The sequence below is a fragment of the Alloscardovia omnicolens DSM 21503 genome, assembly GCF_000420505.1.
Taxonomy (GTDB): Bacteria; Actinomycetota; Actinomycetes; order Actinomycetales; family Bifidobacteriaceae; genus Alloscardovia; species Alloscardovia omnicolens.
In genome coordinates, this window is record NZ_ATVB01000005.1 from 57672 (window position 1) to 109970 (window position 52299).

At 46.6% G+C, this 52299-nt stretch carries 44 protein-coding genes and 1 tRNA gene (1 of these 45 cut by a window edge); 21 read left to right on the top strand and 24 right to left on the bottom strand.

Features of this window, described 5'->3' with window-relative positions; all coding sequences use genetic code 11:
• From G464_RS0103325 to G464_RS0103340, 4 genes are all read right to left on the bottom strand, one after another.
• On the bottom strand, positions 1-160 hold the beginning of the coding sequence (locus tag G464_RS0103325) for a LytR/AlgR family response regulator transcription factor (protein WP_022856725.1). 557 nt of this gene lie to the left of the window's left edge; only the first 160 of its 717 coding nucleotides appear in the window; the start codon lies at positions 158-160; its stop codon lies beyond the left edge, outside the window.
• 50 nt (positions 161-210) lie between these two features.
• On the bottom strand, positions 211-1485 hold the full coding sequence (locus G464_RS0103330) for an MFS transporter (protein WP_022856726.1): 1275 nt from the start codon (positions 1483-1485) through the stop codon (positions 211-213).
• Between the two features lie 174 nt (positions 1486-1659).
• Positions 1660-4413, bottom strand: coding sequence for an alpha-L-rhamnosidase (locus G464_RS0103335; protein ID WP_022856727.1), 2754 nt, complete (start codon positions 4411-4413; stop codon positions 1660-1662).
• A 13-nt stretch (positions 4414-4426) separates the two neighbouring features.
• Positions 4427-5809, bottom strand: coding sequence for an MFS transporter (locus tag G464_RS0103340; RefSeq protein WP_244264112.1), 1383 nt, complete (start codon positions 5807-5809; stop codon positions 4427-4429).
• A gap of 193 nt (positions 5810-6002) precedes the next feature.
• Here G464_RS0103340 and G464_RS0103345 point away from each other — a divergent pair, with 193 nt between their 5' ends.
• Positions 6003-6713, top strand: coding sequence for a TetR/AcrR family transcriptional regulator (locus tag G464_RS0103345; RefSeq protein ID WP_022856729.1), 711 nt, complete (start codon positions 6003-6005; stop codon positions 6711-6713).
• 80 nt (positions 6714-6793) lie between these two features.
• On the opposite strand, the gene G464_RS09645 is transcribed toward G464_RS0103345, so the two are convergent.
• Both G464_RS09645 and G464_RS0103355 read right to left on the bottom strand, forming a co-directional pair.
• Positions 6794-7732 carry a M15 family metallopeptidase gene (locus tag G464_RS09645; RefSeq protein WP_022856730.1) on the bottom strand — a complete coding sequence of 313 codons (939 nt, stop codon included), beginning with the start codon at positions 7730-7732 and terminating at the stop codon, positions 6794-6796.
• Between the two features lie 31 nt (positions 7733-7763).
• Positions 7764-8834 (bottom strand): serine hydrolase, encoded by a 1071-nt coding sequence (locus G464_RS0103355; RefSeq protein ID WP_022856731.1) that lies wholly within the window; start codon positions 8832-8834, stop codon positions 7764-7766.
• A gap of 99 nt (positions 8835-8933) precedes the next feature.
• On the opposite strand from G464_RS0103355, the gene G464_RS0103360 reads away from it, so the two are divergent.
• Positions 8934-10736, top strand: coding sequence for a DUF4037 domain-containing protein (locus G464_RS0103360; RefSeq protein WP_244264113.1), 1803 nt, complete (start codon positions 8934-8936; stop codon positions 10734-10736).
• On the opposite strand, the gene G464_RS0103365 is transcribed toward G464_RS0103360, so the two are convergent.
• Positions 10737-10952, bottom strand: coding sequence for a hypothetical protein (locus tag G464_RS0103365; protein WP_021617728.1), 216 nt, complete (start codon positions 10950-10952; stop codon positions 10737-10739).
• A gap of 68 nt (positions 10953-11020) precedes the next feature.
• Here G464_RS0103365 and G464_RS0103370 point away from each other — a divergent pair, with 68 nt between their 5' ends.
• Together G464_RS0103370 and gdhA are read left to right on the top strand one after the other, a co-directional pair.
• Complete coding sequence (locus tag G464_RS0103370; RefSeq protein ID WP_022856733.1) at positions 11021-11638, top strand: DUF4125 family protein; 618 nt, start codon at positions 11021-11023, stop codon at positions 11636-11638.
• Positions 11639-11790: 152 nt separating this feature from the next.
• Positions 11791-13140 (top strand): NADP-specific glutamate dehydrogenase, encoded by a 1350-nt coding sequence (gene gdhA / locus G464_RS0103375; RefSeq protein ID WP_022856734.1) that lies wholly within the window; start codon positions 11791-11793, stop codon positions 13138-13140.
• Between the two features lie 978 nt (positions 13141-14118).
• Here gdhA and G464_RS0103380 read toward each other — a convergent pair.
• A complete protein-coding gene (locus G464_RS0103380) occupies positions 14119-14682 on the bottom strand; it encodes a hypothetical protein (RefSeq protein WP_022856735.1) in 564 nt (187 codons plus the stop codon).
• Positions 14683-14686: 4 nt separating this feature from the next.
• Positions 14687-16258 (bottom strand): PspC domain-containing protein, encoded by a 1572-nt coding sequence (locus G464_RS0103385; RefSeq protein WP_022856736.1) that lies wholly within the window; start codon positions 16256-16258, stop codon positions 14687-14689.
• Positions 16259-16411: 153 nt separating this feature from the next.
• On the opposite strand from G464_RS0103385, the gene G464_RS08715 reads away from it, so the two are divergent.
• Together G464_RS08715 and G464_RS0103395 are read left to right on the top strand one after the other, a co-directional pair.
• Positions 16412-17752, top strand: coding sequence for an ATP-binding protein (locus G464_RS08715; RefSeq protein ID WP_022856737.1), 1341 nt, complete (start codon positions 16412-16414; stop codon positions 17750-17752).
• Positions 17749-18414 (top strand): LuxR C-terminal-related transcriptional regulator, encoded by a 666-nt coding sequence (locus G464_RS0103395; protein ID WP_022856738.1) that lies wholly within the window; start codon positions 17749-17751, stop codon positions 18412-18414. Before G464_RS08715 ends, G464_RS0103395 begins: the two co-directional genes overlap by 4 nt.
• Here the strand turns inward: G464_RS0103395 and G464_RS08720 are convergent.
• The 3 genes from G464_RS08720 to G464_RS0103410 are packed head-to-tail and all read right to left on the bottom strand — an operon-like array spanning position 18365 to position 22062.
• Positions 18365-19558 (bottom strand): hydroxymethylglutaryl-CoA synthase, encoded by a 1194-nt coding sequence (locus tag G464_RS08720; RefSeq protein ID WP_022856739.1) that lies wholly within the window; start codon positions 19556-19558, stop codon positions 18365-18367. The two genes, G464_RS0103395 and G464_RS08720, sit on opposite strands and share 50 nt — an antisense overlap.
• A 9-nt stretch (positions 19559-19567) precedes the next feature.
• Positions 19568-20845: a hydroxymethylglutaryl-CoA reductase, degradative gene (locus G464_RS08725; protein WP_022856740.1), complete on the bottom strand. Its 1278-nt coding sequence runs from the start codon at positions 20843-20845 to the stop codon at positions 19568-19570.
• A 38-nt stretch (positions 20846-20883) separates the two neighbouring features.
• Positions 20884-22062 carry an acetyl-CoA C-acetyltransferase gene (locus G464_RS0103410; protein WP_022856741.1) on the bottom strand — a complete coding sequence of 393 codons (1179 nt, stop codon included), beginning with the start codon at positions 22060-22062 and terminating at the stop codon, positions 20884-20886.
• A 495-nt stretch (positions 22063-22557) separates the two neighbouring features.
• On the opposite strand from G464_RS0103410, the gene G464_RS08730 reads away from it, so the two are divergent.
• Positions 22558-24471, top strand: a complete 1914-nt coding sequence (locus tag G464_RS08730) for a DHA2 family efflux MFS transporter permease subunit (RefSeq protein ID WP_022856742.1) — start codon at positions 22558-22560, stop codon at positions 24469-24471.
• Between the two features lie 68 nt (positions 24472-24539).
• Here G464_RS08730 and G464_RS0103420 read toward each other — a convergent pair whose 3' ends face one another.
• Complete coding sequence (locus tag G464_RS0103420) at positions 24540-25589, bottom strand: zinc-dependent alcohol dehydrogenase family protein (RefSeq protein ID WP_021617716.1); 1050 nt, start codon at positions 25587-25589, stop codon at positions 24540-24542.
• A gap of 248 nt (positions 25590-25837) precedes the next feature.
• Here G464_RS0103420 and serS point away from each other — a divergent pair, with 248 nt between their 5' ends.
• The 6 genes from serS (at position 25838) to rpiA (ending at position 32275) form a co-directional block, all read left to right on the top strand.
• Entirely contained in the window at positions 25838-27124 is a 1287-nt protein-coding gene (serS, locus tag G464_RS0103425; protein WP_022856743.1) for a serine--tRNA ligase, read from the top strand.
• A gap of 157 nt (positions 27125-27281) precedes the next feature.
• Positions 27282-27367: transfer RNA gene (locus tag G464_RS0103430), tRNA-Ser, on the top strand.
• Between the two features lie 438 nt (positions 27368-27805).
• A complete protein-coding gene (locus G464_RS0103435; protein WP_026472580.1) occupies positions 27806-28942 on the top strand; it encodes a diacylglycerol/lipid kinase family protein in 1137 nt (378 codons plus the stop codon).
• Positions 28943-29020: 78 nt separating this feature from the next.
• On the top strand, positions 29021-30697 hold the full coding sequence (gene pgm, locus G464_RS0103440) for a phosphoglucomutase (alpha-D-glucose-1,6-bisphosphate-dependent) (RefSeq protein ID WP_022856744.1): 1677 nt from the start codon (positions 29021-29023) through the stop codon (positions 30695-30697).
• 18 nt (positions 30698-30715) lie between these two features.
• On the top strand, positions 30716-31540 hold the full coding sequence (locus G464_RS08735) for a ribonuclease H family protein (RefSeq protein WP_022856745.1): 825 nt from the start codon (positions 30716-30718) through the stop codon (positions 31538-31540).
• A gap of 42 nt (positions 31541-31582) precedes the next feature.
• A complete protein-coding gene (gene rpiA, locus G464_RS0103450; RefSeq protein WP_021617711.1) occupies positions 31583-32275 on the top strand; it encodes a ribose-5-phosphate isomerase RpiA in 693 nt (230 codons plus the stop codon).
• A gap of 47 nt (positions 32276-32322) precedes the next feature.
• On the opposite strand, the gene G464_RS0103455 is transcribed toward rpiA, so the two are convergent.
• The 3 genes from G464_RS0103455 to G464_RS0103465 form a co-directional block, all read right to left on the bottom strand.
• Positions 32323-34149: an AMP-dependent synthetase/ligase gene (locus tag G464_RS0103455; protein WP_022856746.1), complete on the bottom strand. Its 1827-nt coding sequence runs from the start codon at positions 34147-34149 to the stop codon at positions 32323-32325.
• A gap of 189 nt (positions 34150-34338) precedes the next feature.
• Positions 34339-34428, bottom strand: a complete 90-nt coding sequence (locus G464_RS09920; RefSeq protein ID WP_004268639.1) for a 30S ribosomal protein bS22 — start codon at positions 34426-34428, stop codon at positions 34339-34341.
• A 140-nt stretch (positions 34429-34568) separates the two neighbouring features.
• Positions 34569-35255 (bottom strand): hypothetical protein, encoded by a 687-nt coding sequence (locus tag G464_RS0103465; RefSeq protein WP_022856748.1) that lies wholly within the window; start codon positions 35253-35255, stop codon positions 34569-34571.
• Positions 35256-35573: 318 nt separating this feature from the next.
• Between G464_RS0103465 and G464_RS08740 the strand changes: the two genes are divergently transcribed.
• Both G464_RS08740 and radA read left to right on the top strand, forming a co-directional pair.
• Positions 35574-36476 (top strand): DUF975 family protein, encoded by a 903-nt coding sequence (locus G464_RS08740; protein WP_022856749.1) that lies wholly within the window; start codon positions 35574-35576, stop codon positions 36474-36476.
• Between the two features lie 99 nt (positions 36477-36575).
• Positions 36576-37991, top strand: a complete 1416-nt coding sequence (gene radA / locus G464_RS0103475; protein WP_022856750.1) for a DNA repair protein RadA — start codon at positions 36576-36578, stop codon at positions 37989-37991.
• A gap of 2 nt (positions 37992-37993) precedes the next feature.
• On the opposite strand, the gene G464_RS0103480 is transcribed toward radA, so the two are convergent.
• Both G464_RS0103480 and G464_RS0103485 read right to left on the bottom strand, forming a co-directional pair.
• A complete protein-coding gene (locus tag G464_RS0103480) occupies positions 37994-38716 on the bottom strand; it encodes a hypothetical protein (RefSeq protein ID WP_021617706.1) in 723 nt (240 codons plus the stop codon).
• A gap of 25 nt (positions 38717-38741) precedes the next feature.
• Complete coding sequence (locus G464_RS0103485) at positions 38742-39638, bottom strand: HhH-GPD family protein (RefSeq protein WP_026472583.1); 897 nt, start codon at positions 39636-39638, stop codon at positions 38742-38744.
• 442 nt (positions 39639-40080) lie between these two features.
• Between G464_RS0103485 and G464_RS0103490 the strand changes: the two genes are divergently transcribed.
• The 3 genes from G464_RS0103490 to G464_RS0103500 all read left to right on the top strand — a co-directional run bounded on the left by G464_RS0103490 (position 40081) and on the right by G464_RS0103500 (position 42597).
• Entirely contained in the window at positions 40081-40695 is a 615-nt protein-coding gene (locus G464_RS0103490; RefSeq protein ID WP_101541552.1) for a tRNA (cytidine(34)-2'-O)-methyltransferase, read from the top strand.
• Positions 40696-40925: 230 nt separating this feature from the next.
• On the top strand, positions 40926-41198 hold the full coding sequence (locus G464_RS0103495; protein WP_022856753.1) for an ACT domain-containing protein: 273 nt from the start codon (positions 40926-40928) through the stop codon (positions 41196-41198).
• A gap of 34 nt (positions 41199-41232) precedes the next feature.
• Complete coding sequence (locus tag G464_RS0103500) at positions 41233-42597, top strand: PFL family protein (protein WP_022856754.1); 1365 nt, start codon at positions 41233-41235, stop codon at positions 42595-42597.
• 43 nt (positions 42598-42640) lie between these two features.
• Here G464_RS0103500 and G464_RS0103505 read toward each other — a convergent pair whose 3' ends face one another.
• From G464_RS0103505 to G464_RS0103515, 3 genes are read right to left on the bottom strand one after another with little or no spacing between them, the layout of a single operon-like run.
• Positions 42641-43372, bottom strand: a complete 732-nt coding sequence (locus tag G464_RS0103505) for an ABC transporter permease (RefSeq protein ID WP_021617701.1) — start codon at positions 43370-43372, stop codon at positions 42641-42643.
• Entirely contained in the window at positions 43372-44133 is a 762-nt protein-coding gene (locus tag G464_RS0103510; RefSeq protein WP_021617700.1) for an ABC transporter permease, read from the bottom strand. The genes G464_RS0103505 and G464_RS0103510 overlap by 1 nt, the downstream gene beginning before the upstream one ends.
• Before the next feature lie 4 nt (positions 44134-44137).
• Complete coding sequence (locus tag G464_RS0103515; RefSeq protein ID WP_022856755.1) at positions 44138-45043, bottom strand: ABC transporter ATP-binding protein; 906 nt, start codon at positions 45041-45043, stop codon at positions 44138-44140.
• A 137-nt stretch (positions 45044-45180) separates the two neighbouring features.
• Here G464_RS0103515 and G464_RS0103520 point away from each other — a divergent pair, with 137 nt between their 5' ends.
• Positions 45181-45882 carry a response regulator transcription factor gene (locus G464_RS0103520; protein ID WP_022856756.1) on the top strand — a complete coding sequence of 234 codons (702 nt, stop codon included), beginning with the start codon at positions 45181-45183 and terminating at the stop codon, positions 45880-45882.
• Entirely contained in the window at positions 45882-47102 is a 1221-nt protein-coding gene (locus G464_RS08745; RefSeq protein ID WP_022856757.1) for a sensor histidine kinase, read from the top strand. Before G464_RS0103520 ends, G464_RS08745 begins: the two co-directional genes overlap by 1 nt.
• Positions 47103-47516: 414 nt before the next feature.
• Here the strand turns inward: G464_RS08745 and galK are convergent, their stop codons facing one another.
• The 3 genes from galK to G464_RS0103545 all read right to left on the bottom strand — a co-directional run bounded on the left by galK (position 47517) and on the right by G464_RS0103545 (position 51043).
• The gene (gene galK, locus G464_RS0103535) at positions 47517-48776 is read right to left on the bottom strand and encodes a galactokinase (RefSeq protein WP_022856759.1); all 1260 of its coding nucleotides are present in this window, start codon (positions 48774-48776) and stop codon (positions 47517-47519) included.
• Between the two features lie 14 nt (positions 48777-48790).
• Complete coding sequence (gene galT / locus G464_RS0103540) at positions 48791-50053, bottom strand: galactose-1-phosphate uridylyltransferase (protein ID WP_022856760.1); 1263 nt, start codon at positions 50051-50053, stop codon at positions 48791-48793.
• A gap of 213 nt (positions 50054-50266) precedes the next feature.
• Positions 50267-51043, bottom strand: coding sequence for a DeoR/GlpR family DNA-binding transcription regulator (locus tag G464_RS0103545; protein WP_021617692.1), 777 nt, complete (start codon positions 51041-51043; stop codon positions 50267-50269).
• Between the two features lie 187 nt (positions 51044-51230).
• Between G464_RS0103545 and G464_RS0103550 the strand changes: the two genes are divergently transcribed.
• Positions 51231-51959 (top strand): Crp/Fnr family transcriptional regulator, encoded by a 729-nt coding sequence (locus G464_RS0103550; RefSeq protein WP_022856762.1) that lies wholly within the window; start codon positions 51231-51233, stop codon positions 51957-51959.
• The last annotated feature ends 340 nt before the right edge of the window (positions 51960-52299 follow it).

Here is a 52299-nt window from a genome sequence, read left to right on the forward strand (position 1 = left end):
CAATATCCCACACGGGTTTGTAGTCGTCGAGCAAAATCGTGGGATCAGTAAAACGAATTATTTTAAATTGCGTGTCATGTGTGTTCGAAAAGGCGTCGAGAAACTTCGATAAGGTATCTGCTGCCTTATCGTCGTCTTCTACTAGGGCAATATTCAGCATCGTCGCCACCTCACCTCGTATCTCTTCGCGCAGGCTAGTCTTCGCTAAGCTTAGGATTGCCTCATCTCATCCGTTCCGTAACGCTGCTGTAAAGCAATCATTGCACAACCTGCTATTGCTTCTACAATAACAACTCCAGCAAACCCCCACATGGTATATGTCAAAGTCTCTGGTGACACCAAAGCAGGTGTTACGAGCGCAAATAAGCCGCAGATAAGACGAGAAACACCGTTAATATATCCTTGAACCGTCGCACGAATGCTCACAGGAAAAGACTCCTGCGTCCACACTTTATAGATAGCTTCTCCTGCCAAAGGAATACCCGCGTAAAGCAAAGCTGTGGCAGACACAATAATTCCCAGGTTAGAACCAGCCAGAGCCATAATAATAATGGAGGTAAACGTGAGAACTAGACCAACAGCAAAAGCCGTATTACGATGACGTCCTCCCGCTACAGTGGCGAAAACAATATTGAGCACGAGAGTAATGAGGTTCAACCCGATTCCCAAAGCTGTGGCGAGGCTTTGTGAGGCACCTGATTGCGCGGAAATATAGGTTTGGAACTGACCCCATGTATTCGCCAGCAAGTTCCACATAATATAGAACACTGTGATGGTTACGAGAAAGCCCGTCAGCGCTTTTCTATGTTCTCCGCTAAAAAGCGAGAGCATAGAAACTTTTTGATTATTACTTCCATCTGCTGATAAGAGATGATGCCTCTGCTGAGCTTGCTCATGAACAGCACGTAAACCAGGAGAAAGTAAACGCCACAGTGTGGTTATGATGCCTAGGACTGCGAAAACAGCGAAAACAATACGTCCACCTATTGCGCCGGCAAGTTTTGAGACTGCAAAGGCTGCGCTATAGGCTACAAACATGCCTGCTTGCCAGAATACTTGACTTGTGGAAATCAAACGCGAACTGGTGGCAGCATCGGGCGCATCGAAAGACAGCACAGTAATAGCAACAGGAACCTCAGCACCAGAAGCAATGCCGGCAATAATAATACCGGTCATGAGCATCGAAAAATCTGTAGCGCATACGCACAGGACAGCGCCCAGCATATAGAGCACATTAATCCAGTTGAAAAAGACAACGCGACCAATTTTATCGGCAATCCGACCACCTGCAATTGACCCGCCTGCAATAGCAAAAGAAAGCACTCCCGACAAAAGACCTACTTGCGCATCGGTTAAGCCTAAGCCAGATTGCCACACGGTTATTGTGGACGCTAATCCTACAATAATTCCCGATGCCAAAGTAGCACCTAATCCAGCAGCTACTGCCAGTTCTGTGTAATTGTGAGTTCGAGCTGTATTAGCCACCTGACGTGCGCTCCTTGTATACGGTATACATCATTGTCTGCAGATGAATCATATAGTATGAGCACGGTTCGGGCGCAGCAATGTGCACTGCACGAAATGCAGAACAGACGTCACAAAAAACACAATACTGCTGTGCAGGTGTGCAACAGCAGTATTGTGAGGGGTTGTTCTGTCTTAACTCAACTTAATCTTTATATTATGTTCGCCGGCAGTTAGCTCCTTACCGTCAAGGGCAGGAACAACGGCTGTTGAACCATATGGCACCTCCACATGAACGTCAACAGCAGAACCGTCATCGTTTATCTTCCAATCAACACGCGCCTGACCAAACGGTGTTATATGTGCGGTCGAGGCATGATCAAGACCACCTCCAACAAGCGGATTTACTGCAAAACGTTTCCATCCCGGTTCCAGCGACTCCAAACCACCTATACCAGTGTGAAGCCACTGTGCCACAGAGCCCAGAGCATAATGGTTAAAGCTAGTCATTCCACCTGGATTAATGGACCCATCTGGCAGAAGCGAATCCCAACGCTCCCACGTGGTGGTAGCACCCATAGCCACTTGATAGAGCCAACTTGGACATTGAGTAGATAGCAGTAACGAATACGCTTCCTGTATATGTCCTGTAGCAGATAAAGCAGGCAAAACATACGGCGTTCCCGCAAAACCAGTGCTTACTTTACCGCCTGATTCACGCACAAGATTAGCCAAACGCTCACCAGCGGCAGCAACAAGCCGTTCAGAACCCTCGAATAATCCAAAAGCAATCGATAATGCGTAAGCACACTGTGTATCAGAAGTCATGCGCAAACCGGTGTGGTCATTGCGCTGCACAAAACGAGCAATATACCCCGTGCGGATGCGCTCATACAAGCTTGCATAATGTTCTTCTTCCTCACCTTTACCGAGTGCGGCAGCAATGTATGAGGCCTGCTTGCAACTACGAGCAAAGAATGCTGTAGCAACCAGCTCTTTTTGAGTAATCGCCTGCGTTGGGTCTTCTGGAGGAGCACTTGGGTCAAGCCAATCTCCTAACTGACCAAGCGGATAACGTGGTTTGCGATCCCACACTCCGTCAGAACTTAAATACCCTTCTACTTCAGCAATCCAGTCATGAATAAGATTCCATGACTGTTCAAGCAGCTGCGTATCTCCATCATCCATATAAATAGCCCATGGCACTGCTACTACAGCATCACCCCAAATTGCAATCGCCTCCGGTTTAGCCCACACACCCAGTGGTACAAATGGAACAAAGAATGGCACCGTACCACAGTTGAGCTGCTCACTGCGCACATCGGTGAGCCAGCTACCCAAAATATTGTGCACATCATACAGATACGATGCAGTTGGAGCGAATAGGTCAATATCGCCCGTCCAGCCCATGCGTTCATCGCGCTGTGGGCAGTCAGTTGGCAAAGAAACGAAATTTGACTTCATCGACCACAGAGCATTGCTGTGCAAACGATTGAGCAGCGTGTTCGAGCTATTGAACCAACCTGTGCGACGCATTGTGGTGTGATAAACGCTGCACACGAGATTGTCTGCTGTCAGCTCTCCCGGATAACCAGAAATAGTGGCATATCTAAAACCATGCATCACAAAACGAGGTTGCCACCAAGCGTCTTGCCCGTTAGAAATATAGGTATCGTGCTGCTGACCACGACGTAAGGTGCGCGTAGCTAAGCTTCCATCGCTATCAAGCACTTCTGCATGCCTCAGCTCTACAACATCGCCAGTTTTTAGACCTTTCATATGCAGATTAATAAGTTGCGAGCAGTTTTGACCGAAGTCTAACAGATACGTTCCATCTGCTTGCTTACTTATCGATACTGGACGGTTTTCGCCTTGCGCCCGTACAGCTTCTTTCGATGCTGGTTTAACTTTGTACTGATCATAGACCACTTCAGCCACGGAACCCCACTGTCCAATCGTACCTTGGGTTGTTGTTTCGTCGAATCCTGGCTCATCCCATCCCTTTTGCTCAAGACGAGCATCATAGGTTTCGCCTTCATACAGGTCGGAGCGCACAATTGGACCGCGTGTAGCATGCCAGGTTTCATCCCACGCATTTGAGTAGAACTTGAGCACTTGTCCATTATCGAGACGCACTTCTAACTGGGCTTGTACGCCAATGCGATCACCGTAGACGTTAGGAATTCCACCATCGAAGCCGAGGCGTCCACGCCACCAGCCATCACCTAGAAGGAAGCCAAGCGCATTAGTTCCCTCATGAAGCATATCAGTTACATCGTAGACCCACTGTTCTACGCGATCACGATACACCGTCCACCCTGGGTTTAACACATCCTCACCCACAGTATGTCCATTAATATGCGCTTCTACAAGCCCTAAAGCACTCAGATACAGGCGAGCGCGCACGGGTTTGCCTGACACATTAATCTCGGTGCGCACCAACGGCAAATGGCGATGATCAGTCTCCGGCTCACTCCACGCAGGGCCCACAAAATCTGCGTTGAGCTCCCACGCCGCCATACTTGATTCCACACGCACAGCAGCCGGCTGCGCGTCGCTTCCCACCAATTGCACACTCAGGCGCGCTTCCTCTCGTGGAGCCAATGGGTCAAAAGGCCAATCCACTAACACATGAGACTGTGCTGGAAGCTCCACACTATCTTGTGTTCGAGCAACTTCCACACCTTCTCTTACTACACTGACCAACACCCGATCACCCTGCGTTGGAATTCCCTCGTAATCCCAGCTTAAGCGTGGTGATGTGTGTGCTATGCCCAATACATCGCCAGAATAATGTTCAACACGCACTGCACTGACGCGCACATCACTAACGTACTCGCCACCGCAATAGTGCTCTCCCCGCACCCCATTCACCTGAGCACCACTCACGCGCTCACCACTAAGGTAATCATTCTTTGTATCAACTACTTCGTCATTGTGTGAATTCATCGTTGAATTCTCCTTATTTGGCACCATGTATTTCCTGCAATTGACGTTCTTCGTCTGTGCCATACTTCTTTTGCAAGCCAAGCATCCACAGACCCGCCAAACTCATCACAAATACAACACCTGCGAATCCCCACATGGTTTTCTGAATAACACCAGGAACCACAAGCATAGGAGTAATCAGCGCGAATAAACCGCAACACAAGCGAGAGAAACCGTTAATGTAACCCTGAATAGAAGCACGAATTTCAATAGGGAAAGATTCCTGCGTCCATACCTTATAAATTGCTTCACCTGCTAAAGGACTACCCAAGTTCATAAAAGCAGTTGCACCAACAATAACCCAGAGGTTTGTACCAGCCAAAGCCATAATAATCATTGCAGACAACTGAATAACAATACCCACAATAAATGCCTTATTGCGGTACTTACCACCTGCAACCGAAGCAAAGGCTATATTCAGAATAAGAGTAATAAAGTTCAAAATAATACCCAAACCGGTAGCAAGAGACTGACTTGCATCTGCTTTCGCAAACATAAAGGTTTGGAATTGACCCCACGTATTTGCTAAGAGATTCCATCCAACATAGAAAATCAAAATAGCAGCCAAGAAACTCAGCAGCATAACCTTGTTACGTCCGAAAAGAATCTTTGTTACAGATACGTTAGTGTCATGCGCAGTAACACCCATCTGCGCATCACGAGCGTCTGCTTCATCATGAAACTTCTTAAAGGTTGGAGAAGTAACACGCCATACAAAAGCAATAACTGCGAATATCGCCAAAATTGCAAAGACTACGCGACCGCCAGTAGCGCCGGAAAGTGCAGAAACCAAGAAGGCGCAAATAAAGGAAATAAACACACCCAACTGCCAGAATACCTGAGTAAGAGATACCAAGCGAGCAGCGAGAGAATCATTAGGAGCGTCATGCGAAACCACCGTCATAGATACTGGTAAATCTGCGCCAGAAGCCCATCCGGCAATAATCAAACCAGCAAGCAACGTCCAGAAGTTTTGAGCAAAGATACATACAACCGCTCCAACGGCATAGAGCAAATTAATCCAGTTAAAGAAGAAAACGCGCCCAATCTTATCGGCAATTCGACCGCCCATAAGCGAGCCAAAAGCGATAGCGAAGGTCATAATACCTGAAAGCTGGCCTACTTGAGCATTCGATAACTGTAAACCTTCTTGCCACACAGTAATTGTTGCCGATAAGCCAACAATAATACCGGAACCAAGCATTGAACCAATACCTGCTGCAACTGCTAGCGAGCTATAGCGACCTAAGCTTTGTGAGCTTTCTGTCTGAGACACCTGTGTCATGTTATACCTTTCATCACGTCTGCGTGCCTGAACATTCTCAGCTGCGATACCGTTATCGCGAACTCGATTCATATCTTAATTACTAATTTACATGTTTGCAAGTTGTAAGTAGAAAAATATAAATCCTTATGAAATGCACTTACCAAGGCATTGTTACGCAACGCAACTTACACATGTGTATGTAATGATGCGTACGTATGCGATAGAACAGCACCCCAGCACATGTAGAATAAGACCAGAGATTGCCGCTCGATGGAGGAATGTTATGGCACATACTGCAACATCATCGCAAACAGACGCCACCAGTGAGCGCGCGCTCATTTCTGAACTAATTACTGCACATTCAGAGAAAATCGCGGAACGTCCAGCTCGTCGGCGCAAAAGCGCTCAAGAGCGTTTCGAAGAAATTATTGATGTTGCTGTACGTTTAATTGGCGAGAAGGGCTATTTTGGTACCAGCCTGCCCGATATTGCACATGAAATTGGCATTTCACATACTGCTGTTTTGCATCATATTAAGAATAAACAAAATCTTTTAATTGCCATTATTGAGCGTCATTACGATCGTTTTGATGCTATGCAGAATTATTTAGCTCAGTTCAATGAGGATGGCGAGCACTACGGTGAAAAAGCATGTATTCCTGAAGTGTTACGCCGTGTTGTTGCGCAAAATGTGGAGCAGCCAGAAATGGTGAAGGCTTTTGAAATTTTGAACACTGAAGCCATCACTCCTTCACACCCTGCCCATGCGTATTTTGCTCAGCGTCCGCAAAAGTTTAAGGAACAATACCGTCAATATGAGTGGGCTGTGCCTGAAGGTGTTGATGGCGAGTTTGTATTTTTACTTGCTTTTGCTGCAATGTACGGATTAGAAGGACGCTGGTTAACGAATCCCGAGAGTATTGATTTCATCGAAGAATGGGCAAGATATGAGGACTATCTCTTCCCACTACCACAATGGGAAGGTTGTCGTTAAGAGCGAGAAAAATCGAGAGAAAGCCAAAGCAAACAAGGGAGCGAAAACTCCCCAACACATCTAGGAATGCCCACCCTCTCCTACACCGGATCGTTCAAATGGTCTAGGAACTCCTCCAAAGTCCAACCTTTGGCGGTTATGTATTGCGCAATACCTCGACCAACATAGCGGAAATGCCAATCTTCGTAATCAACGCCGGTCGATTGTTCTTTACCACGAAGGAAACGCAAAATAAAACCATACTGAGGAGCTAGAGATTGAATACGCTGCGCAAGAGCAGGGTCTTGCACATTAATATCTTCAGCCGTACTTAAATCCACAGCTAATCCAGTTTGATGCTCGGATTGCCCTGCTGGTTGCGAATATGTTTTTACCTGCGTTTCCGCCTGCCCACGATTCCAATCAGGATGAGCAGCCAGTTCATCGTTCACATACCCCTCAAACAGTTGCGTCTGGTAAGCCACACTGCGATAGCAAGAGATAAAATGAGCGCTTGAATCCACCTCCTGAGCGGCGTGAAGAAATTCAGACAGTTCATCAGCCACACGCGAATCGATGCTACACCTATTATTCAACTCCGTTAGTTGTGGATTCATTTCCTCGCGAGGATGCTCGCGGTTCACTAATACTAAGCGCCAATCATCGGCAGTAACACCAAATTTTTCTGCAATAGTCTGCTTAGTTTTGCTTGAACCATGCTTACCTGGACCATACTTATGAGCAGCATCAGAATTCTTCACTACAGCAGACTGGGCGCTTGCTTTGCTCCTTAATTTACTGCCTACTTTACTATTTGCTTTACGATCAGCAGCTTGCTGTTTCACACTCGCAGCACGACTACTCGTTGCAGTAATAAAATCAGAACGCATGCGCTGAACTGCACGTTCTCCCCACAGTGACCAGCCTGCCACAATAGCCACAATGAGCACAATAACCATGTTCTGAATGCTTGTAGCACGTTGCTGCGATGGCAATTGTTCAACGCCTAACCACTGTCTCTTTTCCGCACGTTTCTTCATATCTTGCGAACTTCTCTGCCTACTTCGCTGCTTATTTCACTACAGTCTTCGCTGTCATCTGCTCATCGTGAACGCTGGCTAAACTATGCGCTAAATCAGAAAGTAAATCATAACGACCATAGGCTGTGCTCATCACAGCCATCACGTAATCACCCGTGTCGCTTTTTACTATACCTGCATCGTTTTGCGCGAGAACATACTCATTGATGTCATTCCATCCAGCCTTTGTATAGGTAGTACCTCCCACTCCTTGATTAATAAAGGAGTTGAGCGTATGGGTATAATAATCTGCAAACCATTGCCTAGAGCTATCTGTTAAAGCGGCATTATAGAAAGCTTCTGCATTGGTCGCTGGTTGTGCGCGCATGGCGTCGGTACCAAAAAGATAATCGTAACCAAGCACCCACATTTTGGCTAAATCAGCGACAGGAATCCACCAATACTTCGTGCGCCCCAGCTCTGTATTAATATTCACGCCGGCAGTCCAGTTATGCAAAGCTCCTACGCCATAACTGTCAATTAACTGCTGGTAACTGTTGTTATCGGAATTAACAATAGCATTTTGCACCAATTGCGCAGTAGCTACATCTGTTGCAGCTGGGTTAAGCACTCCCTGCTCAAAATCAGCCATAATAACCGGCCCCTTCATAGAAGAAGCCGTATAATTTGCGGTTGACTGCTTGTATCCGAGTGTTTTCCCTGATGCTAAATCAACCACAACAAAAGACACGTTATTACCGGTGCTTTCGATGGCAGCAATTTTCTGATTTAGTTCGTCAGTTTTTTCCTGATTTAAGCTAAAACCTGAAGAAGTAAGAGCATGTTTATTCGTGAGACTATCGATGCGTACTACTGCTTGCATAACGAGATTATTGGTATTTTTATCGTATAAACCGCTGTTACGCGCTTGACGAAGAAAGCTGTGAGATTCATCGCTAGTATGGGAGGATTTTTTCGCTCTGCTTGCTTTACTGGCTCTGCTCGCGACGTGTGCGGTTGTGCGTTGCACTCCAACAGCTATACGCATAACCCAGTTCGCACCAGAAATAATCACAGCAAGAGCTATAAGAGTAGCAATAATACGATTTTTATACTTCTTCATTAAGTGCAACACGCACGTCACCCTTGAGAACCCTCCGCTCGTCTCATATACCCGCCTTCATCATACACACAAGCCTGCAAAAGACTTACAATGGTTTCTATGAGCGAGCATTTCAATGTAGAAAAGTTTTATGCCGGTCTTGACCAGATTTTTGAACAGCATCGCGCAAGCATTGATGCTTTACCGTATTTAGAGCAGGCGCTTGACCGCGCTTGTCAGCTCAACGATAGCAGTGCTGAGCTTAGTGTTATCAGCGAATTTTTAGGCTTTGACCGCTCTCATGCGCGCCATGATCATTCTCGTCTGCTCTGCACCCGCGCATTGCAATTGCGTCAAGAACTTGGTTTGGCAGACAGCGCGCAAAGCACGATTATTCTTATTAATGTAGCCACAGCCTACCGTCAAGCAGGAGATTTCGAGCAAGCGCGCAGATATTATGAGATGGCTGCTCGCGAAGCCGAAACAACGCTGAGCAATACTGACCGCCAAAAAGCCGCTTTATACAATAATTTTTCTATTCTGTGCAGCGAAACTGGCGAATATACTGAAGCTATCGAGCATCTCACCCGCGCTTTAGATCTTACGCAGCTGTCAAGTAAAGACCTTGAGAATGACCCTGATGTGGCCACAAGTTTAACAAATTTGGGCATGTTAGAAGTAAAAACGGGTATGCTCAGCCAAGCATTAGAACATACCAAGCAAGCGCTCAGCGTTTATGAACGTAATAGTGCTCTACAACAGTCCGCGCATTTTACCTCTGTTTTAGCTGGTTATGCTTACGTTTTGTTTGCATACGGACGCTTGCAGGAGTCTGTGCACTATTATGAGCAAGCAGTACCTTTAATTGCTCAGTTTTATGGCACTTCGAGCGGTTACTACACAGATACTGCCGAGAATTTACGCATAGTACGTGAAGCGTTAGGCGTTGATGCTGCCCAGCCAACGCCACAGCATATTGCCGGATTAAAACTATCTCGCCAGTATTGGAAAGCTTATGCCGATGAGCTCTTTTCTGGAGATTTAGCTCCACTGCGAGCGCGATCTGCTGTGGGTTTGATTGGGCATGGTTCGGAATGTTATGGCTTTGATGATGCGATTTCGAGCGACCATGATTTCGGCCCGCGTTTATGCATATGGTTAACAGCCGAAGATTATGAACAGTATGGCCAGCAACTTCAAGAAAGATATGAAGCATTACCTTCTGATTTCATGGGCTTTAAGCGTTCTGTGCAGTCCCCTCGTGGCGGCGGTCGTGACGGAGTGATGAGTATTGATAGTTTCTTTGAATCTATAACTGGTATGGCGAGCGCACCTGAGCGCTCTGGTGAGGAACACCTCTGGCTGAGCTTAGATGAGGCTACTTTAGCTGCTGCTACTAATGGCGAGATTTTTGCTGACCCATGTGGAGCTTTTTCTAGCCGTCGTCAAGCTTTTAAAAATATGCCTGAGGATGTGCGCTTGTATTTGATTTCTCAACGTTTAGGCATGATTGCTCAAGCCGGTCAATATAATTATTCACGCATGCTTCAGCGCGGAGACGAAGCAGCGGCCGCGTTAAGTGCGCACGAATTTGTGATGGCTGTATCATCTTTGATTTTCTTACTCAATAATCCTCTGACGGTTGGTTATGCACCTTACTATAAGTGGCGCATGGCAGCTCTGCGTAAGTTGAGCCGCGGCATGGCCATTCAATTAGCAGATATCTGTGAGCCTTTGGAGTTAATTGCCGCGCAAGCTTTGGATGAGAAAACTCAAGAACGCATGGACTTTATATGTTCTCGTATTGTTGAGCAGCTCAATACTGACGGTTTGAGTTCAAGCACAGAGGACTTTTTGGAATGGCATCGCCCATATGTTGAAGAGTTGATTTCTTCCGATAGTACACTACTGCACAGCATGTAGTTATTCTTCGCTATGCGGATGTTGCAATCTAAAGACTAACCACATGAAAAATGTTGATATAGCAACGCCACCAAGGATTTGGATAATGCCAACGAAAGTAAAAAGTGAGGCCCATCCTTCAAAAAGGAGTTTTATAAGAGTATTAATAATGAGTAAAACAACAGCATATACACATGTTTGTTGCCATACTTTTAATCCTGAAAACCAAGTGCTCATCAGAGCCTTCTTCCACCAAACAGTGTTTCACTCAATGTAGTACTACTATTAAACAGCAAAGGAGCGGTATGAGCGAACAGATATCTGTGCCTGATCTTGCCGAAAGCATTGTGCGCACAGAATGGCATCAGTTTCAACAGGTCAATAATGAGGGTGGTCGCGCGAATTGTCAGGGTAATTGGCCTACTTTTCACGTGATGCGATTAAGCCAATTTCTCACATGGACGGTTGAACTGTTACGAAGTTATGAACGAGACTTAGCATCAGGACGTAACTTGCTGATGGAAAAATATGCGTGGATGATGGCATCTACTCAATCTGAATATTTTCATAAAGAGCTCGAACCGTATCTCCTGCAGCTGTCAGATGAGCGCATAGAGATACAAGAAAAAATTATTGATCAGCAACTTCAGTGGGCGCGCGATTTTCATGCGCAATACCTAACTTTGGGCGATAATATGCGGGTTTTAACCACAAACCAAGATACAGACGATGCAACAAGTTTCGAAACATATTTGCGCGGCGAGCTAAGCACATACTCTAACGAAACAGTGCTGCTCTACAGTCAATTTATCGAAACTTTAGCACGCGAAAACCGTAATCTTACACACGAAATAATAACGTGGACAGTCAAGCTCAGCGGCTACGAAAATCTAGATGCTGCGCAACAGTATCTCACGATGTGAACACTTTGATGGCGCGAAAAGCCTGAAAATTAGCGCGTTTTCATACTCGTAACATTTTCTTAGTCGCTCTCGCCATGCCCCTGCATATTCTAGTACTTACAGTTTTCACGAGAAACTCTTCACCATATAACAGATGAAAACGAGGACTAATCATGGCAATTACTAATGAATACTTACAGCGTGTTTATGCTCAAGCAGAGAAGCGTGACGGAGATCAGCCAGAATTCTTGCAGGCTGTTCGCGAGGTTTTCGAAACTCTCGGACCAGTTGTAGAAGCTAATCCACAGTACGAAGCTAATGGCATTCTCGAACGCTTTATTGAGCCAGAGCGCGCAGTAAAGTTCCGCGTATGCTGGGTTGACGATGAAGGCAAGGTTCAGGTGAACCGCGGATACCGTATTCAGTTCAACAGCGCTATTGGACCATACAAGGGTGGCTTGCGCTTCCACCCAACTGTAACCGAGTCAGTTGTTAAGTTCCTCGGTTTCGAACAGATTTTGAAGAACTCCCTGACCACTTTGCCAATGGGTGGCGGTAAGGGCGGTTCAGACTTCGACCCTAAGGGCAAGTCAGATGCTGAAGTTATGCGTTTCTGCCAGGCATTCATGACTGAATTGCAGCGCCACATCGGTCAGTTCACCGATGTTCCTGCAGGCGATATTAACGTAGGCGCTCGCGAAATTGGCTATCTCTTCGGTCAGTACAAGCGCATTCGTGATGAATTTACTGGTGTTTTGACTGGTAAGGGCTTGGAATGGGGCGGCTCTTTGGCTCGTACCGAAGCAACCGGTTATGGTTTGTGCTACTACACTGCTGAAGCTTTGGATAAGTTGCGTGGCGATTCCTTCGAAGGCAAGACCGTTGCAATCTCCGGTTCCGGTAACGTAGCTATTTTCGCTACTGAAAAGGCTCAGGCTTTGGGTGCAAGGGTTGTAACTGCTTCTGATTCCAATGGTTACATCTACGATCCAAACGGCATTCAGCTTGACGTTGTGAAGGATATTAAGCTCGGTCACCGCGGTCGCATTAAGGAATACGCAGATCGCGTTCCAGGTTCCGAATACCACGAAGGCTTCACTGGCGTATGGACTGTTCCATGCGACATCGCTTTGCCTTGCGCAACTCAGAACGAAATTGACGAAGAGTCTGCAAAGACCCTCGTAAAGAACGGTTGCACCGTGGTTTGCGAAGGTGCTAACATGCCTTCCACTCCAGAAGCAATTGCTGTATACCAGGCAAATGGCGTACTCTACGGTCCTGCAAAGGCTGCAAACGCTGGTGGTGTAGCGGTATCTGGTCTCGAAATGAGCCAGAACTCCTACCGTTTGTCTTGGACCTTCGAAGAGACTGACGAAAAGCTGCACGATATTATGAAGGACATCGTTGCAAGCTCTCTCGAAGCTGCTGAAAAGTATGGCAAGAAGGGCGACTTGATGGCTGGTGCAAACATCGCTGGTTTCATTAAGGTTGCTGATTCTATGGTGGCTCAGGGCGCTTACTAAAACCTGATTACCACTGTCCGTAGCAAGACATCAAGGAAGCGTCTGTGTAGGTTGTGTTACACAGACGCTTTTCGTTGTTGTTGGGGCGATCCGGAGGTGAGGGATTTTCCGAAATTGTTATGTGAAATAACATAACAATTGGGAGCACGGACATATTATTGGAGGTTTTTATGTCTCATGTTGATTGAGTCTCATGCGATCGTGCGACGCCCTTTTGTGTTGTATCTTTCGTAGCTATTCATTAGCGATGAGTGGTAAAGCTTTTACCACTCCTGATTCGAGAGGTCAAAAAACTGTAACACGTAGCACTACCGATAGCTATGAACGATAAAGCAATAAACCGAAAACACGTAGTCAAGCGAAAGTTCTTTTACTCTTCAAAGTTGGAGGGTATCAGGAATTTTGTGTAAGCGGTAGGTTGCCCTATGACGAGTTCTATTTAGGGTCTTGAGGCTGGTCGCAATGAGGTTGTGCTTGACTTGGCTATCTTAGTTCATCATGTAAGTGGTTCGCTAGGTTAGCCGTTATGCTGTGCACACCATAACCTTTCATCTTTCTCATGCAGCACACACAGCCATACATGGTATTGCTCTTATTTAAGAGTGCTGCATGGCAACACACTGTTCCCAGTAAGGTCGCGTTCAACACGTCATGTCTGGGAGCATACAAAATCGCATACCCCACAGAGGAACCACGCTTATCACGTGCCACACACAGGTATGGTTTGCTGAAAAACCATGCCCGCGAGCCAGATTCAACAAAACCGCATACACAAAAACCCTGACGCCCTCTTTTTACCTCAAAGTTGGTCTTGGAAGTTGTAAACACAGGAGTAGTTGTTTTACTCATGCTGTTTCCATAACAGCTCTCTCAGCGACTAAAACTATGCAAAAAGTTTTGGGTATAACACAATATCTGTGTTATACCCAAAATGAGTTACCCAAGCCTAATAAGACTTGAAAGCCTATCTATCTTGCTCTACTTCTCTGATACCGAAAACTCATCAAGAGTTACCGTATCGGCTTCCTGAGTGGTCTGAGAGAATTCCGTAGTAGCATCGTTCTCTCCAGCTTCCACCTTCGCCGACGAGGAGCTCCCCCAGTCCCTATTCTCGGTATCATCTTTCTGAGACTTTCGCAAAGCCACGCTTATACCCGCTGCAATAAATCCAATACCCGTAAGTACGAGGAAAGCTATGCTCACTAGCGTAGACAAGCTAATGTTGAGATTGAAAACAGGGAGCAACGTATCTGGGAAGATAAACATTTGCAGTGCAGCGAATACCGTAAGAACAATACCCAGAATTGCTAGGAACGCTACAAAAATATTAGGAGTCGTAATGTACTCATACTTATTTTTGAAATGCACTTGTACTCGTGGTCTCATAGGCGTCGCATACATAGGCGGCTGCTGCACATACGGAGGCTGCTGAGGTTGCTGAGCATTCTGTGCATTCTGAGCATTCATCGGAGTTTGCTGCGAGTACGCAGAATTTTGAAAAGCTGGGTTTTGTGCCGGATTATATGGATTGTAGTTATTCATGGCATTATCCCTTCTTTATATTGATGGAGCCGAAAAGACTGAACGCATCAATATGCATTTCGATGTCGTGTTGTAGGCGATTGTCTAATTCACGCTCATACTCATCGCCGAGAGTAGACGCAGATGAAGCAAAATCAGAGTAATCAGAGATTTCTTCCCACTGGTTATACCAATCAGAGTCATCGTTATCAGTGAGGAAATCGAAATCGTTATATTCGCTCGCCTCATCATCAAGCCCATTGCTATCTTGCAGCTCCTTTTTCTTATCGCTCAAAAGGTTACGGAATCTGGTTGCATACTTATGGTTGACTTCCTCGTAGATACGGTCATACCACTCGTTGTTGAGGTGATAGCCGCCAACAATGTCTCCATAAATTTCTCGACTATACGAGCAGTCACGAGGCACAAGAATAGTGAGTTTCACGCCGTTTACAGCAATGTTGAAATCACCGGTTGGGCAGCTCGATTGCACTTGAGAACCGTCAGATTTAGTCCATGTATGTTCGCCCATAACTTCTTTCCAATTGGTCATGTCAAGGGTGGCATGAGGCGTATGGAATTTACTGGTTGAGGTGAACAATGTACCCTTATTCAAAGATGTAACCAGATTTTTCGTTAGCTTGATTATTTGCCCATCTCGCACATTGTATCGATTAGCGTACGTATACATACGACCTGAATCGCTGTTGGCATAATGGACGTAACGACCCTGGAAACCAAATACCGCTCCACACATCATGCAGAAGATTACGCCACATGCTCCCAGCCATGCATATCCAGCAGTTTTACGACCACGAAGAGCCAAAACTAAAGTAATCAGGCAGATAAAAATCGTTACACCTGCAGCCCACATCAGGAAGAGGCGTCCCCACGCTAAGTAATCATCATGAGCAATATTCATAAGGATGCCAGCAATATAGGCGAGTCCACCGGAGAGGAAGATCACACCCCACATAAGGAAACGTAAGAATGCTCCACCACTTTTACGGGTGTGAATAATGCGTTCTTGTTCCACATGTTGTATAGGAGCTGCTGCAGGAGTTGTATAGAGAGGAGGAGCAGCCATATATGCGTTATTTATGGGAGCCTGCCCAGCACCTGCAGCACCAGCAGCAGCGTTAGGCATGGCATTGCCCGCCGCAAAATATGGCGCAGCTTGCGGCGCTCCTGGAGCAGCTTGCTGCTGCCAGTTTTGAGGATTTTCCGCTTGGTTAACCGCGTATCCAATCAGCGCGAAGAACAAGCCTACGGTAATGAGTCCCCAGAAGGTGATGGTGGTTGTCAAAGCGCCGAAAATCAAGAAAATCAGCACGCCCACAGCTTCACCGCCTCCGTGGCCTTTTAATAAATCCTCCGCGAGAATTTCCCCACTCATATTTGGCAAAAGAATCCATGCCAACGGATACACAAATAAACCTGCACCCATCAGCACAAGAACTACCATCAGCACGCGCACAAGAGCGACATCCCAGCCCAAACGATTAGCTAAACCGGAGCACACGCCCCCCAGCCAACGCTGATCGCTGCGCACAATCTGAGAGCGGCGAATCCAATTAAAGAAATCATTTGTTTTCATCGGTCTCTCCTTTACAAGTAAAAAGTTCTCTCGAGTTGATGATTTAAGTATGGCAAGTTTTCGCGCTCCCTGATATCAGGGACACCCCTCATTCCTCCCCGATTTTGTGCATTTTCTCTCCCTCACAGCCCCTACTCCATGCATAATAGGGGTATGACAGATTACCCACTTCCTCCTAACGAACAGCATATTGCTCAACCATTAGCACCAGCACGGTATCCGCTTGTACGCCCGTATCAGCAGCGCGTATTTGCTGGCGTTTGCCAAGGTTTAGCTATGCATTTAGGCGTGAAAACATGGATTATTCGTTTGATATTCGTTACCACATCATTTATTTTCGGCCTGGGAATTGCGGCGTATCTGTTTTTATGGATTGCTGTGCCTGCGCAAAATCTTGCGACTATGCACGTCAACATGCTCGCGCCATCACAATCAGCTCTATCTAAAGGTAATAACGCAAGCTATCTTGTCTCTGCCCCACCGAATCAATACGAGTACGTTGCCACGCAATATATGCCTGCACAGTACTCAGCCCCTGAGCAAAACAATCAGCAATCTCACAGCGGTTTAGCATGGAATATTTTAGCCAGTATTCTTGCAGGTATTTTTGTTATTTATCTCGGTTTCAACTGGGCTATCGACCACCACTTACTATCTCCCATGCTTGCTATTGAAATTTCTGTGGGAGCTTTGTGCGCACTCGTTGCATGGCTGTATTCAGAGCGTTTTCATAAAATGAATATTGCTGTGATTGTTGGTATTCTGCTCGTTTTTGTCGCCGCAGTTTTTGCTCTGTGTACTATCTTCTTTAAGAAAAACGACTATCTGCACGTCTATGGAATCTTTTTGATTGGTATTTTTAGCGTTGCTATTACCACCGCTCCTCTTTTGGCGCAGTATCATCAAAACTTGCTGCAGGAATCTGCTCAAAAACAGCGCGAAGAAGAGCGTGCAGATATGGCAGCGCATCTTCATGATTCCGTTTTGCAAACCCTTAACTTAATCCGTCAAAACGCGCATAATGCTGATTATGTGTCTCAATTAGCGCGCACACAGGAGAGAGAACTGCGCCGTTGGCTGTATGAAGACCGCGAAAATGCTTCTGATTCTGTTGCGAGTAGCATGAAACTTATTTCTGCTCAGATAGAAGATACTCATGGAGTTCCTATTGACGTTATTACTGTGGGAGATTGCGAACCGAACGAGAGAATTTCCGCTTTGATCGATGCAACCCGTCAAGCGCTCACCAATGCGTGTTTACACGGCAAGCCTGCTATTTCACTGTATGTTGAATGTGGATCGCATGATATTAGCGTATTTGTTCGCGACCATGGAGACGGTTTTAATCTTGGCGATATTCCGCAAGACCGTATGGGCATTCGCCACTCCATTCAGGGACGCATGGAACGCGCAGGCGGTACAGTAGAGATAGTATCTCGCCCACAATGGGGCACAGAAGTGCGCATGACCCTTCCATTAGAGGAGAAGAAATGATTCGAGTAGCAGTCGTGGACGATCACGAAATGTTTAGAGCAGGTGTTATTGCTGCCATCAGTAATGCTGTAGATGTTGTAGGGCAAGCAGGCGATGTAGAAGGATCCATCGCCATGATTGCAGATACTCAGCCAGATGTTGTTCTTCTCGATGTGCACGTACCCGGCGGTAACGGCGGCGGTGGAGCAGAAATTCTTACCCGCTCCAAAGCACAATCACCGCAGAGTATTTTTCTTGCTTTATCAGTATCAGATTCAGCAGAAGATGTGGGAGCTGTTATTCGCGCGGGCGCTCGAGGTTACGTCACCAAAGCAATTGGCCCTGAAGATTTAGTGTCTTCTATCCAGCAGGTTTCAGAAGGATACGCAGTTTTCTCACCTCAGTTAGCAGGCTTTGTGTTGCAAGCCTTTCAAAGCGGCCCTGCTCCTGCTACTAGCAACGAAAGCTCGAATGTTCAGGACGAAGAGCTCAACTCACTAAGCGATCGCGAACAGGAAGTTATGCGCCTGATTGCACGCGGTTATACGTATAAAGAGGTTGCTGCAGAACTCTTTATTTCTATTAAAACTGTAGAAAGTCATATGTCAAAAGTCCTGCATAAGCTCCAGCTGTCTAATCGCACGCAGCTGACGCGATGGGCTGCTCAGCGCAAGATCGTGTAGCATACTGTCGTTCCATACCCACCACACCTGTGAGCACAAAATCACCGCAATAATACCGCGGGTTCGTGCTGTAATCTTGTGGAGCGTATGGTACGACATCCTTAAAAATACTTTCATATTCGTTCACGCTTACTTGCGTGCGCTGATTGAGTAAATCAGCATGATAATACAAAGCCTTTTCATAGCCTTCTACTAAACGCGCGGTAAAGAGCTCTGCTACTGCACCCGAACCATAAGAGAACAGCGCTAACCTGTCGCCTGCTTTCAAACTGTTATCGAGCTCGAGAAGACTGATAAGTCCGACGTACAAAGAGCCTGTATATACATTACCGATAGCGCGCGAGTACTGGATGCTCTGCTCAAAACGCTGCTCAAGATGTGTGACTGGTTCAGTGAGCTCCTCCAGTTTGCGCAAAGCCTTCGCACCCATTTTTGTGTATGGCAGATGGAAGAGGAAAGCCGCGAAATCCTGCGGTTTCGCGTGCATAGTGTGAGCATAATCTAACCAGACATGCTCAAAGAATTCGAGATATTGCTCGGTTGAGTATTTTCCTCGAGCCTGCGCTTCATCTGTATACACTGGACGCCAAAAATCTTGGATACTGCCCGAGTAGACGCTGGTATGCTCCTCAATTTCGGCAATCCGCGGATTTTCGGACACCAATATGGCAACTGCTCCGCCACCTTGAGTCACTTCTCCACCGCTGGCTAATCCATAGCGTGCAATATCGGCAGCAATAATCAGAGCTTGTTTACCCGGATGAGCCGCAATATAATCTCGTGCTACGAGCAAGGCTGCAGTACCACCAAAGCATGCCTCTTTTATTTCCATGCATCGCACAGAATGCGGCAGATTCAGTAGCTCATGAATATAGAGCGCTGATGCTTTCGAGGCGTCTACACCCGACTCAGTGCCTACAATAACCAAACCCAAACGGCTATCGTCAATATCGCCACGCAGACGGATAGCAGCATTCGCTCCCATCGTCACAATATCCTGACTTGACGGAATAACTGCTTGCTTATCTTGACCAATACCAATCGTAAATTTATTGGGATCAACGCCGCGCGCCACGGCTAATTCACGCACATCGAGATAGTAAGACGGCGTATACAAACTAATGCGGTCAATACCAATAGACATATCTTCTCCTTATGCGCGCAGAGCTTTAACGAGATATTCAGCGGTGGCGGATGTGCGCTTATGCGAAGGCAAAGCGCGCAACTGCTCCACAACTTTATTGATTTCTTCGCCGCGAGCACCCACAGCAATAGCGAGCGCGTTCATCTGTAAATTCATATGACCAGCTTGAATTCCCGGTCCTGCCAGAGCGCGCAGCGCCGACAAATTCTGTACGAGACCCAGTGCCGCCAGCACGTTCTTAAACTCATCAACCGTCGTGCAACCGCAGACTCGTCGCGCAATTTTCGCCACAGGCAACGAGCTAGCCGCTCCACCCACAATACCCACTTGCAAAGGTATTTCTATGCGCCCGCACAGATTCCCCTTTTCGTTAACCTGCCACGTCGATAGCGGTTTATACGTGCCGTTCTTAGCAGCATAGGCATGAGCACTAGATTCTACAGCCCGCCAATCATTTCCAGAAGCCACAACAGCCGCGGAAATCCCATTCATAATTCCTTTATTATGCGTGACTGCGCGCTGCAGATCGACTGCTGCTAAATCGGAAAGACGCGCTATGCGCTGTATTAACTGTTCTGGGTCACTACCTCGCACAGCCACAGACTCAGGGCTCAGCTCTACTTCAGCTGTTGTAACGCTTGCCTGACCGCTATTCGTTAAAATAGCCACCAGTGCTGAAGCTCCTAACCACTGCGATAGCGCATTTTTTAAGGCTTCAGCAATAGTGTTCACTGCATTAGCTCCCATAGCATCGCACGGATTAACCGTGAGTATAAAACGGGTGAAGCTACCTACTGAGTCAACTTCTATACTTTCCAAACCGCCACCGCGCGCATGCATACTTGGTAACGCAGTACGCGCAATATCCTGAATCTGCGTTCCACGTGAAACAAGAATGCTCTGTGCTTTTTCTACGCTGACATTGCTAGCTTCGAAAACAATCTCACCAATAACGCGGTGTGGTTCAGACTGTGCGTTAATTGAACCGCAGCGAGCTGCCATATGCGCTCCATGTGAGGCAGCAGCCACAACCGAGGCTTCTTCTACCACCATAGGAACTGTGTATGATTTACCATTCACCACTAATCCGCGTATCACGGAAAATGGCAGAGCATATTGCGAGACTTGATTTTCAATCAAATGTGCGGCTACATCCACAGGTAAAACGCCAGCTTCGTTCACACGCCTGAGTTCGGCAGCATCGTCAACGCTTATTTCTCCAGCAGCTTCGAGAACCTCTAGGCGCTCTCGAGCAGTTAAATCATAAAATTTTCGAGAGCTACCCATCGCTTCTCCTTGCACTCTCATGCTGACGTAGCTAATACTTAAGCTACATCCACTTGCATAGCAACACCAATGCCGCCACCTACGCACAAAGCAGCCACGCCTTTATGCTTCTTACGCGCACGCAGAGCATAAATCAAAGTGGTTAAAATACGCGCTCCCGAGCATCCCAGCGGATGTCCTAAAGCAATCGCACCACCGTTCACATTTAACTTGGAGCTATCGAGCTGCAATTGTTGTGCCACAGCCAAAGATTGAGCGGCAAAAGCTTCATTCACTTCTACTAAGTCCATCTCATTGAGCTGAGAGGAGGTGGACTTCATCAGCTTTTCAATCACATGCTTAGGAGCGTATCCCATAAAATCAGGGTCAATACCGCCCTCGCAATATCCGCGAATTTCTGCTAAATACTCAATGCCGCGAGCTAAAGCGTCATCTTTTCTCATCAAAATCAAAGCGCAAGCGCCGTCATTAATACCGCTCGCATTGCCAGCAGTTACGCTACCATCATCCAAGAAAACGCTAGGAAGATGTGCAAGTTTTTCTAAGGAGGTATCGCTTCGCGGACTTTCATCGCGATCAATAACAATATCTCCACGTCGGGTATGCACTGTAACAGGCACAACTTCTGCGTCAAAAGCACCACTATTCCAAGCTTTCACGGCTTTCTCATGCGATGTTAAAGCAAAAGCGTCTTGCTGTTCGCGCGTAATATTAAAACGTTCAGCAACATTCTCTGCTGTAACGCCCATCGCTTCCCCAGTAAAAGCATCCGAAAGACCATCGCGGAAAATAGCGTCAACCATTTCCGTATTTCCGTAGCGGAAGCCATCACGCAGTTTTGGCAAATAATGAGGAGCGTTACTCATGGATTCTGTTCCGCCCACAAGCACAATATCGGCATCTCCCATAACTAAAGCTGCTTGACCTACGCGCACAGCTTTAAGACCAGAACCGCATACTTCATTAATGGTCATAGCCGTGGAATGAGTGGTCATGCCAGATTTCAAAGCAATTTGACGCGCTACATTCTGACCCGAATTCGCCTGTAGCACGTTTCCAAAAATAGCTTGATCCACGCTGTTAGGACTTAACCCAGCGCGTTCAATCGCAGCTCGTGCAGCAATAGTGCCGAGTTCTACCGAGTTTAAAGAAGCTAATGCTCCGGAGAACTTGCCAATGGGCGTGCGCGCTGCACTAACAATAACTACATCTACCATAACGAAGATTATTCTAGGGAGATAAAAGAGATTTCTTATATAAGACACACAAATTTGTGCACATCTTCCACAAATTGCGGGGTGTTGGGGCGGAGTTGGAAGGTGATGGCTGGGGTGAGGGCTGTTAATGTCCAGCACTAGCAATGTCCACGCGCGTTCAACTTACACGCCCTGTTAAATCCGAAGATCTCTTGCTCTCTCGCGTTCTGCTTAACCGATTCATACATCTGTTATACCAGTTTTGCTGCGAAAAAACGGCTTCAAAAGTGGCATATCGGTTGCGCGTATCGACTTCACTCATAAAGTAAACACATTCACCCGCCCTCCCCAAAAATACCCGCTCAGTCCCAAGAGTCCGATGAGCATCCCCACAACAATCAACACAATATGCATCTTTTGTGAAAATTCTGCAAATTTCTCTTACGATACTTGACAGAATTACCTACCTTAGAAAGGTTGACCTCATTAGAGGAGTTAAAAATAAAGGAGAATTCTGTGTCCGCAACACAGCAGTCAACTCATTCCCGGTCGAATATCAAGCATCCATATCTTGTGATGTCATCGCTGTATGCCGCTGCTTTTGCTGGCATGTATAGCGAAACAGCAATGAATGTGATCTTGCCTTCTGTCGGCGCTGATTTTCATGTTTCGACGGCTCTCACCCAGTGGCTCGTGGTGGGATACATGCTTATTATTGGCTTAGTTTTGCCATTTTCGTCGATTTTATTGAAACACTTCCGCGTCAAAACCCTCACTTTCGCTTCTTTAGGCGCGTTTGCTGTGGGTGCAATTATTAGTGCAGTTGCTCCAACTTTCGCAATTGTTTTGGCAGGACGTGCTATTCAGGGCATTGGCTTAGGCCTTGCTCTGCCTATGACTTTCTCCCTCCTCCTCGAAATTTTCCCTCCTCATAAGCTTGGCGCAGCTATGGGCATGACCACTTTGGTTATTATGATTGCTCCAGTTATTGGACCTGCACTCGCCGGTATTATTGCTGGAAGTCTTGGTTGGCGCTTTGTATTCTGGTCAATCGTACTGATTGCGCTTATTGGCTTTGTGTGCGCTGCTCGATTCTTGGTTAATGTTTATGAGCTCACCAAACCATCGGTTGACATTGTATCTATTGTTTTGTCTGTGCTTGGCTTTGGCGGTATTGTGCTTGGCGCTGGTATGGCAAGCGAGTTCGGATGGGGTTCTCTTACTGTTTTGTGCGCTCTGATTATTGGCGTTCTTGCTTTGGCATGGTACGTGCAGCGCCAGCTAACAGCAAAATCTTCAGTATTGAATTTGCACGCTTTTGGCTACCGCGATTTTGCTTTGGGCGCTGTTTTGGTCATGATTAACTTTGGCATCATGCTGGTCACGATGTTCCTGTTACCTCAGTTCTTCCAAAATTCTGCTGCTTTAGCTGTATCTTTAGCAGGCGTAGTTATGCTTCCTGGTGGCGCAATTAACGCTATTGTGGGCACTTTCTCGGGTCGTTTTTACAATAAGATTGGCGCGCGCATGCCAGCAGTTATTGGTTTTGCGCTGAGCACGGTGGGCATTCTGCTACTTATTTCCCAGACCTTAACAGCTCATCCAAGCGTTGCGCTGATTATTGTGGATCATATTCTTATTATGATTGGCATTCCTTTGGCAATGACTCCTATGCAAACCTATGCTTTAAGCGCTTTACCTCGCGAGCTCAACCCTGACGGTTCTACAATTATGAACACTTTACAGCAGGTTGTGGGAGCTATTTTTACTGCGATTGCCACGTCTTTGCTTATGTCTGGTCAGGCTGCGTATACCGGCAATGACTCTGCTGCTCGCTTTAGCGAGGGTACGCGCTGGGGATTACTTATGGCATTAGCACTGACAGTATGCGGCTTAGCAGGCGCTTTCTTCATTCGTTCTGCTCATAAAGAAACACAGAACAGCACTGCAGACAGCGAGGATTCTCATGCCACGCCTTTAATTCACTCTTTGATGAAAACAAATGTTTACACTATTGCGGAAACTGATACGGCTATGGATGCTATTCGCACGCTTACGCAGCACGGCATTTCGGGCGCTCCTGTTGTGAATGCTCAAGGTAGCGTGATTGGTTTTGTGTCTGATGGAGATATTTTGTGTTTGATTGCCGATCAAGTGCCAGAATTTACTACCTTCTACAATGCAGTGATGGAAAATAATGCGGCAAACTTTACTGACCGCGTGCGCGAAAACATGACTCGTCCTGTGTCTGAATTCGCTCATAACAAGGTAATTTCTGTCGATGTAAATGATTCCATGGCTCATATTTGCGAGGTTATGGTATCGCAACATCTCAAAAAAGTTCCAGTTGTGGATTCGGCTCACGGTAATCGCATGGTTGGCATCTTAAACCGTTCTGATGTTTTAAGCTACGTCGTTGAGCACTTCTAAAAACAACGGAAAATAAAAAGTCCCGTCACCGCGCAAGCAGTGGCGAGACTTTTCCCTTTTTATCCCCTTTAGCTCAAATCGTTCTCAATAATCACCTTCAAGGTATGGTTTTCTTCAGCGTTCTTAAATACCTTATAGGCTTCATCAATCTCGGAAAGCTTAAAGTGATGCGTAATCAACTTAGTGGCATCAATCTTGCCGCTCTTCAAAACTTCAAGAAGCATATCTGTTGTATTAGCGTTCACTAAACCAGTATTCAAAGTAATATTCTTAATCCACAGATCTTGCAGGTTAAAATCAACTGGCTTTCCATGAACGCCTACGTTAGCAATATGTCCACCAACAGCCACAACGTTCTGGCAAATATCGAAAGTTGCAGGATATCCTACACACTCGAAAACAATATCTACGCCGCGACCGTCTGTAAGCTCCAAAACCTTATCGCGCACTTCTTCGGTTGTTGTAGACACAATAGTGTCCGTAGCTCCGAAGCCCTTAGAAGCTTCCAAACGAGACTCAGATAAATCAACCATAATAATGCGGCTCGGCGAGAAGAACTGAACAGTCAGCAGTGCTGCCAAACCAATCGGACCTGCACCCACGATGCAGACGGTATCGCCTGGCTTTACATGCGAAGGCAGAACGCCAATTTCGTAGGATGTTGGCAAAATATCGGAAAGCATAACCAAAGCTTCATCGTCAACAGATTCAGGTGCGTGATACAAGCTACCGTCAGCATGAGGAATATGAATATATTCAGCCTGAGTACCTTCAATCAAATGACCTAAAATCCAACCGCCATCTTCGCAGTGGCTTGGCAACTGGTGCTTGCAGTAGTAGCAGGTGTTGCACGCTGTTACGCAAGACACAATAACCTTGTCTCCCACCTTGAAATTACTCACAGCATCGCCAACTTCTTCCACAATACCAATTGCTTCGTGCCCCAATGTTGTGCCTGGCTTACAAGCTGGAACGTCTCCGCCCAAAATATGTAAATCAGTGCCACAAATCGTGCTCTTAACCATGCGAACAACTGCGTCTGTTGGCTTGACTACATGTGGCTTTTCTTTCTCAGTTAATTCGAGAACGCCAGCGGATACGTAAGTTGCTGCTTTCATGAGGTTGCTCCTTTGCTACCTATCACATGCACGCCCACCGCGTGCACTTTCATTATTGTAACTCGATTTTTGTTCTATAGAAGTCGAAACGCACTGGACGCATTGTTTATTTGAACAAAGCGGGAGTGGGGGAATCGTAATAGTGGGAAATCATAATAGTGAGAGCGGTTGGGGCAATAGTGGGTAATCGCAATATCGGTGGGCAGCAAAACCTGAGCAATGTCAAGATTGACGGCTAATTTTGAAGCATGCTTGATATTCAATTTATTCGCGAACACGCTGACATTGTTAAGGAATCTCAGCGTAAGCGCGGCGAATCTGTGGAGCTGGTTGACGAAACTTTGCGCGCTGACCAGGAACGTCGCGATAGTTTGAAGGCTTTTGAAGACGCTCGTGCCCAGCAGAAAGCTATGGGCAAGAAAGTTGCTAGCGCTCCAAACGAGGAGAAAGCAGCTTTAATTGCCCAGACTAAGGAATTAGCTGCTCAGGTAGCTCAGTTCAAGGATGCCGCAGATAAGGCTACCGCAACGTATACAGACTTAATGTGGAAGTTCTCCAACGTTGTGGAAGATGATGCTCCTGCTGGTGGCGAAGATGATTACGTTGTTGTGCAAGAGATTGGCACACCGCGTGATTTTAGCGCTGAAGGTTTTGAACCAAAGAACCACCTTGATTTGGGCGTGGGCGTTGCCGGCATTGATATGACGCGCGGCGCTAAGGTGTCCGGCTCTCGCTTCTACTTCCTGCGCGGAGCTATTGCCCGCATGGAGTTAGCTATGCTGACTATGGCAGTGGATCAGGCTGAGAATAACGGCTTCATTATGACCACTACTCCAACCTTGGTGCGCCCAGAGATTATGGCAGGCACAGGCTTTTTGAATGCGCACGCCGATGAAATTTATCGTTTGCGCGAACCTGACGATTCCTATTTGGTAGGTACATCTGAGGTTGCTTTGGCGGGTATGCACGCTGATGAGATTATTGACTTGTCAAATGGACCTTTGCGCTATGCAGGTTGGTCGAGCTGCTACCGTCGCGAAGCTGGCTCTGCCGGCAAGGATACGATGGGCATTATTCGCGTACACCAATTCAATAAAGTGGAAATGTTCACATATGTGAAGCAGGAAGATTCTCAAGCTGAGCATAAGCGATTGCTGGCTATGGAACAGGAAATGCTTGGAAAGGTGGAAGTACCTTACCGCATTATTGACACTGCTGCTGGCGATTTGGGATCCTCCGCTGCCCGCAAGTTTGATTGCGAAGCTTGGGTGCCAACACAGGGGCGCTATCGTGAGCTTACTTCCACGTCGAATTGTACGGAATATCAGGCTCGACGACTCAATATTCGAGAGCGCGTGGATGAAGGCGGCACTCGCCCAGTGGCTACACTGAACGGAACTTTGGCTACAACACGTTGGCTGGTGGCTATTTTAGAGAATCATCAGAACGCTGACGGTTCTATTAACGTGCCAACTGCTATGCGCCCATATATGGGCGGCAAGGAAGTAATTGAGCCAACCAGTTGGGAAGCATAACCCACCGTTTTCTATATTTAATCTCATTTTTGAGGTTTGACTGTGCATTTATGAGACGCATAGTCAAACCTCAATTTGCATTCTGAAGCAAATGCGCCTATAGTACATTGAGTTGCTGTGATTCGGGAATGGACGTACGAGCCTCCTGCGTCACTTCGGACAGTTGGCCGAGCGGTCGAAGGCACTTGTCTTGAAAACAAGCGTACGAAAGTACCGGGGGTTCAAATCCCTCACTGTCCGCCATGTCATGTGTCAAGACATTGTTCCGGTGTTTTGACACATTTTGTTTTTACTTCATAAGCGAAGTCGATACGCGCAACCGATATGCCAGTTTTGATGCCATTTTTCCGCATCAAAACTGGCATATCAGGTGTATTAATCAGTTAAGTGAAATTTTCGCCTATAGCCCGTAATACGGATATCACTGCAGTATCAGCCTATTCCAGTCACAACAAACCAGCACGATTGCCAGTTCTTTAGAATGTGGTGGTGTGGGAGTGTTCTTATTGTCGGCTCTTCGGTTGGTTGGCTGATAGTGCTGTAGGGATGCGAACAAGCACGCACGATGAACTCCCCTCGCCACACACCACCCCCAACAACCCCAACTTTATGAAACAGTTGTGTAATTCTGAGAAAAACGCCACACAACATATTTTTCCTGATATGAATAAGATTATGACTATGAGTTGGGGAACATTTGCTACCGTAGCAGCAATCATCGTATTAGCTGTTCTTATTGTGTTGGGTATTATTGCCAGCATTCGTAAAGAACGCAGACAGCAAGAGTTAGCGCAGACCGTCGAGCGCCTAAGCGACGATCACATTACTTACGCTTTTATTATTAATCCATCCAAACCCGAAGCTGAACGAACCCGCTTGTATATTAAGGATTATTGCTCCATTCATGGCATCGAAAATCCTCTGTTCATAGACACTCAACTCGATAAAGACGGTCGCGCGTGCGCAGAAGAAGCACTGAGTATGGGTGCAGATGTAGTTATTGCTGTGGGCGGCGATGGAACCGTGCGCACTGTAGCAAGCGCTATGGCTTACTCCACTCACGCTTTTGGTATTATTCCTATTGGCACAGGCAATCTTTTTGCACGCAATATGGGCATTCCTGTAGACAATATTGAGGTCGCTCTGTCTGTAGCAACATCGCATGGCAGCCGTCGCGTAGATATGGGACGTATGAGCCTACTTGATTCTGCTGAACCTGAACATGAGCATGGTTTCTTGGTTATTGCCGGCGCAGGTTTCGATGCGAATATGATTAACGACACCAACCCTGAACTCAAAGCAAATATTAGTTGGTTCGCGTATTTTGTTGCTGCTTTTAAGCATTTATTTGGTAAGAAAAGCCGCGGAACGATTTTAATCCGTACGGCTTCGGGTGCTCAGCACACGGTTGATAACGTGCAGTTCCGCACGATTATGGCGGGAAACTGTGGCAATATTCCTGGTTTTACTCTTATGCCTGACGCTCAGTTTGATGATGGCATTTTAGACATCGAAACGATTGATACGCGATCGGGCATCCTCGGCTGGATGAGCTTGCTGTGGGATGTTATCCACAAAACAGTAACGCGCAGTTCTAAGCAATCTCCTTTTGCTACACACGCAACAGTACGTCAATATCAAGGTATTAGCGCGGAAGTCATTCTCAATAAACCTGTTTTAGCTGAAGTAGACGGCGATATCTTAAGTCAGTCAAATCATTTCCTCTTTACTGTAGATCGTAAAGCGTTACTTGTGCGTGCTCCTCAACTAGGCTCATCAGCAGAAGTAACGGGAAGCCTGCCGCCTGTGCAAAAATAAACAAGATACATGTGCATTTAATCGCCATAGCCTTGTAAATCATAGGCTTATGAGTACCTCTTGTGGCACAATAGAGGCATGGTAGCTAAAAATGCAGGCATGCTTGCCACACAAGAAGATTTAATCGATGTTGATGCTCTTATTGGAGCATATTACGATGAGGTTCCAGATCCATCTGTTGCCTCAGAACGTGTGATTTTCGGTACGTCCGGACACCGCGGTTCTGCTCTGAAGCGCACGTTTAACGAAGCTCATATCGTAGCAATTTCGCAGGCAATCGCCGAGTACCGTAAGAGCGCAAACATTACTGGACCTCTCTATATTGGTCGCGATACGCACGCGTTGAGCCTCCCAGCGTGGAAAACGTCTATCGAGGTACTCATCGCTAACGGCGTGCGTGTGCGCGTCGATTCGCGCGACGACTACACCCCTACCCCAACGGTTTCGCAGGCGATTCTTACGCATAACCGCGCGGCCGACGGTACACAGCGCTTTAGCGGCACCGATATTGCCGACGGTATCGTGGTTACGCCGTCTCACAACCCTCCAACTGATGGGGGTTTTAAGTACGATCCAACCACCGGCGGCCCTGCTTCGGCTGAGATTACCACAGCTATTGCGGACCGCGCGAACGAACTGCTCACTGATTGGAAGAGCGTTAAGCGCGTCCCGTTTGAGCAGGCGATTAAGTCCGATCTCATTGAGCGTTTTGATTTCCGCGCTCACTACGTTGAGGATTTAAAGAACGTTATTGATTTTGAGGCGATTAAGTCCTCGGGCGTGCGCTTGGGTATCGATCCGCTCGGCGGCGCTTCGGTAAATTATTGGCCGCTGATTAACGAAATATACGGCACAAATATTGGCGTGATTAATCCAGACGTAGACCCTCGCTGGTCGTTTATGACGCTTGATCATGACGGAAAGATTCGCATGGATCCAAGCTCACCTTACGCTATGAAGGGCTTGCTCGACCGCTTGAACGCGGGCGCGTGGGATAAGTACGATTTGGTGGGCGGCACCGATCCGGATGCCGACCGTCACGGTATTGTGTGCCCAGGAACCGGCGTTATGAATCCTAATCACTATATTGCCGTGTGCGTGGAATACTTGTTCGGCGGCAACCGTCCGGGTTGGCCAGCAACTGCAGGCGTGGGTAAGACTTTGGTGTCCTCCAGCCTTATCGACCGTGTAGTGGAGTCCATTAACGCGAAGCTCGTGGAAGTTCCTGTAGGCTTTAAGTGGTTCGTAGACCCTCTGTTTAGCGGAGAAGTTGGCTTCGGCGGCGAAGAATCCTCTGGTATGAGCTTCTTGCGCATGGATGGTCGCGTATGGACCACCGATAAGGACGGTTTAATTCCAGACCTCCTCGCTGCAGAAATTACTGCGAAAACCGGCAAGACTCCTGCACAGCTTCATGAAGCTCAGGTAAACCGTTTTGGCGAAAGCTGGTACACCCGCGTTGATACTCCAACAACCTTGGAAGAAAAACAGAAGTTTGCAAGCCTGACTGCTGATTCCGTATCTGCTACAACTATGGCAGGCGAAGAAATTACGGCTAAGATGACTACTGCTCCAGGAAATGGCGCTGCTATCGGCGGTTTGAAGGTAACAACTGATAACGCTTGGTTTGCTGCTCGTCCTTCTGGAACAGAAAATATCTACAAGGTATATGCTGAGTCCTTCACTTCTCCTGAACACTTGGAGAAGGTTGTTTCTGAAGCAACCGCAGTAGTAAACGGCGCATTAGCAGACTAAACAACGCACAGGTACTTCATGACCATTGATTTCACTGTCACAGTATCAACAGACGGTAGTGCTCTCGATAATCCCCATGGTCCTATGGGATGGGGTTGGGTAGAGCACACCGAAAAGAATCCTACGGGCGCTCCTGCCAGCGAATCTGGTCGCGCTTATGATTGCGGTGGTGCTTCTAACGGCACTAATCAGATTGGCGAGCTTTGCGCAGTATTGCAATGCTTGCGCGATCATCGAGGAGATTATCCGCTGATTATTGAAACAGATAGTCAGTACGCCATTAACTGCTCCACCACATGGATTCACAGCTGGAAAAAGAACGGCTGGAAAAATTCTAAGAAAGAGCCAGTCAAAAATGCTGAAATAATTAAGGCAATTTATGCAGAGCTGAATGCTCGTTCCGGCTCGGTCGAGTTTGTGTGGGTTAAAGGTCATGCTGGTAATACGTACAACGAGAAAGTTGATGATTTAGCCCGCGGCTTTGCTGAAAGAGCAGGTAAACATCTGATAGACGGATACTTGCCTGAAGAAGGCTGGACTGTGTTGAAAAACGGTCCATATGCAGAAGGTTTGATTCTGCCTAAATCCTCGAAAGCGGAAGAGACTGTGCCAGCCGCACAGCCAACACCGATTGATCAGCCCTTATTCCCCGAGAATAACGCTACCCTGACTGAGGAGCTGATTACTCGTTTGAATCAGGCAACTGAACGTTTTGACCTTGCAGCACAACGCCTACAGTTGGCCAGCGAGCATATGGATCAAGCCGTGGCTAAGCTGGATGAAGCTATCCGCCGTTTCGATGACGTAAGTTGGAAAAATAATCATCAAGACACTCTGTTCTAAGTGAACACGTAGACTGTTAAGAAAAGAATTAAAGGAGATACTATGGCAACTCAGGATGAACTGAAGAAGGCTGCGGGAATTAAGGCCGCTCAGCTAGTAGAAGATGGCATGATTGTGGGCTTGGGAACTGGCTCAACTGTGCGTTTCTTCGTAGATGAGCTCGGTCGCCGCGTACAAGAAGAAGGCTTAAAGTTCACCGGCGTCACCACATCTGTGCGCACTAAGGAACAGGCTGAAGGCTACGGCATTACTATTGTTGATGTAGATGATGTAGACCGCATTGACGTTACTGTAGACGGCGCTGATGAAGTAGATGACCGTTTCGACGGTATTAAGGGTGGTGGAGCTGCACTGCTCTGGGAAAAGATTGTGGCAACAAATTCCAATAAGATCGTGTGGATTGTGGACGAGTCCAAGGTTGTATCCACTATTGGTAAGTTCCCACTTCCTGTGGAAGTTATTCCTTTCGGCGCTGGTCATGTTGTGAAACTATTCGAAAAGAAGGGCTACAAACCAGTATTGCGCTTAGACGCTGATGGTGAACCAGTGCGCACTGACGAAAAGAACTTCGTTGTTGATTTGCACATGGAACGCATTGACAATCCTCAGGAGCTTGCTGAAGATTTGATTCACACCGTTGGAGTAGTAGAACACGGTTTGTTCTTGAACATGGTAGATACCGTGATTGTAGGTGACGAGAACGGTCCTCGTATTTTAACGAATCCTAATAAGTAGAACATGCAATAAAGGCAGGCAGGTCGAGTGACCTGCCTCCTTTGCGTTTAGCCTTTCTTGCGTGGCGTGTAAATCTCGTGATTAATCACGTCTGCAAAACGATCAATAATCACCGAACGCTTTGTTTTTAAGCTGGCTGTGAGCATACCGTTTTCCTGGGTAAAAACGCTTGGAATAATGCAGAATTTACGAATTGATTCTGCGCGGGAGACCTGCAAATTCGCCTTATCCACCGCTTTTTGCACTTCAGCATGAATAATCGGATTATTTACAGCCTCGTCTAGGGAAGGCACGGTTTGCGCACCCTGAGATTCAAGCCATGCATTTGTATCAGCTAAGTCCAACGTAATGAGAGCAGCAATAAATGGCTTCTTATCGCCAATCACCACACAATGTCCCACAACAGGCGATGTCATAACCGATGACTCTAATAATCCTGGAGATACATTCTTACCTCCAGCAGTAATAATCAAATCTTTCTTGCGGCCTGTAATCTTTAAGAAGCCATCATCATCAATATCTCCCACATCGCCGGTATACAGCCAACCATCAATAATCTGACTGTCGGTAAGCTCAGCGTGGTTATGGTATCCGCGGCATACGCTCTCACTTTTAATGCATAGCTCGCCATCGTCGGCAATACCAATAGTCATGCCCTCCATAGGCAAGCCAACCGTACCAATCTTATAGCCAGACGTTGGATTCACGCATACAGGAGCGCAGGTTTCTGTCATGCCATAACCTTCAAGCAGAGGAAGTCCTACACCGTTAAAGAAATGCGCAATCGAGGGATCGAGCGGAGCGCCACCAGACACAGCAAACTGAACTTTTCCGCCGAAAACTTCCATAATCTTGGAATAAATAATCTTCGAATACAGAGCAAACTGCACACGCTTCACCATGCTCAGTTTACGACCATCTTGCTGCGCCACAGACCATTCGCAGGCAATACCTGCTGCACGGTTAAACAAACGTCCAGCGTATCCTCGACCTGCTTTCTGAGAAGCTGCGTTATATACTTTCTCGAAAACACGAGGAACTGCCAAAATAAATGTTGGCTTGAAACTCTGAAAATCAGCAATAATAGTTTTCAGATTATGCGATAAACCCAAAACCGTATCAGAACCAATGCAGAAGTACTGCATATAGCGGGCAAAAACGTGGGCAAGCGGCAAGAAGAGCAGCAAACGAGCGCCGCCTTCAGGGAAGCACAGATCGGTCATGGATTGCGTACCTGAATACGTAACATATACAAAGTTGCGGTGCGTCAGCTCAATACCTTTAGGAGTGCCAGTCGAGCCAGACGTATAAACAATCGTTGCTAAGGTATCGCCGTGCACAGCGTCTACGCGAGCGCGGAACTGATCATCACTAACAGCCTTACCGTAAGCAGTCAGCAGTTCAATAACATTGTTATCGCTATCGAGGGTAAAAATTTCGCGAACTAGGGGCAGGTCGGCTCGTACAGCGTCAACTTTTTCGCGCTGTTCATTATTTTCTGCAAAGAAAATACGGATTTGAGAGTCCAAGCCAATTTCGCGAACTTGCAGAGCCGAATCCGTCTCATACACAGGAACAGTCACAGCGCCAATACTCATAATGGCAAGGTCAAGAACAGTCCATTCCCAGCGTGTGCGTGAAATAATACCTACTGAATCGCCAATCTGAATGCCTTGGTTCATCAAACCCTTCGCCACTGCACACACGAGGTCATAGAATTCCTGTGCGGTAAAATGCCCCCACTGACCCTGAGCTGTTTTGTATTCAATAAGAGGTTGGTCTGCCGCACGCTGCACACGATGCTGAAGAATGGACAAAATATTTTCATCTGCATGAATAGGCGTACGTAAAGGGCGAGTATATTCTTTGAGCATGGCATTCCTTAAAGCTGTTTTATATTAAAGCTGCTTATTTACATCTGAAACCATTGTAGGTCACAGCACCTATGAAGGGCGAGGGAACAGCTCGTATATCTTTATTGAGGATGCGAAGTTACTCTATGCACATAAAGCAAAAGGAGCATGACCTCTTTTGGCCTGCTCCTTTTACATTTAAAAATAAGACTACTTACGCTGGTGGCGAGTCTTACGCAGCAATTTGCGGTGCTTCTTCTTACTCATCCGCTTGCGACGCTTCTTGATGACCGAACCCATCAGAGCCTCCTCTAGTTAATTGACAACTTTCCCAATAGTACTACGGCTTGACGACTGAGAGAGTATTTTTGACCATTTTTCGCAAAAATACACTTTTTATACACGCTTTATGAGTCCTGCTACCCTGACTTGCTCAAGCTTTAATACGGGAAGTTTGCAAAGAAATTATTCACTGCATTTTTAGAACCAACAGCATACATAACTGCTGTTTCGTTATGCCACACCACAACTGAATTTTTCTTATTATCTGGGGCTGGATGAATTTCGTATGTGCCAGTTTCATTACCGCCCACATTCACTTTTCCCGTGGCAGTTGCCTCGGAGTTCAGATTGTGAATAAGCGAATCGTACTGCTCTTTAGCATACTGAGAAGCCGTCCACTGCCCTACAGTAAGTTGAATATCCGCAGAACTATCTCCCGTCATATACGTCACCTCATATTCTTCAACAGGTTCCGCGGACTGCCATACAGTAGTACTTTTTACTTCACCGCGCGCATATGAACCCACAGTATCTGGCAAAATCTTTTCCAAATCTGTAGCGTTGCTAGGAAGAGCTACTGGATCAACAGCTACAACTTCTTCCTGACCGGTTGCCACAGCAGCGCTATTAGTTGCAGTTTTACGCGCCCAACCTGGCCATACAAAAGCAGTAACAAGCAGAGCCGCAATCACAGCAAAAATAACAGTAAGAACCATAGCGCGCTTACGATGCGATTTTTTATGCTGTTCAATAGCTTCCTCAGCCTGTTCTTGAGCCTGTTCATCTACAGGAGCACTGGCAAGCTCAACATCGGCTTTTTCACGGTTTTCATTATTCTCAGTCATGCTTTTATTCTTGCATAAATTTCGGACTGAAAAAATGTTAGGTCTTGGGACTTAGCGGGTTTTTGGTTGGGGTAGGCTCATTTCATCTGGTTATTATTGCAACGTTTAGGGATTTGAATGATGCGTGAAACGTGACTTGGTATAGTACTCCATGATTCACGCATGAGCGAGAATTGAGGACAATTTTCACGCACTTGAGAACACACAACCTACATAACCCCGTTAAAATCGCAAGAGTCAAAAAATGTTAGGTCTTGTAGATATTTTTCGATAAAATGAAAATCAACCGAATTTTCTTTCAGTGAAAAAGGAGTGACCATGTTTCCATATAGTCGAGCTGAACTCAAACAGCAAGCAAAAGCCTCGTTAGCTGGTAAATGGGGTAAAGTTGTAGGACTTTATATTGTTTTCTGCATTGTAACTCTCATCTTAAGCTTTAGTGAAATCGGCAGCATAGTGAGCGCTTCCATATCTGCAGCCCAAGGAGATGTTTACTCTGCTGTAACTACTTTGATGGCTGTTGGTGCCCCGCTCTCCTTCATTACCTCTGTGCTTGTTTCCCTAGTTTCCGTTTCCCTTACTCTGTCTTTCCTGCACTTCTTCGATAGGCAAGATCAGAGCATCGGCAAAGAACTGATTGAACCTTTTGTACGCGGTAAAGTTCTGGGAACCTTTATAAACTGGTTACTTAATACGATTTTTGTAGCATTATGGAGTTTGTTGTTCTTTATTCCTGGAATTGTGAAGAGCTATTCCTACGCGATGAGCTATTACATTGCTGAAGATTGGGGCAACCAGGGCTATTCCGTGAAGGGAACTGAAGCTATTAATGCATCGAAGGAAATGATGCGCGGACACAAGTGGGAACTTTTTGTGCTTGATTTGTCCTTTATCGGTTGGTACATCTTGGTTATGATTACAGGCGGATTAGCAAGCCTATTTGTGCAACCTTATCTTTTGACTACGCGCGCCGCTTTTTACCGTAACTTATTGCAGCGTCAGTCAGCAGCAAACGTAGCTTATGCTCCACAAGGTGGCGCACCAGCTCCAGGTCAGGGCTATCCTTCTCAGACATATCCTGCTCAGCAGGAATGCCCAGGTCAGGCATATCCAGCACAGGCTACCCCAACTCAGGCTGCACCAACCCATCCCGAGCAAACAGCACAGAACTTCGCACACCCAGAAGTTCCTACGCAATCAGACGAACCTTACCATGGCTAAGCTTTAAAGCATAACGTCATATACTTCATTGGGAGGGCATCAGAGAAATCTGGAGCCCTCTTTACTTTCCTTGTCTGCGCACAAAAATAGTGTGGAGCTATGGCTAAGTCTTCTACTCAATTTGTCTGCTCAGAATGCGGATGGAATGGTGCAAAATGGTTCGGTCGCTGCCCAAATTGCGGCGAGTGGGGAACCATCGATGAATTCCATGAAGCACGTGTAACACGAGGTGCAAGTAAAACGAGCCGCTCCACTCCCGTTGTGGCTGCCAGCGTAGGAGATTTATTACGTGCAACAACCGATGAATCAGTAAAACAGTCGGCACGCGTCTCTACAGGTTTTAGCGAATACGATCGCGTGCTCGGAGGCGGCGTAGTGCCTGGAGCGGTTATTTTAATGGCCGGCGAGCCAGGCATTGGAAAATCTACTCTTTTGCTCGAAACAGCAGGTCATATTGCTGCTCAACAGTCAGCCATCAATCCTGAGGCAAAGGTTCTCTATATTTCTGGCGAGGAATCTCTTGCTCAGATTCAGATGCGAGCATCGCGTATTGGCGCTGTTCATGATGCTTTACTTATGGCATCGACCACCGACCTCGATTCGGTTGTATCTCTTATTTATCAAGAGAAGCCTGTTCTTGCTGTGGTCGATTCGGCTCAAACGATTCATTCACAGGCAGTTGATGGTATTCCTGGGGGATCTACCCAGGTGCGTGAAGTAGCCACTGCTCTTATTGACGTAGCTAAGGCGAACGATATTGCTGTGCTCCTTGTGGGACACGTCACCAAAGATGGCTCTATTGCTGGACCGCGCACTCTGGAGCATTTAGTTGATGCAGTCTGCCAGTTTGAAGGCGATACGCAAACCGCTTTGCGCTTACTACGTTCCGTTAAAAACCGTTTCGGCCCGACCGATGAGGTTGGTTGCTTCGATATGAGTGGCGAAGGAATTGAGGAAGTATCTGATCCTAGCGGATTATTCCTCAGTGATAGCGAAGAGACTCCTGCTGGAACATGCGTGAGTTTTACGGTGGATGGTCATCGCAGTCTTGCTATCGAAGTGCAAGCACTCACCACTCAATCCGTTCTTCCCACTCCTCGCCGCGCCACCAATGGTGTAGATACCAATCGTTTAGCTATGTTGGTGGCGGTTTTATACCGTCATGCGCGCGTGAATTTGCTCGGCCAAGATCTCTACGTCTCCACAATTGCTGGCGGTTCAGCGAAAGAACCATCCTGCGATGTGGCTATTGCAGCTGCTTTGGTCAGCGCTATGACGAATAAGCCTATTGCACGCACAACTGCAGCCATAGGAGAAATCTCTTTAACGGGTCAAGTACGCCCTGTTCCGCGTTTAACTCATCGCATACGAGAAGCCGCACGGCTTGGTTTTACGCGCATTCTTGTGCCACGTTTACGCTCGGGAGCGAAGAAAGAACAGTTTGACGGCGTTACGATTATTGAAGTCGCTACTGTTGGCGATGTTGTGCGCGAGCTTGGTTTACTCGATAAATAATTTTACTGATTTTCTTCTTTAACAGTAATTTTAATTGGCTCGGATTTCATCGTATTATCGGCAATATTGACCATTTCGGCTGTATATTCGCCCGCCGCCACATGACGAGCGCTTTGCCCTTCATTCATGCATCCATGACCGCTGCCGTTAATAGTTGCGCGCCCGTTTATCGAGTTATCTACTGCCACATTCGATACAACAGCATTCCACGATGATTTTTTCTGATACGTATCGTTTTGCCCCAGTAAAATTACAGCGGGATCAGCTTCGCAAGCGTCGCTGCGCCATACTTGCACACCCTCAGCATTCGTCATGGTAATAACCATAGATGCATCCGAAACGTTAAGAATGCAATCTGTAGAACCTGTATGAGTAAAATCTTTCGCAAAATTAACAGTTCCGTTTGTTGTTATTTCTGTTGGATCAGCAGTAAGTTTAACGGCAACATTTTGCGTTGTGCAGTCAGGGATACCTGAATCTTTAGCTCTGTCCGAGCGGAAAACACCTTCAGTACTATTTTGTTGCTCTTTATTTGATTTTTTTGTGCTGGACGTAGACGTATTGCTGCGAGCAGTAGATACTTTGTTCGTATCGCGAGCAAAAAAGGCAGCGTATACTCCCCATCCGCCCCCGATAATCAGAGCAAAAAGAACAGCCAGAGCTACTGCGCGGCGAATAATATACTTACGCTCGGTTTTGCGTCTTTTTATTGGTAATCCAGCCATGATTGTTAGTCTACCTTATTCATTTTTACGGTAAAGCAAGCGAATGATCATCGTGCATAACAATAAGACCATCTTCATCTAAACTAGCAATGCATAAATCTAATTGCACGGAATCTTCCCAGACTTTTGCAACGCTCTCATAATCAAGATGATGCTTCGGTGCAGTACGCAATGCTTTTAAAATAAGACCGCGCACATGACGGTTCGTTCCCACAAAACTTTGTTTTGGCCTGGTTCTTTTCTCCCCTAAGCGTGGCCATCCAGCAGCAGCAAACGCACAGCTAGAACGCAACGGACAATCATCACAGCTCGGTTTTTTCGCGGTACAGATAGCAGCACCCAGCTCCATCACTGCCTGATTCCATACGACTGACTGTTCTCTATCAGATGGCAGCATCTGTGTAGCAGTTTTTCTCTCAGCAGCGCTAACGCTACCTCCGAAAGATTCTTCGCCCACCACCGCCCGCGACAGCACGCGGCGAATATTCGTATCAATCACAGGAATGCGTTCATGGTAAGAGAACGACAGCACAGCACTAGCGGTGTAATCACCAATGCCCGGCAACGTGACCAACTGCTCATACGTGCTCGGCACAGTGCCGCCGTGCTCCGTCACAATCGCTTGCGCGCATTCTCTCAAACGCAAAGCACGGCGCGGATACCCTAAAGTTCCCCACGCAGTAATCACTTCCGCAGCAGAAGCCGCCGCTAGATCTGCGGGAGTTGTCCACAATTCCATCCAGTTCAACCAATAAGGCAATACGCGCGTCATGGGAGTTTGCTGACTCATCACTTCCGAAAGCAGCACTCCCCACGCATCTGTTTTGCCAAAACGCCACGGAAAATCGCGAGCACTCTCCTGCCACCATGAAGCAAGAGGCTCATACATATTCTGCGCTTGTTGTGTTCTCTGGTCTGTCATCGTTACTATTGTCGTGCATATGACGAACGAGCAGAACACAAGCGGCAACGCTTCTACAAAGGCCGCACAAAATCCGAAGACCAGCGAGTCCACAAGTAACTTCACGCGCAAGTCTACGAGCGAGCCTATGAGCGAGTCCGCAACCACCACCGCGAGCCACTCCGCGCGCAACTCCGTCTCGCACGATGCCACAAAGATTGCAGCCGCCGTGAACGAGTCTAAAAACGCCATAAACTCCGCCGCCGCACGCACGGAACACTCGGAAGAATTCGCCGCACGCAAGGACTACGTGGAAGAACTCGCTAAACGCGAAGCCGCCCGCAAAATCGCCCAGCAAGAGCAAAACCGCGCTGCCCAAGCACAAGCTTCAGCCGCCCAAGCACAGTCATCAAGAACGGGTGCTCAAGCGCAAGGCTCCGGCACCCAGGTCAAGCAGTCAACCATGTTTGAATACGGCTATCGCAAGAAAAACTATGCCCCAGATGAGCTTATTACCGACGCACATGGCAATCCTATTACTGTCTCCGACACCATGCTCACAGCTATTGAAGCAAGCAAGCGCGTCACCCACACCCCTCATCTTTGCTTCTACGAGCCTCGCATTCCGGGCAATACAGGTTCGGCAATTCGCTTATGCGCAGTTACCGGCTCTATTTTGCATCTTATTGAGCCGCTCGGCTTCGATTTGAAGGACACGAAGTTGCGTCGCGCTGGCTTGGATTATCATGACATGGCTCATGTCGTTATTCACCCAAGTTTCGAAGCTATGGTTGAAGCCATGCCAGATTCACGCATTATCGCTTTCACTGCTCATGCCGAGAAAACCTATACCGACGTGCAGTATAAGCCAACCGACATTTTGCTCTTTGGTCCAGAACCTGGCGATATTCCTGACCCTATGGATGTGTTCTTTGGCCCTCACGTGGCTGAACAGGTTAAGCTACCGATGCGTCCAAGTCTGCGCTCACTAAATCTTACTAATACCGCGTCTATTGCTTTGTATGAAGCATGGCGACAGCTTGATTTTTCGGGCGCGGGAGAGGTTGAACAGCTGTAGGCAGACGATGCACTGACTGCGCTAACTACGCTGTGAGGTATGACGTATACACACGTGTCATGCCTCACAGTTCCCGTCAACGACCAACAGATAAACAACAAACAATCAATAAACAACTAACCAAACGCCCGCCAACAAACCGCTTTGTTCTGCAAAATCGGTATACTTTAACCATATGCGCCTTGAGCGCGTTAGAGCCCACAACATTCAAGGATTCTCAAGGATTCATCATGAACAAAGCCATCATTACTGTAGTAGGACACGATACTGTCGGTATTATCGCTCGCGTCTGCACCTATTTATCTGACAGCCATGTAAACGTCCTCGATATTTCTCAGACCATTATCGATGGCTTCTTTAACATGATGATGATCGTTGACTACACCAACTCCACCGTTGATTTCTCTGAGCTCAACTCTCATTTGGAAGCTCTAGGCGAAGAAATTGGTGTAAACGTGCATTGTCAGCGTGAAGAAATCTTCACCAAGATGCACCGCATCTAAGCCGCTGCTCGGAAGCATCTAGAGAGGAGCCCTCATGCTGAATATTATGGAGGTCCACGAGACCAACAAGATGATCGAGCAGGAAAAGCTCGACGTGCGCACCATTACTATGGGTATTTCTTTGCTCGACTGCATTAGCGACGACGTCGATACAGTCTGCGAGAAGATTTACACCAAAATCACCACGTATGCCAAGGACCTTATTAAGGTAGGCGAAGAGATTGAGCGCGATTACAGCATTCCCATCGTCAACAAGCGCATCTCTGTTACCCCTATTTCTTTGGTTGGCGCCAGCGCATGCAAGACCACCGACGATTACGTAAAGATTTGCCAGACCCTCGACCGCGCTGCAAAAACTGTAGGCGTCAACTTCCTCGGCGGTTTCTCGGCTCTCGTATCCAAGGGCATGACCCCTTCCGAAGAGCTTCTTATCCGCTCTCTGCCACAAGCTTTGTCGAGCACTGATTTCGTGTGCGCATCCGTGAACGTCGGTTCTACCCGTACCGGTTTGGATATGGACGCTGTTGCGCTTATGGGTTCGGTTATTCGCGAAGTATCCGAGGCTACCGCCGACATCGATTCGCTCGGTAACGCTAAGCTCGTCGTTTTCTGCAACGCCCCAGACGACAATCCATTTATGGCCGGCGCTTTCCACGGCGTAACCGAAGGCGATGCCGTTATTAACGTGGGCGTATCTGGTCCAGGCGTTGTATCGCGCGCTTTGGACGAAGCTAAGGGCAAGGACTTCGAGTTCTTGTGCGAAACCATTAAGCGCACTGCTTTTAAGATTACCCGCGTAGGTCAGCTCGTAGCACAGGAAGCCTCTGCTCGTTTGGGTATTCCATTCGGCATTATTGATTTATCGTTGGCTCCAACACCTGCAGTAGGTGATTCTGTGGGCGAGATTTTGGAGAAGATTGGCTTGTCTCAAGTTGGCGGCCCAGGAACGACTGCTGCTTTGGCTATGCTTAACGATCAGGTGAAGAAGGGCGGCATTATGGCGTCCAGCTATGTGGGCGGATTGTCTGGCGCTTTTATTCCTGTATCTGAAGATAAGAACATGATTGATGCAGCGACGAACGGCAACTTAACCATTGAGAAGTTGGAAGCTATGACCTGCGTCTGCTCTGTTGGTTTGGATATGATTGCCATTCCAGGCGATACCTCGGCTGCAACGATTTCGGGCATTATTGCTGATGAAGCAGCCATTGGCATGATTAATCAGAAAACCACTGCAGTTCGCGTTATTCCAGTTATTGGTAAGAAGGTGGGCGATACTGCTGAGTTTGGAGGTTTGCTCGGTCGCGCTCCAATTATGCCGGTAAATACTTCTGATTGTTCCGAGTTCGTGTATCGAGGCGGTCATATTCCAGCTCCGGTTCACAGCTTTAAGAACTAAAACACGATACAGGGAGGACACTACGCAGTACCCTCCCTGTTTTTTAATCTTTCCTCAGCTGCATAATACTTAACATGTAAAACAGCACAGTATATGTAGCACTGACTGCACACATAAGCATTAATTCGGTCATACTCATACTGTGTAAAGCTCTACTGCGCAAAGCAATCATAGGGAGTGAATACACATAAAAGTTACAAAGTTTTTCATTCACAAAAATGAACACGAAGCCCAATATTCCCCCTAATGCTGATAATCCAACCGAATAACTGAAACTACGTGTTTTCACACTTAAAAAGATTTGCACGCTCAGTACAGGGATGGCTGCTAGCACAGACACAACAGTCCATTGAAGAAACTGGAGCGCATAGCTATATTCCGAAATTCCCGCTACATGTGAAGCACACATATAAATTATCCATAGGCATACTTGAACAGGAATAATCATAACTGTTGTTGTCAGTATTTTAGCGAAGAGTAGTCGAGGAATAGATACATTATTGGACTTCAACATATCTACAGTTTTGCGCTCAAATTCAGGCATAACTGATAAAGCCGTAATAATAGCCATCAGAGGAGCACAAAGTAACTGACTGTAATAAAAAGTTAGCTGTCCCCACATAACCAAAGGCTGAGTACCATCTTCGATGCTAGAAAGATTTGCCCAATATAGTCCCAAACCAATAAAACTAGAAATCGCTAAGAATCCCGCGCTAATACCTAATATTTGGATTTTACGTAGCTTACGCCACTCTGCTCGAATATATGCTGTCATTATAGCTGTCCTTCTTTCTGAGCGATAAGGCGGTGAGACACAATATATACGCACACGCACAGGGCTAGAGCAATAACAAAACGAATACCCAACTGCGAGTCAACAACAAAATTCATGCGTAAAGATTCTTGCCCTGAACCGCTGATGTGATACTTATAAGGAGCTAAATATGCCGATAACGCCCAGATATTAATAATCCCCCACAGATGCAAACTCCACGACGATAAAACAATGCCTAGGAATCCGCCCACAAAACCACTGGCAATAATAATCCCTGACTTGTTGATGAGCATGGCAGAAGTCACATATATCAACGCCAGCACAAAAGAACCCATAATCTGAGCACACCATTGAATGAGCAGCACGCTTACAGGAATGCTCAGACCAAGAGCATAGCCGTAACCAGCAATAATAGCAATTTCGCAAGCAGACAGGAGGGTAAAGAAGAGCACAGTAAGTATTAGTTTTGAGTAGAAAATCAGCAGAATGGTTATGCCATTACTTTGCTGAAGTTTGAAGGTATCTCCTTGCTTTTCATTACCCACAATACGGCTCACAAATAAGCACACGGCAAGAGGTAAGAGCAAACTATCTACGCTTTGACTATTAAATAAAGTTCCCACATGATGCAGTTGCGGCTTATTCAGGTATTGCATGCGAGTCACGAGATTCCAAAACACTGCTACAGTCATCAGAAGCACGGTAAAAAGAAAAGACTTAGTCCTGCGTGCTTTTTCTAACTCAATATAGAGAAAACGCATAGTTTTACATCTCCTTAGTCAAGTTCAAGAAGATATCTTCCAAAGTTTCTGTTTTTCTCTCTACTGCGTAAATATCTGCTTGAGCATTCACAAGCGTTTTGACAACAGCAGCAATATTGTCATCGCTCAGTGAATCTAAAACGATGCGTCGCGTAGAAATATCTCGTGGATAGACCTCGATAGTGCGAAGCTGCGTGACAACTTTTTCGCAGATAAAACGTCCTCCAATCTCCACCCACGTATTGGATTTAATAGCATCTACTTCGCCCTCATATACGAGGTGTCCTTTATGAATAATGCCCACTCTGTCGGCAACATGCTCAATTTCCGAAAGAATATGACTAGAAATAAAAACTGTTAAACCCTCAGAATGCGCTAAAGATAAAATCAGTTCACGTATTTCGTGAATTCCTGCAGGATCTAAACCATTCGTTGGCTCATCCAGCAACAAAATAGTAGGTTTTTTCACGAGAGCAAAAGCCAAGGCTAAACGTTGCTTCATACCCAAAGAGTAATCGCGTACCAGTTTGTTTTTATTTTTCAGATCAGCTAAACCAACACGTTGAAGAGTTGGCCATATGTGTTCTTTATTGAAACCGAGCATCTGTTGAAAAACATGAAGATTCTCATACGCCGTAAGATTCGGGTAATACGATGGTTCCTCAATCATAGAACCAATCTGGTTCAAATAGGAACGCCGCGATATAGGTTTGCCCATCACATAGATACTGCCTGATGTCGGCTTGACCAGCGAAAGAATCATCTTCATGGTCGTGGATTTTCCCGCACCATTAGGGCCTAAAAATCCGTAAATCTCGCCTTTGCGCACAGTCAGATGTTTCAAATCGACCGTGCGAACCGACTTGTACTCTTTATAGACATCGCGTAGCTCAATAGCAGGTGTAGTCATGCTGTTCTCCTTCACGTCTCAGCTCACGTTTAGAGCATAAATAATCGGGATTAAGCGCACCTTGAGCCTACATTATGATTACATTAAGAAATACAGCACCTCTGTGTTGGCACTGACATCATCTTTATACTGGACATATGAGATTGTATGACTGCTCAATTCTTGTAATAGATGATGAAACAGATTTACTCACTTTTGTTCGCTCTATTTTGCATGATGAAGGCTATACACATGTAGATACTGCCGACACTTCCACGCAAGCATACAATTCCATTACTACCCACAGTTACGACTTAATTATCTGTGACGTCATGCTTCGCGATGGCAATGGTTTTAGTTTATATGAGAAACTTCATTCAACTATTTCAGATTTTTCCACACCCATTATTTTTCTCTCTGCCCGCGATGAAGATTCCGCACGTTTACGCGGCTTAGGTTTGGGTGCTGATGATTACATTACTAAGCCATTCCTGCCTCAAGAATTACTCTTAAGAATTCGATCTATTTTAAAGCGCACATACAAAGATACGTTCCACAATGATGAAATACATTTAGGATCTACTCACGTATCCTTTGATTCTGGAACGGTTACACGCGGTAACGAAGTGGTGAGTTTAACAGCAAAAGAATTTATTTTACTGAAAACACTGGCAGATAACCGCGGACGGATTGTAACCATTGACGCATTATGCGACGCACTCTGGCCGGGTAAAAGTTTTGGACTAGAAAGCTCGCTGATTGTTCATATTCGTCATCTGCGCGAAAAAGTTGAAATTGACCCCTCGCACCCTGTCTATGTAGTTACTGTGCGCGGCTTAGGCTATAAGTTGGAGAAGTAATGGCTAAAAAATCTTCCCATCATTCGCAACTTCTCTTTATTACTCTTGCTCTTTTTTGCACGGTTATACTGGCTAATCTGTGCATACTTTTCGTGCTGACCAATCAAGCACAAACAACTACAACAAAAAATACAGAAACCACTCTCCTATCTGAACTAAATTCTTCATCATCATATACTGTATCCGATGAGATTACACGTGAGCTGGACGATAACAAACAGTTTGCTATGATTATTAACCCTGAAGGCACGGTGGTGTGGAGTTACAACATGCCTTCCTCATTAGGCAAAGAGTACAGTTTGAGCGATGTTGCACGGTTTTCTCGCTACTACCTCGATGATTATCCTGTGCACATCTATGCCCTCAAAAACTCGCATCTCCTTGTTGTGGGAAGTGCTAAGAACTCTATCTGGAAATATCAGTTAGAGTATAATATTTTCGCCATGAAGCACCTTATTACTTTTCTTCCTGTGCTCCTTACTGCCGATGTCATTATTATGATTGCGGTTCCTCTGTGGATTCAACGGCGATGGATGAAGAGCAGAGAACACGAAAGAACGGAATGGATTGCAGGAGTATCGCACGATATACGCACACCACTGACCTTGATTTTAGGACAAGCAGACGCTCTTGCACGCCACTACGATAACAATCCAGAGGTTCAGCACAAGGCGCAGATTATTGAACAACAAAGTTTACGATTGCGCGATCTAATCTCTAATCTTAATTTATCTAATAAACTCACTTATGGTCATTGTGAGATTTCCAAGGAAAAAATAAATCTGCCACGGCTTCTGCGGCACATTTTTTCAGAAGTGATGAACCGCATAGATACAGAAAAGTTTAAGATTGATTTATCTATTGCACCCCATGTGTATCAAGCCACCATCATGGCCGACGCACAGCTTACTCAACGTATGATTGAAAATCTCATCAATAATTCTCTACACCATAACCCCGACGGCTGTATTATTCGGATTACAGTAAAGCCCTCTACGCATGGATCTGAGCATTATATTCTCAGCATTGAGGACAATGGTGTGGGAGTAAGCGATCAACAATTGATTGGTTTTAATTCCCACAGTATTCAACAGACAACTTCCTCTGCCGAGCATGGCTTAGGCATAAGCATTGTGCGCCACATTTCACGTCTACATTCGTGGCATATTCACTTTCAAAACATAGAACCACATGGTTTGCGATGCACCGTGAACATATAGAACGGATTCTTATTTTATTATCTCTACGAAGAAAATGATGAGCTATACTATACGTTTATTGGATGCAATGTCGCTTCCAACTCATGCTCAACGACAGGAGAGAATATGAACTTTAAAGATACATGGCTCTTCAGTCTCCTATCGCACATTGATGTGATACTCGTATTACGATTCACAAAATGGGTGATTTGCTTACTCATTCTGGTATATGGTTTGTTAGATGTATATAGGCACTACTTGGGGTTCCTCGCACATCCCGATTGGAGTGCAGCACATTATGTAGTATTCATCTACATAATTCCATATATTTTTATCGATATTATTCTATTTCTCGGTCTTCATTACCTTCTGAAAGTTTAGACTTTACATGAGAGAGGGAGCATCGAAAGATACTCCCCCTCTCATAATAATTACTTACTGTACACGTTCTGCCGGTTGAGACGCAATCACAGCAAGAGCTCGTGGAGCATTCCATCCGCGCTTATCGAATTCATCAGCAATTTTCTGTGCGATTGGTTCAGCTTTACCTTCATCTACCAAAGCAATAATAGAGCCGCCGAAACCGCCACCGGTCATGCGAGCGCCGTATGCTCCTTCAGCTCGCGCCACATCTACTGCAACATCAAGCTGAGGAACAGTTACTTCGTAATCATCACGCAGAGAATCATGTGATGCATTGAACAGCTCACCTGAGCGAGCAATATCGCCGTTGCGGAAAGCTTCTACAAAATCAGTAACGCGACCAATCTCGGTCAGCACGTGACGCACACGCTTTTTCGCTTCCTCAGAATCAAGCTTGGCAATAATCTCAGCTATTGCATCTGCACGTTCCTGCTCAGGACGAGCGTTAACGTCATCAGCAAGCACACGCAAAGAGTCAACGCCTAAAGCAGCTGCGGACTCTTCGCATAGGCGACGACGAGATTCATACTGACCGTCATTAAGTGAGTGTGGCGCCTGAGTATCTAAAACAAGCAGCTCCAAACCGCGTTTACTCAAATCAAAATCATGCTGAGATACGCTGTCTACAGCAGATAATTTCGGATCGCAATCAAGCAGTAAAGCCATACCTTCCTGGCAACGCAGTGAAGCGGATTGATCCAAACCTCCAGTTGCTGCTCCTGCCATATCATTTTCTGCGCTCATCGCCATGCGTACTAAGGTAACGCGCCCCTCATCGGTGGACCCGAAACCTAAGTCATACACGTCATCAAGAGCTAAAGCTGTAGAGCAGGTCATAGCAGCTGACGAACTTAAACCGCCTCCTAAAGGAACGCTGGAGGCGAAAGCAGCGTCGAAACCGCGCACGCCTGCGCCGAAACTGTTGTTGCGCATAGCCCAGGCCACGCCTACCGGATATGCAGCCCAGCCTTCGACACCACCGGCCTGCAAACCGTCGAGGTCAGCTTCGGCTACTTTACCGTTCGAGAGCGTAGAAATAACGCGCACTTTCGTGTCTTCGCGAGGTTTCAGCGCAATAAATGTGCGATGTGGCAGAGCAATCGGCAAACACAAACCGTTGTTGTAATCGGTGTGTTCACCAATCAGATTCACGCGACCGGGAGCATCCCAAACGCCTGCTGGTTCTTCGCCAAAAGCTTCGCGGAACAGCTCAGTAACTTGACGCACGCCATCGTCCACGCCCAAAGCATCAATAAATTCAATCTGTGCCATAGTTGCGCACTCCCTTAGTCGGTTACGTTCGAGATATCGATTGGACCAAGCTCGTGGAAGCGAGCGGCAATCTTTTCTGGAGTGGTGTCGGAAATCCAAGCAGCCATACCAGACTCGGAACCAGCCAAATACTTAATCTTGTTTGCAGAACGCCTAAACGAGAAGAACTGCAAGTTCAAACGGTAATTTTCGCGGCGCTCATCGTGAATTGGTGCCTGATGCCATGCGGAAATATATGGCAAATCCATACCCTTGCCATCGCCAGTATCAAAGAACGCATTACCGCGCTTGAGTAGCTGGGAATACATCTGAGCCAGACCCCAACGCTCGTTATCGGTGAGCTCATCAAGGGTTCGCACATCGTCGCGCAATGGCTGTACATGAACCTCCAGCGGCCAGCGAGCAGCAGCAGGAACATAGCCAATCCATGTATCGTTACGCAAAACAATACGCTCATCAGCTTCAATTTCTGCCTTCTTCAAGTCCGTGAGCAAATCAGCGCCATTCTTCTCGAAGTAAGCCTGCGTGTGCTGCAACTCAGTTTCAAGACGAGGAGCAATAAATGGATAACAGTAAATCTGACCGTGCGGATGCGCCAAAGACACACCAATTTCTTGACCGTGGTTTTCGAATGGGAAAATCTGCTCGATGCCTTCAATTGTGCTGATTTCGGCAGTTCGGAAAGCCCATGCTTCAACAACTGTGCGCATACGCTTGAGAGTGAGGTCTGCTGGTAATCCTGTTTCGTTAGGGTCAAAGCATACTACTTCGCAGCGGCCCACTGCTGGCTTTGACTTCCAGGTTGGATTGCCATCTACGTAGCTTACCTCGTCTGGAACGCCAGGAATGCGAGTCATGGATGGGAAGCGATTTTCAAAAACAACAACGTTGTAATCAGTATCTGGAACTTCACCATCTTGGTAAGGATCTCCTGGCTTGCGTGCTGCCAAAGGATTACCGGAAGCTGTTGCGCCTGGACCAGCGGTAATGGGACGGTTCATACGGGCTGTAGCCATAGGAATCCAGTCGCCTGTTAACGGATCTTGACGCATTTGAGGAGCTTGAACAGGCATAGGATTGCCCTCACCATCAATACCTGGCTCATAGCGGTTTGCAAGAACGCGAGGATCAGTAAGCTCACGAGTTTTATTACCGGAGACGTAGTCTGGATCATCATCGAGGTAGAAGAAATCGCGACCATCAGACAGCGTCGTCTGTGAAATACGAATATTATTGCGGGCGTAATCGCCTGGCTCATATGCATTGTATGTAGTCATAGTTCACAGTATAGCAAGAAATTGTACTAATGTGTGCTTTTTTGTGCCTTTTTGTAATAAAAGTGTCGCAGAACGGCAAGAAGCTTTTCAGCAGACAGCTAACAGGCTGCAAACAGGTACGCAAAGGCGTGTAAAGGCACTTAAAGGCACAGGTCAGCACACATAAGAACAACCCGAATATGGCATACATTTATATAGCCATAATGATGCACATTAATCCGCAATAATCAGATTACGTGCTACCTCGCGGGTTGCTTCAACATCTTCAGGACTAATACCCGAATCCGTAATAATTACATCAACATCATCAAAACCTGCGAACAAAGACAAAGATGTGAGCTGCCACTTGGTATGGTCAGTGAGCACAACTGTTTTGTTAGCAATCGACATCAACGCAGCCGCCGTGGAGGATTCCAAGGAATTCGGCGTCAAAAAACCGCGCGGGACAGACACAGAATGCGTTCCCAAAAACAGAAGGTTCACGCGCAAAGACGAAATGACGCGGTCCGCCAAAGGCCCCACCAAAGAATTCGAGCGAGTCGTCACCCCTCCGGTCACAATAACTTCCACGTCTTTATTCTCTGCTGTCTGCACCAGCTCAGCAACAGGCAAAGAGTTAGTCAAAATAGTAATACCCGTGGAGTTCTCAGTTTCGAGCAGATGCTGCGCAAACACATACGTGGTAGATCCGCCACCAATTGCTATTACATCTCCCGGCTGCACAAGCTCCACTGCTTTCATAGCAATAGAATCTTTAAGCCCCACATCCATTTGCGATTTAACGGCAAACAGAGGTTCCGCCAGTAACGTAGAACTCGACACAGCGCCACCATGCACACGCTTAACCAACCCTTTATCGGCAAGCTCAGCAATATCACGCCTAATTGTCATAGCTGACACGCCAAATTCTTCTGCTAATCCTGCAATACGCACAGCGCCGCGCGTACGCAAACGTCCAAGTATCAATTGTTGTCTCTGTGATGAAATCATGTGAACATTATCGCACAGATAGTACCTTTTAACCAAACAGAATAGCTCGTTTAAAAAATTACAATAGCTCGTTTTAAGAAAATTTTAGCTTTTCAGAGTGTGAATTCATACCCATTCATTATGATTAGTAAACAGATTTACCTATGAAATCCGTTGTACACGCGTTGAACCGATGAAACGAGGAAGCATGGTCGCTGATTCGAACACTTTGGACGACAACTTAATTGGCTTAGAGCAGACTTTGCGCCACACGGCTCTTTTCGAGCACGTACCCTTGGAAGATGCGCGTCAACTGTTGCCCTATTTGGAACATCGCACTTATGCAAAAGGCGAATACATCTTCCATGAGGGTAACGAAGACACCAATATGTATATTATCGAACGCGGACGCATTAAACTTACCCGCGAATCCTATGATCATCGCGTGCAATTGTTAAGCATCTCCGGCGCTGGTGAGATTGCAGGCGAGATTCCCGTTTTCGACCCTCAAGGCGGGCCACGTACAGCATCGGCAGTGAGCATGGTAAATTCCACAACAACCCTATCTCTCACCTCTCACGTGCTTTTCTCTTGGCTTGACGAACATCCTCGCGTAGCAGTAAATATGCTCCAAGTGCTAGCTCGACGCATGCGCATGAATAACGAACGCATTAGCGACCTCGTCTTTATGGACGTTCCTGCCCGTTTATCGAAGACATTAATTGATTTGGCAAAGCGCTTCGGAGAGCCGGGTGTGCAAGGTCTCGTCGTGCCGCACGATTTGACGCAGGAAGAGCTTGCTCAGCTGGTGGGAACCTCACGTGAAACAGTGAATAAAGCTTTGATGGACTTTACAAACCGCGGATGGATTGCCCGCGAGGGGCGCACGATTATTATTTACCAGCCAGGTAATTTGATTTTGCGCGCACGCCATTAGAGAGCGCACGCCATTAGTAGCCGCGCATTAGTACGAGACCTTTAACCGCGTTATACGCATTACGCCGTTGAGAGCGCTGAACGTTAGGACGCGCTTTGGATAGCTTGATTAGTTAGTAGCACGTCGTTGCTGTTAGAGCATGCCATGAATAATGACGATTCATCAGACTTAGCGGGGTTCTCGAGGTTTGCAAGTGCATAACTAGACACAATTAACCTTCACACTACGTTAAATCCGAAGAGCTATTACTCTCACGCATTCTGCTTAACCGATTAATATACCTGTTATGCCAGTTTTGATGCGCAAAAATGGCTTCAAAACTGGCATATCGGTTGCGCGT

What these genes read in the sequence shown, in the direction of transcription:
- G464_RS0103490 (WP_101541552.1), top strand. Translation starts at nt 40,081, where the DNA reads ATGTTTGAATACGGCTATCGCAAGAAAAACTATGCCCCAGATGAGCTT.
- G464_RS0103520 (WP_022856756.1), top strand. Translation starts at nt 45,181, where the DNA reads ATGAGATTGTATGACTGCTCAATTCTTGTAATAGATGATGAAACAGAT.
- G464_RS0103505 (WP_021617701.1), bottom strand. Translation starts at nt 43,372, where the DNA reads ATGACAGCATATATTCGAGCAGAGTGGCGTAAGCTACGTAAAATCCAA.
- G464_RS0103345 (WP_022856729.1), top strand. Translation starts at nt 6,003, where the DNA reads ATGGCACATACTGCAACATCATCGCAAACAGACGCCACCAGTGAGCGC.
- G464_RS08745 (WP_022856757.1), top strand. Translation starts at nt 45,882, where the DNA reads ATGGCTAAAAAATCTTCCCATCATTCGCAACTTCTCTTTATTACTCTT.
- G464_RS0103500 (WP_022856754.1), top strand. Translation starts at nt 41,233, where the DNA reads ATGCTGAATATTATGGAGGTCCACGAGACCAACAAGATGATCGAGCAG.
- G464_RS0103370 (WP_022856733.1), top strand. Translation starts at nt 11,021, where the DNA reads ATGAGCGAACAGATATCTGTGCCTGATCTTGCCGAAAGCATTGTGCGC.
- G464_RS08740 (WP_022856749.1), top strand. Translation starts at nt 35,574, where the DNA reads ATGTTTCCATATAGTCGAGCTGAACTCAAACAGCAAGCAAAAGCCTCG.
- G464_RS0103455 (WP_022856746.1), bottom strand. Translation starts at nt 34,149, where the DNA reads ATGCTCAAAGAATATACTCGCCCTTTACGTACGCCTATTCATGCAGAT.
- G464_RS09645 (WP_022856730.1), bottom strand. Translation starts at nt 7,732, where the DNA reads ATGAAGAAACGTGCGGAAAAGAGACAGTGGTTAGGCGTTGAACAATTG.
- G464_RS0103545 (WP_021617692.1), bottom strand. Translation starts at nt 51,043, where the DNA reads ATGATTTCATCACAGAGACAACAATTGATACTTGGACGTTTGCGTACG.
- G464_RS0103480 (WP_021617706.1), bottom strand. Translation starts at nt 38,716, where the DNA reads ATGGCTGGATTACCAATAAAAAGACGCAAAACCGAGCGTAAGTATATT.
- G464_RS0103435 (WP_026472580.1), top strand. Translation starts at nt 27,806, where the DNA reads ATGAGTTGGGGAACATTTGCTACCGTAGCAGCAATCATCGTATTAGCT.
- serS (WP_022856743.1), top strand. Translation starts at nt 25,838, where the DNA reads ATGCTTGATATTCAATTTATTCGCGAACACGCTGACATTGTTAAGGAA.
- G464_RS0103485 (WP_026472583.1), bottom strand. Translation starts at nt 39,638, where the DNA reads ATGACAGACCAGAGAACACAACAAGCGCAGAATATGTATGAGCCTCTT.
- G464_RS0103335 (WP_022856727.1), bottom strand. Translation starts at nt 4,413, where the DNA reads ATGAATTCACACAATGACGAAGTAGTTGATACAAAGAATGATTACCTT.
- G464_RS08720 (WP_022856739.1), bottom strand. Translation starts at nt 19,558, where the DNA reads ATGTCTATTGGTATTGACCGCATTAGTTTGTATACGCCGTCTTACTAT.
- pgm (WP_022856744.1), top strand. Translation starts at nt 29,021, where the DNA reads ATGGTAGCTAAAAATGCAGGCATGCTTGCCACACAAGAAGATTTAATC.
- G464_RS0103365 (WP_021617728.1), bottom strand. Translation starts at nt 10,952, where the DNA reads ATGAGCACTTGGTTTTCAGGATTAAAAGTATGGCAACAAACATGTGTA.
- galT (WP_022856760.1), bottom strand. Translation starts at nt 50,053, where the DNA reads ATGACTACATACAATGCATATGAGCCAGGCGATTACGCCCGCAATAAT.
- G464_RS0103385 (WP_022856736.1), bottom strand. Translation starts at nt 16,258, where the DNA reads ATGAAAACAAATGATTTCTTTAATTGGATTCGCCGCTCTCAGATTGTG.
- rpiA (WP_021617711.1), top strand. Translation starts at nt 31,583, where the DNA reads ATGGCAACTCAGGATGAACTGAAGAAGGCTGCGGGAATTAAGGCCGCT.
- G464_RS0103380 (WP_022856735.1), bottom strand. Translation starts at nt 14,682, where the DNA reads ATGAATAACTACAATCCATATAATCCGGCACAAAACCCAGCTTTTCAA.
- G464_RS08735 (WP_022856745.1), top strand. Translation starts at nt 30,716, where the DNA reads ATGACCATTGATTTCACTGTCACAGTATCAACAGACGGTAGTGCTCTC.
- G464_RS0103355 (WP_022856731.1), bottom strand. Translation starts at nt 8,834, where the DNA reads ATGAAGAAGTATAAAAATCGTATTATTGCTACTCTTATAGCTCTTGCT.
- G464_RS0103510 (WP_021617700.1), bottom strand. Translation starts at nt 44,133, where the DNA reads ATGCGTTTTCTCTATATTGAGTTAGAAAAAGCACGCAGGACTAAGTCT.
- radA (WP_022856750.1), top strand. Translation starts at nt 36,576, where the DNA reads ATGGCTAAGTCTTCTACTCAATTTGTCTGCTCAGAATGCGGATGGAAT.
- G464_RS0103550 (WP_022856762.1), top strand. Translation starts at nt 51,231, where the DNA reads ATGGTCGCTGATTCGAACACTTTGGACGACAACTTAATTGGCTTAGAG.
- G464_RS0103340 (WP_244264112.1), bottom strand. Translation starts at nt 5,809, where the DNA reads ATGAATCGAGTTCGCGATAACGGTATCGCAGCTGAGAATGTTCAGGCA.
- gdhA (WP_022856734.1), top strand. Translation starts at nt 11,791, where the DNA reads ATGGCAATTACTAATGAATACTTACAGCGTGTTTATGCTCAAGCAGAG.
- G464_RS0103410 (WP_022856741.1), bottom strand. Translation starts at nt 22,062, where the DNA reads ATGGTAGATGTAGTTATTGTTAGTGCAGCGCGCACGCCCATTGGCAAG.
- G464_RS0103495 (WP_022856753.1), top strand. Translation starts at nt 40,926, where the DNA reads ATGAACAAAGCCATCATTACTGTAGTAGGACACGATACTGTCGGTATT.
- G464_RS08725 (WP_022856740.1), bottom strand. Translation starts at nt 20,845, where the DNA reads ATGGGTAGCTCTCGAAAATTTTATGATTTAACTGCTCGAGAGCGCCTA.
- G464_RS09920 (WP_004268639.1), bottom strand. Translation starts at nt 34,428, where the DNA reads ATGGGTTCGGTCATCAAGAAGCGTCGCAAGCGGATGAGTAAGAAGAAG.
- G464_RS0103515 (WP_022856755.1), bottom strand. Translation starts at nt 45,043, where the DNA reads ATGACTACACCTGCTATTGAGCTACGCGATGTCTATAAAGAGTACAAG.
- G464_RS0103395 (WP_022856738.1), top strand. Translation starts at nt 17,749, where the DNA reads ATGATTCGAGTAGCAGTCGTGGACGATCACGAAATGTTTAGAGCAGGT.
- G464_RS0103420 (WP_021617716.1), bottom strand. Translation starts at nt 25,589, where the DNA reads ATGAAAGCAGCAACTTACGTATCCGCTGGCGTTCTCGAATTAACTGAG.
- G464_RS08715 (WP_022856737.1), top strand. Translation starts at nt 16,412, where the DNA reads ATGACAGATTACCCACTTCCTCCTAACGAACAGCATATTGCTCAACCA.
- G464_RS0103465 (WP_022856748.1), bottom strand. Translation starts at nt 35,255, where the DNA reads ATGACTGAGAATAATGAAAACCGTGAAAAAGCCGATGTTGAGCTTGCC.
- G464_RS0103360 (WP_244264113.1), top strand. Translation starts at nt 8,934, where the DNA reads ATGAGCGAGCATTTCAATGTAGAAAAGTTTTATGCCGGTCTTGACCAG.
- galK (WP_022856759.1), bottom strand. Translation starts at nt 48,776, where the DNA reads ATGGCACAGATTGAATTTATTGATGCTTTGGGCGTGGACGATGGCGTG.